The sequence below is a fragment of the Flavobacterium koreense genome, assembly GCF_054776075.1.
Genome location: NZ_BAAHCF010000013.1, coordinates 57,672 through 115,342, shown reverse-complemented (window position 1 = coordinate 115,342; position 57,671 = coordinate 57,672). Strand labels below are relative to the sequence as shown.

The 57,671-nt window shown below is 32.9% G+C and carries 56 protein-coding genes (2 of these 56 cut by a window edge); 4 read left to right on the top strand and 52 right to left on the bottom strand.

Annotated features, from left to right (window positions below; genetic code table 11):
• The 11 genes from ACYU7A_RS07985 to recR all read right to left on the bottom strand — a co-directional run.
• Window positions 1-2,794 carry part of the coding region annotated (locus ACYU7A_RS07985; RefSeq protein WP_460575563.1) for a beta strand repeat-containing protein on the bottom strand (this coding region is incomplete at its 3' end). Its footprint begins 1,544 nt before the window's first position, so 2,794 of the 4,338 annotated nt are shown.
• 139 nt (window positions 2,795-2,933) lie between these two features.
• Complete coding sequence (locus ACYU7A_RS07980) at window positions 2,934-8,318, bottom strand: GEVED domain-containing protein (RefSeq protein WP_460575561.1); 5,385 nt, start codon at window positions 8,316-8,318, stop codon at window positions 2,934-2,936.
• Between the two features lie 361 nt (window positions 8,319-8,679).
• Complete coding sequence (locus tag ACYU7A_RS07975) at window positions 8,680-9,045, bottom strand: hypothetical protein (protein WP_460575559.1); 366 nt, start codon at window positions 9,043-9,045, stop codon at window positions 8,680-8,682.
• Window positions 9,046-9,267: 222 nt separating this feature from the next.
• A complete protein-coding gene (locus ACYU7A_RS07970) occupies window positions 9,268-15,105 on the bottom strand; it encodes an Ig-like domain-containing protein (RefSeq protein WP_460575557.1) in 5,838 nt (1,945 codons plus the stop codon).
• 351 nt (window positions 15,106-15,456) lie between these two features.
• On the bottom strand, window positions 15,457-16,503 hold the full coding sequence (gene rfbB, locus ACYU7A_RS07965; RefSeq protein ID WP_460575555.1) for a dTDP-glucose 4,6-dehydratase: 1,047 nt from the start codon (window positions 16,501-16,503) through the stop codon (window positions 15,457-15,459).
• Window position 16,504: 1 nt separating this feature from the next.
• On the bottom strand, window positions 16,505-17,782 hold the full coding sequence (locus ACYU7A_RS07960) for a nucleotide sugar dehydrogenase (RefSeq protein WP_460575553.1): 1,278 nt from the start codon (window positions 17,780-17,782) through the stop codon (window positions 16,505-16,507).
• A 26-nt stretch (window positions 17,783-17,808) separates the two neighbouring features.
• Complete coding sequence (locus ACYU7A_RS07955; RefSeq protein WP_460575551.1) at window positions 17,809-19,200, bottom strand: UDP-glucose 6-dehydrogenase; 1,392 nt, start codon at window positions 19,198-19,200, stop codon at window positions 17,809-17,811.
• 6 nt (window positions 19,201-19,206) lie between these two features.
• Window positions 19,207-20,178 (bottom strand): SDR family oxidoreductase, encoded by a 972-nt coding sequence (locus ACYU7A_RS07950; RefSeq protein ID WP_460575549.1) that lies wholly within the window; start codon window positions 20,176-20,178, stop codon window positions 19,207-19,209.
• Window positions 20,178-22,640 carry an exopolysaccharide transport family protein gene (locus tag ACYU7A_RS07945; protein WP_460575547.1) on the bottom strand — a complete coding sequence of 821 codons (2,463 nt, stop codon included), beginning with the start codon at window positions 22,638-22,640 and terminating at the stop codon, window positions 20,178-20,180. Before ACYU7A_RS07945 ends, ACYU7A_RS07950 begins: the two co-directional genes overlap by 1 nt.
• An 11-nt stretch (window positions 22,641-22,651) precedes the next feature.
• Entirely contained in the window at window positions 22,652-23,431 is a 780-nt protein-coding gene (locus tag ACYU7A_RS07940) for a polysaccharide biosynthesis/export family protein (RefSeq protein ID WP_460575545.1), read from the bottom strand.
• 72 nt (window positions 23,432-23,503) lie between these two features.
• Window positions 23,504-24,124 carry a recombination mediator RecR gene (gene recR / locus ACYU7A_RS07935; protein WP_460575543.1) on the bottom strand — a complete coding sequence of 207 codons (621 nt, stop codon included), beginning with the start codon at window positions 24,122-24,124 and terminating at the stop codon, window positions 23,504-23,506.
• Between the two features lie 145 nt (window positions 24,125-24,269).
• Between recR and ACYU7A_RS07930 the strand changes: the two genes are divergently transcribed.
• Both ACYU7A_RS07930 and ACYU7A_RS07925 read left to right on the top strand, forming a co-directional pair.
• Window positions 24,270-25,766 carry a sodium:solute symporter gene (locus tag ACYU7A_RS07930; protein WP_460575541.1) on the top strand — a complete coding sequence of 499 codons (1,497 nt, stop codon included), beginning with the start codon at window positions 24,270-24,272 and terminating at the stop codon, window positions 25,764-25,766.
• 2 nt (window positions 25,767-25,768) lie between these two features.
• Window positions 25,769-26,413, top strand: a complete 645-nt coding sequence (locus tag ACYU7A_RS07925; protein WP_460575539.1) for an alpha/beta hydrolase — start codon at window positions 25,769-25,771, stop codon at window positions 26,411-26,413.
• Between the two features lie 106 nt (window positions 26,414-26,519).
• On the opposite strand, the gene ACYU7A_RS07920 is transcribed toward ACYU7A_RS07925, so the two are convergent.
• On the bottom strand, window positions 26,520-26,885 hold the full coding sequence (locus ACYU7A_RS07920) for a CoA-binding protein (protein WP_460575537.1): 366 nt from the start codon (window positions 26,883-26,885) through the stop codon (window positions 26,520-26,522).
• A gap of 100 nt (window positions 26,886-26,985) precedes the next feature.
• Here ACYU7A_RS07920 and ACYU7A_RS07915 point away from each other — a divergent pair, with 100 nt between their 5' ends.
• Window positions 26,986-27,609 (top strand): MarC family NAAT transporter, encoded by a 624-nt coding sequence (locus ACYU7A_RS07915; RefSeq protein ID WP_460575570.1) that lies wholly within the window; start codon window positions 26,986-26,988, stop codon window positions 27,607-27,609.
• A 77-nt stretch (window positions 27,610-27,686) separates the two neighbouring features.
• Here the strand turns inward: ACYU7A_RS07915 and ctlX are convergent, their stop codons facing one another.
• From ctlX to eno, 7 genes are all read right to left on the bottom strand, one after another.
• Window positions 27,687-28,625, bottom strand: a complete 939-nt coding sequence (gene ctlX / locus ACYU7A_RS07910) for a citrulline utilization hydrolase CtlX (RefSeq protein ID WP_460575535.1) — start codon at window positions 28,623-28,625, stop codon at window positions 27,687-27,689.
• A gap of 48 nt (window positions 28,626-28,673) precedes the next feature.
• On the bottom strand, window positions 28,674-29,588 hold the full coding sequence (locus ACYU7A_RS07905; protein WP_460575533.1) for a dimethylarginine dimethylaminohydrolase family protein: 915 nt from the start codon (window positions 29,586-29,588) through the stop codon (window positions 28,674-28,676).
• Window positions 29,589-29,670: 82 nt separating this feature from the next.
• A complete protein-coding gene (locus tag ACYU7A_RS07900; RefSeq protein ID WP_460575531.1) occupies window positions 29,671-30,954 on the bottom strand; it encodes a citrate synthase in 1,284 nt (427 codons plus the stop codon).
• A gap of 178 nt (window positions 30,955-31,132) precedes the next feature.
• Window positions 31,133-33,583: a DUF7619 domain-containing protein gene (locus ACYU7A_RS07895; RefSeq protein ID WP_460575529.1), complete on the bottom strand. Its 2,451-nt coding sequence runs from the start codon at window positions 33,581-33,583 to the stop codon at window positions 31,133-31,135.
• Window positions 33,584-33,595: 12 nt separating this feature from the next.
• On the bottom strand, window positions 33,596-34,366 hold the full coding sequence (locus tag ACYU7A_RS07890) for a LytR/AlgR family response regulator transcription factor (RefSeq protein WP_460575527.1): 771 nt from the start codon (window positions 34,364-34,366) through the stop codon (window positions 33,596-33,598).
• Window positions 34,367-34,396: 30 nt separating this feature from the next.
• Entirely contained in the window at window positions 34,397-36,346 is a 1,950-nt protein-coding gene (locus tag ACYU7A_RS07885; RefSeq protein ID WP_460575525.1) for a tetratricopeptide repeat-containing sensor histidine kinase, read from the bottom strand.
• Window positions 36,347-36,525: 179 nt separating this feature from the next.
• Window positions 36,526-37,818, bottom strand: a complete 1,293-nt coding sequence (gene eno / locus ACYU7A_RS07880; protein WP_298302831.1) for a phosphopyruvate hydratase — start codon at window positions 37,816-37,818, stop codon at window positions 36,526-36,528.
• 324 nt (window positions 37,819-38,142) lie between these two features.
• Here eno and ACYU7A_RS07875 point away from each other — a divergent pair, with 324 nt between their 5' ends.
• Window positions 38,143-39,210, top strand: a complete 1,068-nt coding sequence (locus ACYU7A_RS07875; protein ID WP_460575522.1) for a hypothetical protein — start codon at window positions 38,143-38,145, stop codon at window positions 39,208-39,210.
• 83 nt (window positions 39,211-39,293) lie between these two features.
• On the opposite strand, the gene carA is transcribed toward ACYU7A_RS07875, so the two are convergent.
• The 33 genes from carA to rpsL form a co-directional block, all read right to left on the bottom strand.
• On the bottom strand, window positions 39,294-40,412 hold the full coding sequence (gene carA, locus ACYU7A_RS07870; protein WP_460575520.1) for a glutamine-hydrolyzing carbamoyl-phosphate synthase small subunit: 1,119 nt from the start codon (window positions 40,410-40,412) through the stop codon (window positions 39,294-39,296).
• Between the two features lie 301 nt (window positions 40,413-40,713).
• Complete coding sequence (gene rplQ, locus ACYU7A_RS07865; protein WP_344816870.1) at window positions 40,714-41,220, bottom strand: 50S ribosomal protein L17; 507 nt, start codon at window positions 41,218-41,220, stop codon at window positions 40,714-40,716.
• A 30-nt stretch (window positions 41,221-41,250) separates the two neighbouring features.
• The gene (locus tag ACYU7A_RS07860) at window positions 41,251-42,243 is read right to left on the bottom strand and encodes a DNA-directed RNA polymerase subunit alpha (RefSeq protein WP_344816871.1); all 993 of its coding nucleotides are present in this window, start codon (window positions 42,241-42,243) and stop codon (window positions 41,251-41,253) included.
• A 21-nt stretch (window positions 42,244-42,264) separates the two neighbouring features.
• Window positions 42,265-42,870, bottom strand: a complete 606-nt coding sequence (rpsD, locus tag ACYU7A_RS07855; RefSeq protein WP_298395763.1) for a 30S ribosomal protein S4 — start codon at window positions 42,868-42,870, stop codon at window positions 42,265-42,267.
• 117 nt (window positions 42,871-42,987) lie between these two features.
• On the bottom strand, window positions 42,988-43,371 hold the full coding sequence (gene rpsK / locus ACYU7A_RS07850; protein ID WP_274782172.1) for a 30S ribosomal protein S11: 384 nt from the start codon (window positions 43,369-43,371) through the stop codon (window positions 42,988-42,990).
• Between the two features lie 8 nt (window positions 43,372-43,379).
• On the bottom strand, window positions 43,380-43,754 hold the full coding sequence (gene rpsM / locus ACYU7A_RS07845) for a 30S ribosomal protein S13 (protein ID WP_344816872.1): 375 nt from the start codon (window positions 43,752-43,754) through the stop codon (window positions 43,380-43,382).
• A gap of 2 nt (window positions 43,755-43,756) precedes the next feature.
• Window positions 43,757-43,873 (bottom strand): type B 50S ribosomal protein L36, encoded by a 117-nt coding sequence (ykgO, locus tag ACYU7A_RS07840; protein WP_081932050.1) that lies wholly within the window; start codon window positions 43,871-43,873, stop codon window positions 43,757-43,759.
• A gap of 11 nt (window positions 43,874-43,884) precedes the next feature.
• Window positions 43,885-44,100: a translation initiation factor IF-1 gene (gene infA / locus ACYU7A_RS07835; protein WP_007136545.1), complete on the bottom strand. Its 216-nt coding sequence runs from the start codon at window positions 44,098-44,100 to the stop codon at window positions 43,885-43,887.
• A 5-nt stretch (window positions 44,101-44,105) separates the two neighbouring features.
• Window positions 44,106-45,449 (bottom strand): preprotein translocase subunit SecY, encoded by a 1,344-nt coding sequence (gene secY / locus ACYU7A_RS07830; protein ID WP_298304721.1) that lies wholly within the window; start codon window positions 45,447-45,449, stop codon window positions 44,106-44,108.
• 12 nt (window positions 45,450-45,461) lie between these two features.
• The gene (rplO, locus tag ACYU7A_RS07825; RefSeq protein WP_344816874.1) at window positions 45,462-45,914 is read right to left on the bottom strand and encodes a 50S ribosomal protein L15; all 453 of its coding nucleotides are present in this window, start codon (window positions 45,912-45,914) and stop codon (window positions 45,462-45,464) included.
• An 11-nt stretch (window positions 45,915-45,925) separates the two neighbouring features.
• Window positions 45,926-46,108: a 50S ribosomal protein L30 gene (gene rpmD / locus ACYU7A_RS07820; protein WP_298119790.1), complete on the bottom strand. Its 183-nt coding sequence runs from the start codon at window positions 46,106-46,108 to the stop codon at window positions 45,926-45,928.
• A 12-nt stretch (window positions 46,109-46,120) separates the two neighbouring features.
• Entirely contained in the window at window positions 46,121-46,645 is a 525-nt protein-coding gene (rpsE, locus tag ACYU7A_RS07815) for a 30S ribosomal protein S5 (RefSeq protein ID WP_089046918.1), read from the bottom strand.
• Between the two features lie 3 nt (window positions 46,646-46,648).
• Window positions 46,649-47,002: a 50S ribosomal protein L18 gene (gene rplR, locus ACYU7A_RS07810; protein ID WP_298304726.1), complete on the bottom strand. Its 354-nt coding sequence runs from the start codon at window positions 47,000-47,002 to the stop codon at window positions 46,649-46,651.
• A gap of 11 nt (window positions 47,003-47,013) precedes the next feature.
• Window positions 47,014-47,556, bottom strand: coding sequence for a 50S ribosomal protein L6 (gene rplF / locus ACYU7A_RS07805; protein ID WP_460575515.1), 543 nt, complete (start codon window positions 47,554-47,556; stop codon window positions 47,014-47,016).
• A gap of 17 nt (window positions 47,557-47,573) precedes the next feature.
• The gene (rpsH, locus tag ACYU7A_RS07800) at window positions 47,574-47,972 is read right to left on the bottom strand and encodes a 30S ribosomal protein S8 (protein ID WP_298304731.1); all 399 of its coding nucleotides are present in this window, start codon (window positions 47,970-47,972) and stop codon (window positions 47,574-47,576) included.
• 141 nt (window positions 47,973-48,113) lie between these two features.
• Complete coding sequence (rpsN, locus tag ACYU7A_RS07795) at window positions 48,114-48,383, bottom strand: 30S ribosomal protein S14 (RefSeq protein ID WP_035125659.1); 270 nt, start codon at window positions 48,381-48,383, stop codon at window positions 48,114-48,116.
• Window positions 48,384-48,386: 3 nt separating this feature from the next.
• Window positions 48,387-48,938, bottom strand: coding sequence for a 50S ribosomal protein L5 (rplE, locus tag ACYU7A_RS07790; protein ID WP_298304734.1), 552 nt, complete (start codon window positions 48,936-48,938; stop codon window positions 48,387-48,389).
• Window positions 48,939-48,940: 2 nt separating this feature from the next.
• Complete coding sequence (rplX, locus tag ACYU7A_RS07785) at window positions 48,941-49,255, bottom strand: 50S ribosomal protein L24 (protein WP_298304742.1); 315 nt, start codon at window positions 49,253-49,255, stop codon at window positions 48,941-48,943.
• A gap of 11 nt (window positions 49,256-49,266) precedes the next feature.
• A complete protein-coding gene (gene rplN / locus ACYU7A_RS07780; RefSeq protein ID WP_007803649.1) occupies window positions 49,267-49,635 on the bottom strand; it encodes a 50S ribosomal protein L14 in 369 nt (122 codons plus the stop codon).
• Window positions 49,636-49,637: 2 nt separating this feature from the next.
• The gene (gene rpsQ, locus ACYU7A_RS07775; RefSeq protein ID WP_035125656.1) at window positions 49,638-49,898 is read right to left on the bottom strand and encodes a 30S ribosomal protein S17; all 261 of its coding nucleotides are present in this window, start codon (window positions 49,896-49,898) and stop codon (window positions 49,638-49,640) included.
• Window positions 49,899-49,909: 11 nt separating this feature from the next.
• Window positions 49,910-50,098: a 50S ribosomal protein L29 gene (gene rpmC, locus ACYU7A_RS07770; protein WP_298119774.1), complete on the bottom strand. Its 189-nt coding sequence runs from the start codon at window positions 50,096-50,098 to the stop codon at window positions 49,910-49,912.
• Window positions 50,099-50,111: 13 nt separating this feature from the next.
• Window positions 50,112-50,537, bottom strand: coding sequence for a 50S ribosomal protein L16 (rplP, locus tag ACYU7A_RS07765; RefSeq protein ID WP_344816877.1), 426 nt, complete (start codon window positions 50,535-50,537; stop codon window positions 50,112-50,114).
• A gap of 19 nt (window positions 50,538-50,556) precedes the next feature.
• Window positions 50,557-51,312 carry a 30S ribosomal protein S3 gene (gene rpsC / locus ACYU7A_RS07760; RefSeq protein ID WP_298119771.1) on the bottom strand — a complete coding sequence of 252 codons (756 nt, stop codon included), beginning with the start codon at window positions 51,310-51,312 and terminating at the stop codon, window positions 50,557-50,559.
• A 5-nt stretch (window positions 51,313-51,317) separates the two neighbouring features.
• A complete protein-coding gene (rplV, locus tag ACYU7A_RS07755) occupies window positions 51,318-51,728 on the bottom strand; it encodes a 50S ribosomal protein L22 (RefSeq protein ID WP_298119769.1) in 411 nt (136 codons plus the stop codon).
• A gap of 6 nt (window positions 51,729-51,734) precedes the next feature.
• Window positions 51,735-52,013 carry a 30S ribosomal protein S19 gene (rpsS, locus tag ACYU7A_RS07750; protein WP_007136562.1) on the bottom strand — a complete coding sequence of 93 codons (279 nt, stop codon included), beginning with the start codon at window positions 52,011-52,013 and terminating at the stop codon, window positions 51,735-51,737.
• 10 nt (window positions 52,014-52,023) lie between these two features.
• A complete protein-coding gene (gene rplB / locus ACYU7A_RS07745) occupies window positions 52,024-52,848 on the bottom strand; it encodes a 50S ribosomal protein L2 (protein WP_344816878.1) in 825 nt (274 codons plus the stop codon).
• Between the two features lie 9 nt (window positions 52,849-52,857).
• On the bottom strand, window positions 52,858-53,148 hold the full coding sequence (gene rplW, locus ACYU7A_RS07740) for a 50S ribosomal protein L23 (protein WP_290835169.1): 291 nt from the start codon (window positions 53,146-53,148) through the stop codon (window positions 52,858-52,860).
• Window positions 53,149-53,154: 6 nt separating this feature from the next.
• Entirely contained in the window at window positions 53,155-53,784 is a 630-nt protein-coding gene (rplD, locus tag ACYU7A_RS07735; protein WP_396146367.1) for a 50S ribosomal protein L4, read from the bottom strand.
• Window positions 53,784-54,401 carry a 50S ribosomal protein L3 gene (gene rplC, locus ACYU7A_RS07730; RefSeq protein ID WP_344816879.1) on the bottom strand — a complete coding sequence of 206 codons (618 nt, stop codon included), beginning with the start codon at window positions 54,399-54,401 and terminating at the stop codon, window positions 53,784-53,786. Before rplC ends, rplD begins: the two co-directional genes overlap by 1 nt.
• 166 nt (window positions 54,402-54,567) lie before the next feature.
• Window positions 54,568-54,873 carry a 30S ribosomal protein S10 gene (gene rpsJ / locus ACYU7A_RS07725; RefSeq protein WP_274782155.1) on the bottom strand — a complete coding sequence of 102 codons (306 nt, stop codon included), beginning with the start codon at window positions 54,871-54,873 and terminating at the stop codon, window positions 54,568-54,570.
• A gap of 11 nt (window positions 54,874-54,884) precedes the next feature.
• Window positions 54,885-57,041, bottom strand: a complete 2,157-nt coding sequence (gene fusA / locus ACYU7A_RS07720; protein WP_396146346.1) for an elongation factor G — start codon at window positions 57,039-57,041, stop codon at window positions 54,885-54,887.
• 11 nt (window positions 57,042-57,052) lie between these two features.
• Entirely contained in the window at window positions 57,053-57,529 is a 477-nt protein-coding gene (rpsG, locus tag ACYU7A_RS07715) for a 30S ribosomal protein S7 (protein WP_344816880.1), read from the bottom strand.
• A gap of 25 nt (window positions 57,530-57,554) precedes the next feature.
• On the bottom strand, window positions 57,555-57,671 hold the 3' end of the coding sequence (rpsL, locus tag ACYU7A_RS07710) for a 30S ribosomal protein S12 (RefSeq protein ID WP_007136570.1). 267 nt of this gene lie beyond the right edge of the window; 117 of the gene's 384 nt are visible here — the last part of the coding sequence; the start codon falls outside the window, past its right edge — the gene reads right to left on this strand; the stop codon is at window positions 57,555-57,557.

Sequence of the window (57,671 nt, the reverse complement as noted above, 5' to 3'; positions counted from 1 at the left end):
ATATAAACATGAATGGTGATGATGTAGACCAACTACTATAGTCAGTTCCTAAAGTACATTCAGAACGTACATGTAAATAATAATTTACTGAAGGAGTGATTGCAACTCCTGTAGCAGAAGTTGAAGTTGTTATTGTTCCTGATGTTGGAGGAGTTGCTGATGTAGTTACTGCATATTCATATTGAACTGGAGCATTACCACTAGCTGAAGGCGTCCAACTTACATCAACTGAAGAAACTGTTAAATTATTTGCAGTAAGTCCAATAGGGCCATAACAAGTTGGAGAAGCTTTTATTGATACATTATCTAAATAAGAGTTGTAACCAGCATTACCTTGAAATAAGAATCCTACATATAAGCTAGCTTGGTTACCAGCACCTGAAGGCAAAGTAATTACATATTTAGTCCATCCAGCTGTTGCACTATATCTTCTTATTTGAGATCCAACTGATGTCCATGTTGTTCCATCAGTTGACCATTGAGGCGTAATACCTTCTGTTAAATATAAGGTTGCTCCACCATCAGTACTATGGTACCAATAAAATTCTACGTCAACACTAGTAATTCCTGTTGAAGAAATAACTGGTGATACTAAACGTGTTTGAGTAGAATTACTATAAGAGTTATAATATACCATATGCGTTCCTTCTTGAGGACTTGCTGTAGGTAATGTTGCTGAAGTAACAAAAGTTAATGGCAATGAACCACTAACATTTTGTTGAGACCAACAAGATGGTGCAGTTGCAGCATTAAATCCTTGACTTAAAGGCAAAATAGCAACATCGCATAACGTTGTAAATGAGAATGCACTTGTCCAAGCAGACTTATTTGTACCATTACAATTAGAACGCACCCAAACATAATAAGTCGTAGCTGAAGTCAAACCACTTAAATTAGTTGTTAAGACACCTGCACCTACACTTCCACTTGGCGTTGTTAAATCATTTGGAGCTGTATTAGAAGTTGAGTAATAAAACTCATAACCACTCCCAGCAGCAGGAACTGAAGCTACCCAAGTAATAGTACTTGAATTTGTCGTAATTGCTGAAGCAGATATTGCACCTGGTGATTGAGGACATAAAGATAATATACCATCAAACTCATCTGCACCGATATCTGGAATACTTCCACCACCATTTACAGAACCTGTAGGTCCTGGACGAGCATCACCGTCATAATCAATATTAATTCCTGATATGGCTACAGTAGCTCCTGCAGATTCCAAAACAGAAGTACTTCCAGCAGGAATGTGTAAATCAGTTGCTGAAGCAAAAGATGGATTTACTGAAAAACTATTAGCGTCTTTAGCAGTAGCTGTTTGCCATGCTCCAAGATTAGATCTATTAGCGGCATTGTAATAACCAACATGACCACCTGGAACAAAATAATTATTATTATTAACAGTTCCACCTGAAATATTTAAGGTCCCAGCTGTGTAAAAGCCATAAGCTACAGTACTTGTAGCATTATTAATAAGAATATTATTTAAAAACTTATCAAATCTTACTCCAGCAACTGAAGCATTAACACAAAAAGAAGAAAAGTTAAGTCCACTTCCCAATTGAGTGTTCATTACAATTGTATTGTTTACAAAATTAACTCCAGTAGCTCCTGCTGTAAAAAACACTCCAGTTGGAATAAATGTACTTGTTGCTGAAGTTTGATAAACAACCATTTTACAATCTCTAATAAAATTATTAGCAATTGTTGACAAAGTATTATTAGTTGCACCTGTAATAAGAATTCCATGAGCACCATAACCACTAGTTGTAGACTGATTAATGTCATGTATGTTGTTTCTTAAAATAGATATACCAAAATTTGAAGAACCCACTTCAATACCAGCTATTGATGCTGAATATCCAGTAGTACCATAATCCCCTACTCTAATATCATTTCCTTGAATTAATGCTCCACCAGTAGTAACTGCTGAAAATGAAACAAGTATACCTCTGTTACCAATATTATCTGCAGAAACAGAACTACCAATAACATTATTTCTAATAATTAATCCAGTATTTGGATATGTAGCACTAGCCCCATTAGCCCAAACTCCATGATAAGCACGTGTAATAAGATTATTTTCAATAATAGTATTTAAACTACTATATGCTCCTGTAGTTATTGCAGAAGAGTTTGACATAACAATACCATAACTAGTTGTTGTAGAAGTAGCAGAATTTCTACCTCCAACAACAATACAGTTTTTAACAGTATTGTTATCAGCACCATCAGTACCTGTTGTACTATTGGAAGCCAAACGAATCGCTGCAGTACCTGTTGAAGCATTTGTTGCAACAATAATACTAAGATTCCTTGAACCCGGTGTAGCTAAATCATCACCATCAATAGTAACATTATCAGCACCTGATAATTCAATTACACCTCTACTCGCTGTTGGTGCAGCGGCTGAATTAATTGTAGCATTTCCACTTGCTGTTAACAAAATTGAAGTATAACTCGATGGAGTTGCACTTCTTAATAAAGCAACAGGTGTTGCTGGCTCAGTTGTAGAACCTGTAACAGTTATTACTATAGCTCCTTGATGCGTTCCTGCATTGATAGCAGTAAAAGCAGCATTAACTGTAGCATAACTTCCTGTCGTGGTACCAGCGGTAGCTGAGACCGAAACTTGAGAATAAACTCCAATACCTGTAAACAAACAGCATATTAAAATAAAATTCTTAAGCCAAGACAACTTCGTTTTGGAAGCAGAACTATTTGTTACTGCATCATCACGAAAATTGAATTTCGATTTTGGTCTGAAATTCAACGAAAAGTAGTCATTCGTCATAATTTAAAAAAATTGGTTAATTAAAAAGGGTCAATATATAAATAAAGTTATATAAACATTTTAAAATTAGCTTATGAATTAAGCTAAAAAAACAACCATACAAATTAAGAAAACTTGTATGGTTGCATTATGTAAAAAACTAATAGATAATTTTTTTAGAAACTTTCGTACCATTTTCAGACTCAACAACAACTAATAAAACTTGTTGCGATGAATGAAGATTGGTAACTTTATATTCCGTTGCATTTACTTTATCATTAGAGAATAATAAGCTTCCTCTTATGTCAAATATTTGAACAGATTTCATTGGAGTCAATGAAGAAGTAATATTTATTGTTTGATTTTCTTTGAAAATTACTAATGATTCATCGGTAAACAATTGATCATTTACTTGTAAAGCACTGTCTGTAAAACGTAATGCAAAACGATTGTCAAAAGTTCCTGCATTAGTTGTAAACGTATAATTACTTAACTTAATATTATGTATTACGTTTAATAATTTATCTTCTAAATATACTTTTTGAGTATCGAAAATACCATCAAAGTTTGATAATTTTATTTCATAACTACCAGCTATTGTACTCTTAAATCCTAATGGTACAATATCATTTTCATTAAATGGTAAACCACGACCTTGAATAGCTAATTTCTTAATTCCTAATGTAGAATAGAAATTCACTGAACTTCCAGAATCTAAGATTTCACCGTCATATCCACTATCATAATCATTGGTTGCACCTCCTGCATATCCTACCATTGTTTGTTTGTAAGCTCCTTGATTGTTAAATACTTCTAACCAAACGCGGCTTTTGTTACTAGGATTTACAGTGGTAGCTTGATTGTTATATCTAAAGAATTGATTGTTCAATCCGGCAATTCTCATAGAGTTATTGAACACTGCTGAACCATTCATCAAACCTTTTATAAAGAAACTTTGTCCAGAGGCTACTTTTCCGTTTGGAACTGCATTATTAGCTCCTGGAGCACCAGTTGTACCAATTCCTCCCATATAATTGTAAACCGCATAATCACTATTTACATAGTTGTTATTAGTAACAATAGTGTTATGCGTCCATAAATATATAGTTTTTTCAATTACTCCTGTACCTGTAGTAATACCATTGAAATCGAAGAACGTATCAATATTTAAAGCACTTGGATACGGATTTCCAATCAAGTTAACATCTGCGGCACCAATAACTATTGGCGTACTAATAACACCATTATTTGGAGTACCAAAAAACTGACCATTAAATATAGAAGGTGTAATAGGGTCGAAATTATTTGGTGATCTTATTATATAACCTTTACCAGCAATCATTAAGTTAGTACCTGTTTCAACTACCCAATTATTGATTGCTGGATTGAATGATAAATATTTATCAAATAGTGTTTGTGGAGATAATCCAACTAATGTTTGAGGAGCCACTGGTGAAGACCAATAGGTATAATCAAATTTTCTAACTGGTGTAGTATTTCTTTTATAAGTAATGTTACCAACGTTAGTAATACCATTTACTACTTGAACTAAACTTGAATTATTTTCAAAGGTTAAAGTTCCTCCAGAAGTATCTACAATATTTTGTACAATTAATGAATGACCTCCTAAGAAGGTAACATCACCACTTGAAATATATACTGAACAAGCATTTAAATCTCCTGTCGAAGTATAATCACCATCAAAAATTGCTGTCATTGTTGCATTTGGCGGACTAGGACTCCATGCAGAACCATCCCAAGTTGTTGAATTATAAGTTACAGTAATAACATTTGAAAAAGCCGTACAACTTCCATTTGTAACTACCGCTCTGTAATATCTTGTTGCAAACAAGTTACCCATTTGAGCAGATGTCAATGTAGCTGAAGCACTTGCCGGAATAGCAATAGGTGTTGTAAAAGCTAAAGTTGCCGAATATTGCCATCCAGTAACCGTACCTGTAGTACCTGTTAGAGTTAAATTAGAAGGCGCTCCATAACAAATCGTTTGGTTACCAGAAGCAGTTCCTGCAACAATTGGCGAAACAGTTACTGGAACTTCTGTTACTGTTGAACAAACTGGCGACGGAGTACTTGCGCTTGCAGTATAGGTAACAGCTGCAGCTGGCATTGCATATACAGAAGCAGATCCTGTACCAGCTAAATAAGGTAACGTTGCAGCAGCATTAGTATATAAACCTGGAACAGCTACTCCATTTGCAACTGGACCTACTAAAGTATTCCAAGTTACAGCAGATGAAGCACTTCCTGAAACAAGCACATTATCTACAGACCATGACCAGTCATAATTAGCATTATACCAAAAACGAATATAAACAGTAGCTTGACCTAAATAAGCATTAAGTGGAATAATAACATTTTGGAAATTTGTATAAGTACCTTGATCTGTTGTGTAAACTGCTAAGTTAGTCCAAGTTGTTCCATCAGTTGAAACTTGAACTGTACCACTATCTCCTGAGAAAAAATTATAGGTATGCCAGAAACTTAATGAAGCTTGTGTATAACCTACTGTACTAAATGATGGAGAAGTCAAAAAGGTATTTGATACCAAAACTCCGGCAACAGAACCAGTATCACTATCTGCATGATAAAATTGAGATGAATCATTACTTTGAATTGCACCCAATGGCTCATTGTACCCGTTTGGTCTTAATGTCCACAATGCAGCAGGATTACCTCCGTTATTTGCTACTGTCCAAGCATTAGTTGCAGCATTAAAATTCTCATTTAATATTGGAAATCCTGCAACGATACCACCGGTAGCAGTAAGCTGAACTGCAGGCCCTGCTTGACAAACAGCTGGTGTTGCTGGAGTAATTGTAATTGGTGTTGGCAATGGATTTGCATTATAAACAAACTTCACTCTATTAAATCTGAATGGCGAAGCTGTTTGAGATGCTGTTAATGTATAAGTTTGTGTTGTATTTGATGTAATAATATAAGGATCTCCAACTGTACCAGATCCTGTTACTCCTGTTGCTGGCGACCAAGAAAAAGTTTGGTAATCAGCAAAACCAGTTGTAACAACAATAGGATTAGATGGACTTCCAGCACAAACTGTATCATCAATATTATCAATTACTAATACTGGCGGAACTGTTACTACTTCAAATCCGTAGTCTTCAGTTTCACCTCTAGTCATTGCTGCATTACAAGCACTTGGACTTGTAGCATTCCAGTCTACAACTATTCTCATTCTTGTTAAACCTAGTAAAGCTGTATTTGGAACTGTGAAATTAACTGTAGGTGCAGTTGATAAGTAAGCTCCAGAATTATAAACTCTTTCAGTTGTATTATCAAATGTACCATCTTGATTCCAATCTACCCACATTGCAATACCTACTCCACCTGCCATGTCATTGTAGGCAGTAGAAACTGTAACATTCCCCAAACGCGCTTGTGTAATAATTTGTGACGTATAATTTGCATAACCACCTGTTGCATATCCAGTTGCATTTGACACATCTGAAATAGCACCAGTTGTTGCAAAGTTTGTAAAATAATTTTGGTTACCAGTACTTCCTGAAGCGCAGTAGTTAATTTGTACTGGAGTTGTAAAAAATGGATTTCCTGCATTATTCAATGCTACCCATTCACCAAAATCTCCAGCACCACAACTAGAACGAACCCAGAAATAGTAAGTAGTTAATCCTGCTAACCCTGTTAAAGTAACGTTAGTAGAACCAGTTGTACCAGAAGGCACTGTACTATTTGTTGGAGCTACACCAGTAGTATTGAAATAATATACATAACCAGATCCTGGTGTTGGTGTTGGCGGCGTCCAGCTTAAGAATGCTGATGAACCTGTTATACTTGAAACAGAAACTGCCGTTGGTCTTAAACAAATTGATTCATACACTTGTAAATCATCAACAAATAATTGTCCATTGTTAGGATCTGAAAAAGCTTTCAAACCGAAATAATACACTCCATCTGCAGGTGGCGTAAAAGTGATTTTATTTTGAAAAGGCGAAGCTTTAATGTTATTATGAGTATCTAAAATTGTAGTCATAGAACCCGACAATGGCGATGTACCATAAGCAACTTGCATTTTATTTGTCACTGTAGATGGAACATCTGTTCCTCCATATAAGTAATCTACTGTATATGATTTAGAAGCCAATAAATTAATACCTCCTGTATAGAACCATACATTTGCTGGATTCGAATTTCCTGGATTTTGACCATTATACATTAATATGTTTTGATCCATACCAGAACCTGTATAATAATCTGCACTAGATGTAACCCAAGGATTTCCTGTTCCTATATTTTGTTGTGAAGAACAAACAGGAAGCAATAAACCTACAGTAGCATGGTAAGGTGTTGTTCCATTTGGAACTGGACCATCGAATGGCTCATAATAAGGTGTATTTACAGGCAAACAATAAGTAGTAAAAGTACTAACAGTTGACCAAGCACTTACATTAGAAGGAGAAGTACTACATACCGAACGAACTGCATAATAATATTGTTGACCAGCTGTTAAACCTGTTAAACCTGCCGTAAGTACTCCTGCTCCTGTAGTTCCTGTAACTCCTGTTGGTGTTGCAGATGTTCCTACATAATATTCGTATCCGAATGCTGGTGCAGGCGTTGCAGCTGACCAATTGATAGTTGCTGTTGACGAAGTTAAACCTGTAACATTAAGACCTCCTGGCGCAAAACACGTTACTGGAGTAAATCTAAATAATCTGAATGATGCTGGTTGTATTGTTGCAGCAGCAGTTGTAGAAGTCCCTCTTGTAATAACAGTACTAGTATTGGTATTAGGAACTCCACTTAAAATTGTCGTCATAGTACCTGCTGGCCATGGAAGAAGGCCGTTAGTATAACCTAAATTATTAAAATCTGCGTTATTTAAACCTCTCAATCCTATCTGACCTTGCAAAGGTTGCGATGTATTGAAGGTAACACTATTATAGTGCAACTCAATTACATTGGTCGACTCGTATAACCAAATTTGAAACACCAAATTACTTGTTTCGCCTCCTGCAGCAGCAGCAGTTCCTAAATTATTAGATCTCTTAACATTCCACTGAACCTTAAAAATTCTACTACCAACTGGAGCTGGTGTAGTGTAATGCGCCACGTTGAAAGTTGCAGAAGCTGGGACTAAATCCAAATCAGCACCATATCCAGAAACAGCACCATCATATCCTGTTGCACTTGAAATAGGAGTTACTTCACCTGGTAATGGAGGAGTTGCTCCAAAAGTCAAAAATCCATTTAAAGAAACATTTACTGAAGTTTGCGAAGCTCCTCTAAATTGAAATGTAAATGGCAATGCAACATTAACAACACCACTATCTATATTACCTGTAGTAGCAAATAAATTTGTTGATGTTGGAGAAGCAGGTAATGCAGCAAATGCAGGCGTAATTGACAACTGATCTAATTGATAAGCCGAAACCTGAGCATTTACATTATTACCACCTAGAAACCCCACTACTAAAACCACTAAGACTTTAATTGTGTTAGATTTTAAAAAGGCATTCGTTACTTTTTCTTGTAATGATATCATCATAGCATTTGTATTTAGGGTAATATACTTTTATTATAAGTTGATAAAAATACATTAAATTTTTGTAAAATTTTAATATAACTAACTGTCTAGCTGACAAATCGACGAAGTGTAAAATATAATCGATAAAAAACATAGTGTTTTAAAAAAAACACTCCTTAATAAGTAAGAATTATTTTGATAAAATATGCTTTTTACCAATTTTAATTAAACATTACCTCATTGTTATTTTTTCAATATTTTAACATTAAAAAATGACGAAGTGAAATTATTGTTTTCAATAAATTATTAAAACAAAAAAAGCTTCTCAAAAATGAGAAGCTTCTATTCTAACTAACCTACTATATTCTAATTTTAACCTAACTTACGCGATTGCTGTTTCTTGACTGATAACTCTTTTCATGAAAGTTCTGTAAAGCACTTTATTTGGAGTTACACCAGAAGAAATAATTTGTTTTTTTCTAGAAACTGTAGTTGCAGTTTCATCTGCTTTTTGAATAGTTTGACCTTGTTTAGAACCCATAAACCAATTCATGAAATCTACATCAGATTCAAAAGCAATAGTTTGAACTGAATCTGTGCAAATAGTAGTTGGTTCGCAAACTGGAGTAACCTCTGTTTTTGTTTGACCAAACATACCTACGCTTGACAATAAAAATACAATAAATAAAACAACTAAAAACTTTCTGTTTTCAGAGATGAAAGAAGTTGATGTAGTATTTGTGTTCATTGCTTTTGTTTAAATTTCTGAAGCAAAACTACAGCCGTACTTATGAGAATTAAAATATTCTCGATGAATAGCACCAAAACTCGTTAAATCTCAATTGCAAAGTAGTTTATCCATAAAATAGGTCTTTTGTCTATAAAAAACTAAACTAAAGTGCTGTATTACAAAGAAAAAAGCGCTATTAATCAAGTAATAGCGCTTTGTATTGGAGTAAAATTAACTTAATTAATTTACATATTTTTTTGTAATAGTAGTCCCTTCTATTGAAGTAATTTCAATAAGTAGCACTTGATTAGTTGAACCAACATTAAAAGAAGTTTTATTAGCATTAATAGCTTCTTTTTCAAGCAATAACCTTCCTCTGATATCAAATACTTTAATTGATTTCATAACCGTTTTACCTGCTTCAACATAAAGATCTTGATTCGGTTTATAAACTATAACATCATTAGCATTTAATGAAACCGAATTAATATTTAAAGCTTGGTTGCGATAAACCAGAACAAATCTTTCATTAAAAGTTCCTGCATCAGATCGGAAAACGTAGGAAGCTTGTTTCAAATCATGAATAATATCGAGTGCTTTGTCTTTTAAATAGATATTTTGATTAAGAAATAATCCATCAAAGTCGTATAAATTAATTGTAAAACTTCCTGTAGTTGCAGCATAAAATCCTAAAGGTACCTCATCAAAATCTGAAAATGGTAAAGAACGACCTTGTATTGACAAAGCAGTAGTAGAATTTGCCAAAGAATATAAAGCAACTGAATTCCCTACATTTAGATATTCACCATCATAACCTCTATCAATTCCCATTGTTGCATTGGTAGCATAGCCAACTAAGGTTTGTTTGTAACTACCTTGTTGATCTACAATATCTAACCAAACTCTATGTTTTTCTGAAGCCACTGTTTCTGATGTTGATGGATTCAATGGTGATTGCATTCTAAAAAACTGGTCATTGTTTCCAACAATTCTCATAGCGTTTGAGAAAGTTGCTGAACCATTAGACAGTGCTTTAATAAAGAATCCTTGTCCTGAAGCAATTTTTCCATTTGGAACTGATGAGTTTACACCAGTATTTGGTGCAGAACTAGTTCCTGTTCCTCCCAAGTAATTATAAATAGCATAATCATTAGAAGTATACTGATTTGCAGCAATTGGTGTATTGTGAGTCCAAAAATAAATAGTAGCATCTACTACTCCAACGTTCAGAGGATTTGATAAAAACAAATCTGCATTAACGGCACTAGGATATGGATTTCCTATTAAATTAAAATCACTTGCTGAAACTAAGACAGGACTTGTAACTATTCCATTGTTTGGCACTCCAACGAAGCTTCCGTTATAAACAGTTGTTGTAACAAGATTATAAGTAAGAGGAGCTCTTACTAGATATCCTTTACCTACAACCATACTAGAACCTGCCGCAACATTAGACCAATTAGCTATGGTTGGATTAAAAACAAAAAACTTATCGGTTGGTGTTAATGGAGAAAAAGTAGACAATACTTGATTAGCAATTGGAGAAGACCAATAAGTATAATCAAATCGTCTCATTGGCATTGCCGAACGTCTGTATGTAATATTACCTGTATTTATTGAAGCATCATTAACCTGAACTAAACTTGCATTATTATTAAAAATTAAAGAACCAGCGGCAACCACAACATCGTTAGTTACAACTAAAGAGTGATTTGCATTAAAGGTTACAACTCCTGAATTTATTCTAACAGAACAAGCAAATAAATCTCCTGTTGAAGTATAATTTCCTGTAAATATTGCGCGAGTTGTCGCATTTGGCGGACCATTACTCCAGGTAGCTCCATTCCAAGTAGTATTATAAAAGGCAACAAATACTACATTACTATATAATTGACTACAAGCACCACTTCTAACTACAGCTCTAAAATAACGAATAGTAGTAAAAACACCCATTTGCGCTGGTGTTAATACTGTTGTTGTGTTTGCAATATTAGTTACACCTGATGTAAATGCAGCATCATTGGCATATTCCCAACGTAAAATAGAGCCAACACTACCCGTTAGAACCAAATTGCTTGCTGGAACTCCAGTACAGATAGGCTGATCACTAGAAAGCACACCTGCAACTGTTGGTGGAGAAACTGTTAATGTATTCGTAACAACTCTCAAACATCCGTTAGAACCTGTCAAAGTTGCTGTATAGGTTATCGTATTGGTTGGTTTTGAATAAACAACACTTGCTGGTGTACCTGCAACATAAGGAATAGTTGCTGCTGCATCAGAATACAAATCTGTAATTGGTGTCCATGTTAAAGCAGCAGAAAGTGTTCCAGATACTCTTACATTATCTAATGCCCAACAATAACCCCAGTTTGACTCATAATTAAATCGGATTTTTAAATCTGGCATACCTAAATAAGCAACTAAATCAACAACCACATTTGAAAATGCTGATGGTCCACCTTGCAAAACGGTATAAGACGTTAAATTAGTCCAAGTAGCTCCGTTATTTGAAGTAATTTGCACTTCAAACTTATCAAAAGCGATGGCATTAATATAGTGAAAAAAACTAAGATTGGCAGAGGTAAATCCTGCTAAATTAAAAGAAGGAGATGTCAATGTTGTTCTAGTAACTGTACCAGCTGTACCACTTTGAGAATCGGAATTTGCTAAATAAAATTGTGAATTATCATTACTATTAAAAGTAACATTCCAACCAAAACCATTAATATAATTATATCCGCTTGGTCTTAATGTCCATTGCGAAGCATTAGTATTTCCTCCTGTTGAAGTATTAGTAACTACCCAATTATTTGTAGCTGCATTAAAATTTTCATTAATTAGAACAGCAGGGCTTGAAACACTAGTACTACCAAAAAGTGGCTGAATAGTTCCTTGACATATTGATGGATTTACAGGTAAAATAGATACTAATGGTGGCGCTTGGTTTACATTAATAGTTATAGAAGCTAAGTTTCCACAAAGGCTTCCAGATGTTTGATTGGCTAACAATAAATAAGTAGTTGTAACCGTAGGATTAAAGGTAAAACCTGAAACGACATTTCCAGAAACACCTGTAGCTGGAGACCACACTAAACTATCATAAGCTGCTGCTCCTATTACAGTTACAAGTGAAGTTGTTTCGTTTTCACAAATAGTTAGAGAAGTTGTACTTAAGCTTAAAGCTGGAGGCGCAGTAACTGTTGCTGCAACTGGTACTCTTGCCGATAAACATTCTGTTGTAAATTTCCAATTGTAAGCTCCTAAATTAAAATTACCATCAATACTATTTCCGTCGATACTAGCCACTGATGAAGTATATGGATAGGCTGCATTTGTAGTATTCATCCTCAATCCAGACGCCGGTAAAGTATCAAAATATAGATTATACATTCCAGGAATTAAAGTATAATTCATATTGATTTGTTGGAGCGTATTTCCTCCAGAAACTGTAGTTGTAAAAGTAAAACTTGCAAGGGTAATATTGGATGAATTTCTTATCACCAATTTACCAGTTTGACCAGATGCAATTGGAAAAATATCTACCGATTGTAAAGATGTATTTGAATTAACCGTAAAATTTACATAACCTTGATAATTTTGAAGTCCTTTGACTCCCAATTGCGTGGTTGGATTGGATGGTCCTAACTTTGCTATTGCACCAAAAGCTCTTGCTTCTGCATAATAGGTTGTTGTTGTACTTAATGCTGGAGTAGTAAATGTGTTACCAGAACCAACTTGAGCACCTCCAGATAAGGAGTCAAACCAACGAATAGCAGAACCAGTACTAGGATTAGCTACCAAACTTACGGTTCCATATCCACATCTTGTTACAGGAACAGTTGATACTACTAAAGGAGGTGAACACTCTGTATTAAAAGTTTCTTCCACAGACCAAATACTTTTATCGGAACTTGAACAATTACCTCTTAGCCAAACCCAATAACTTGTACTTGGGTTTAATCCAGTAAGATTTAATGTTGTAATTCCTGCACCAACTGACCCTGTAGCTGCGGTAGCTATGGTTGGTGGCGTTGCTGTAGTTGAAAGAAAATATTCATAACCCAATGCTGGTGGTGCTGTAGAAGGAACCCAATTAAGAGTGACAGTTGTAGCTGTAACAGCAGAAGAGACAACCTCAGTAGGTTCAATACAAGATGGCGATAAAGTTACACTAATATCATCAATGGCAATATAGGTCTGATTGGCTATACTATATCCTCTGTATCCTATATAAAAAACACCTGAACTAACTGGCGTAAAATCAATTTGAGTGGTTTCATAGAAACTATTATCAATTCCTGTCAATGTAGTTAATGTATTGGTCATACCTGCCACAGACTGGCTAGTACCATAATAAACAGCCAAATTCTCTGAATTAGAACTTGTATTTCCTGTATTATAACTAAATTTTAATCGGTAAGAAACGCCAGCTGTTAAATTCAAACCTGGCAGAAAAAACCAATCGTTCATATCACTTGTTACATTCTTATCGATTTGAAAAGAACGAGGTGCTGAAGCAAAATTAACCGTTTGAGTTCTCCATTGATTAGCATCTGCATTAATGTTCAATACAGAAAAACAAGTTGGAGCCGATCCAACTGGAGTAGAATCAAAATTTTGAACATAAGGAATAGTATAAAAACCGCATGTTGTAGCAACCGTTATGGTATTGCTATTAACAATACATCCAGGTCCCAAAGCTCTTACTCTGTAATAATAGGTTGTAAATGGCAACAAACCAGATATATTAAGTGAGGTTGTTGCTGAACTCAAAAGTAAATTATTATAACCTGGTAGAAATGTTGCAAAAGTATTGCTAGTTGACACATCAATAGCATATCCTGTGGCACCACCTACAGCTGACCAATTTGCGGTAAAATCATTTCCTCCTACTGCTGTTGCAGCCGAAGCTGTTGTAGACTGAAAACAGGTTGTTGCTGAACCAAAAAGTGGATTTGTCAAATTATAAAATGGTCCGCCAGCACATTTTTCATTATAAGAAATAACCCAATAATAATAAGTTGTCCCTGAAGTTAATCCTGTTTGATTGAACGTTAACAAATTAGAATTAGCAACCACTCTATAAACTGGAGTTGTTCCATAATTAAATCCTACAGAATATATATTTCTATTAATGAAAGTTGCTGCAGTTGGTGGTGTATTTACTGTACTTCTAACAATTAAATATTTAGAAGGTGCTGGTGATGCAGCAGTAAAAGTATTACCTACAAAAGAGTTGCTTGTAATACTTGTTCCTCCAATAACTAAATCTGTTGGTTGACTTGGTGGAGTTACACAAGGTGGACCAGGCACATACAAATACTGAAATCCAAAAGGAGGATAAGCCGATGAATTGGTAATAAGTGTATGTGTATTCACCGTCCCATTTATCGTCGCGCCAGTTACATCCCAAAGCTGATTACTTCCTTGAAAACGATTAAAAACATTTCCTTGTGCAATATCATTATTTTGTCCTCTCAAACCTACTTGGACATTTACCGTTAAAGCAGAAAGAGATGTATCACAATTACCATACAATATAAGTATTTCATTAGAAGTTTCTGACAAGCGAATTTGAAAATCAAAATCTCCTACAGCTGTCTTTCTATTGGCATTTGTCCATTGAACAACAAAAGTTCTATTGGGCGCAGTTCCTTCAGTTGCATAAACTATATTTGCAGGATTTGTCACGCTTGAAATTAAATCGGTACCTAAAGCACAAACAACACCTCCACTAGTTGCTCCATTATACGGTGTATTATCTGACAAAGGCACATAATTACCTGCAGCTGGTGCAACTACTCCAAAAGTAATAAAACCATTAGGGCTAATATAACATTGAGTAAAATTGTTGCTATCATAAGCAAAAGTAAAACCCAATGGTACTTGAACTGCCGCTTGATTATCCCATGGTGCTACGAAAGCATTTGTTGTAGCTCCAGACAATGGAACATACCCACTAATTGACTGAGTAAGAGTATAAGCATTTACCTGAGCTTGAGTTTTGTTTATTCCTAACAGAACCATCAAAACGGCAAGGAGAGTAATAAATGTAGTTTTTTTTCTATGCAACATCAGTGTTTATGTGACTTTTTATATTATTTGCTCAACTTTTTTTTTAAAGCTAACTATTTGACTATAAATATAATTAGATATTTTAATCGACTAAAATAGTACATTTTATTTCACTGAAAATACAACAACGTAAGTATTCGATAATAAGCAATTATAATCGACGAAATGCACATAATAATAAATTCATTTTTAAAAAAATAAATTTACAAAGCCTACAACTGCATTTAAAATTGTTGGCACCTATGAAGCATCAGTATTCTTTCTGATACTATTTGAAGATAATCTTTTTATTATTTAAAGGTAATATAAAATTCAAAAGAAGAGTTTTAAAACAATCATAGTAAAGAAGTCCTATTCGTATTGTTTGTCGTAATACTTTTGATATTCTCCAGAAGTAACATTTTTCAACCAAGTTTCATTAGCCAAATACCAATCGATAGTTCGTTGTAATCCTTGTTCGAAAGTTACTGATGGTTTCCATCCCAATTCCTTATTGATTTTGGTAGCGTCAATTGCATAGCGCAAATCGTGTCCTGGTCTATCTTTTACATAAGTAATCAATTGTTCAGAAGTTCCTTCAGGACGACCTAATTTAGAATCCATTTGAACGCATAATAATTTTACTAAATCGATATTTTGCCATTCGTTAAAACCACCAATATTATAGGTCTCATGATTTTTTCCTTCGTGAAATACTAAATCAATAGCAACTGCATGGTCTTCTACAAACAACCAATCGCGAGTATATTTTCCGTCTCCATAAACCGGAAGTGATTTGTTATTGATAATATTATTTATAAAAAGCGGAATTAATTTCTCTGGAAAATGATAAGGTCCGTAATTATTGGAACAATTTGTAATTACGTAAGGCAATCCATAAGTTTCTCCATAAGCTCTAACAAAGTGGTCTGAACTTGCTTTAGATGCAGAATAAGGAGAATTTGGATCGTAACTTGTTGTTTCAGTAAATAATCCTTCAGCACCTAACGAACCATAAACCTCATCGGTTGAAATATGATAGAATCGCTTACCATCAAAGTTGTCTTTCCAAATGGTTTTAGCTGCATTTAAAAGATTCATTGTCCCTATGACGTTTGTCTTTACAAAACTCAAAGGATCTGTAATAGAACGATCAACATGTGACTCAGCTGCCAAATGTAACACACCATCAAATTGATGCTCTGCAAACAAAGCATTGATAAAATCAGCATCTACTATATCGCCTTTTACAAAAGTGTAATTGGGAGAATTTTCTATATCAGCAATGTTTTCAAGATTACCAGCATAAGTTAACGCATCTAGATTATAGATGTGATAATTAGGATATTTATTAACAAATCGTCTTACGACATGAGAACCTATAAATCCTGCTCCGCCTGTGATTACTATTTTTTTCATATTATAATTTACCATCTATTGAACATTTTAAAACTCCTTTTACATCATAAACAACAGAGTTTGGGTTTTTAAATTGTTCCAAATCTATATTTAAAAATTCATTATGAGCAACACCTAAAACTATGGTATCATATTTATCAGTAGGCAATGTTTCAGTTGTTTCTAATCCATATTCATGTTTTACTTCACTTGGATTAGCCCATGGATCGTATATTGATACGGTTATTCCATAATCTTGTAATGATTTGATGACATCTACTATTTTAGTGTTTCTTACGTCAGGGCAATTTTCTTTAAAAGTAATTCCCAGCATCAATAACTTAGAGTGATTTACTGGAATACGCTTTTTAATCATCAACTTCACAATTCGAGAAGCTACATATTCTCCCATACTATCATTAAGACGTCTTCCAGCCAAAATTATTTCAGGATGATAACCTGCTTCTTGCGCTTTTTGGGCTAAATAATAAGGATCAACACCAATACAATGACCTCCAACTAAACCAGGTTTAAAATTCAAGAAATTCCATTTTGTACCTGCTGCTTCAAGAACAGCTTGAGTATCAATATCAAGAATATTAAAAATTTTAGCCAACTCATTTACAAAAGCAATGTTGATGTCTCTTTGAGAGTTCTCGATTACCTTGGCCGCTTCAGCAACTTTTATTGAAGGAGCTAAATGTGTTCCTGCAGTAATAACCGATTTATAAATTTCGTTAACTTTTATACCTATTTCTGGAGTTGAACCAGCGGTAATTTTCAATATCTTATCAACGGTATGTTCTTTATCTCCTGGATTAATTCGTTCTGGAGAATAGCCTGCGTAGAAATCTTCATTAAATTTTAATCCACTTATGCGTTCTAAAACAGGAACACATTCTTCTTCTGTAAGTCCAGGATAAACTGTAGATTCATAAATAACAATATCTCCTTGTTTAAGAACTTTACCAACTGTTTCGCTTGATTTATATAAAGGAGTTAAATCAGGTCGATTGTTTTTATCAACTGGAGTTGGAACGGTAATTATGTAGTAATTACAATCTTTAATATCTTCTAATTGAGTAGTACAAAACAAACCTACTTTACTCAATGGTTTTTCAATAAGTACAGATTGCAACAATTCTTTTTCAACCTCAAGAGTAAAATCATTTCCTTTATTAAGTTCTGATACTCTATTTTGATTAATATCAAATCCTACGACAGGGTATTTGGTCGCAAACAATCTAGCCAGCGGTAATCCAACATATCCTAAACCTATTATACCTATTTTTATATCCATTTAAAAGTGGTTTAAACAATTAAAATTTACGAACCAATTTCTTGATAAATAAAACCTATCTCTTTAATTTTATTTGCATCTAATAAATTTCTACCATCAAAAACAAAAGCTGGTTTTTGCATACTATCGTAGATTTTTTGCCAATCATAAGTTTTGAATTCATCCCATTCTGTCAATACCGCGATAGCATGAGAATTGGCACAAGCTTCATATACATCTTTGAAAGACGTTACATGCTTTCTATTTTGCTCGTCAGTTCGTGTCTCAAGATAATTCAAATCGGAAATTACTTGTTTATAATCAACTTTAGGATCATAAACAGCAATTTTTGCTTGCTCATTAATCAAATCGTCTGCAACATAAATAGCTGCTGATTCACGAGTATCATTGGTGTCTTTCTTAAATGCCCATCCTAAAAATGCAATCTTTTTATCGGCAATAGTATTGTATAAAGTACTTACAATATTTTTAGAAAATCTTCTTTTTTGGTGATCGTTCATGATAATAACTTGTTCCCAATAATCGGCAACTTCATTCAATCCGAAAGATTTAGAAATATAAACCAAATTTAAAATATCTTTTTGAAAACAAGAACCTCCAAATCCTACAGAAGCTTTTAAGAATTTTGGTCCAATTCTACTATCCATTCCAATAGCTTTGGACACTTCATTTACGTTAGCACCTGTTTTTTCACAAAGCTCAGACATCGCATTTATAGATGAAACTCGTTGTGCTAAAAAAGCATTAGCTGTTAATTTAGACAACTCTGAAGACCAAACATTAGTAGTTAAAATTCTTTCTTTAGGAACCCAATTAGCGTAAACTTCAACTAAAGATTGAATAGCTCTTTGACCATCTTCTGTTGTGTCGCCACCAATAAGTACACGGTCTGGACTTAATAAATCTTCAACTGCTGTTCCCTCTGCCAAAAATTCTGGATTGGATAATATTTGAAATTGCACTCCATTACCTGTATTATCTAAAATACTTTTAATAGCCTCAGCAGTTCTTACTGGTAAAGTTGATTTTTCAACTACAATTTTATCAGTTTTTGAAACTCTTGCAATTTGTCTTGCGCAAAGTTCAATATACTTTAAATCGGCCGCCATACCTTTGCCAGAACCATAAGTTTTGGTAGGTGTATTTACTGAGATAAATATAATTTGAGCTTCATCAATTGCTTTATCAACTTCTGTTGAGAAGAAAAGATTTTTTCCTCTTGAGTGCGCAACTATTTCACCAAGACCTGGTTCATAAACCGGAATATTGTCTACATTTTCATCATTCCATCTTGCAATACGCTCTTCATTTAAATCAACTACGGTGACTTTAATATGTGGGCATTTTTGTGCTATAACTGCCATTGTTGGTCCACCAACATAACCTGCTCCTATGCAGCAAATATTTGTTATTTTCATTCTATTTTATTTTAAATTTTCCCAATACCATTCCACTGCTTCTTGTAATCCCAATGAAAAGGAATATTTTGGATTATAATTTAGTAATCGTTTCGCTTTTTCTATACTAGCCAAAGAGTGTGGTATATCTCCTACTCTATTAGCACCATAAATAATTGATACTTCTGCTATTGACTTATCATGTTTAGATAAATTTTCTTTCAATAAATTAACCATCTCATTAAGAGTTACTCTATCACCAAATGCTGTATTATAAACAGTATTAAGTGCCTCTTTATTTTGTGTTGTCATTGCCAACTCATTCATTTGAATCACATTATCAATGTAAGTGAAATCTCTAGAATAGGTTCCATCACCATTAATCACTGGACTTTCATGACGCATAAATTGCATAACAAATTTTGGAATAACCGCAGCATAAGCTCCATTAGGATCTTGACGCCTCCCAAAAACATTAAAATACCTCAATCCTATTGTTTCTATCCCATAGGTTTTACTAAACACGTCAGCATACAATTCATTTACATATTTAGTAATTGCATAAGGTGAAAGCGGTTTTCCAATTACCTCTTCTATCTTAGGCAAAGTCTCTGAATCTCCATATGTTGAAGAACTTGCTGCATAAACAAATCTCTTAACTCCATTATCACGAGAAGCTACTAACATATTTAAAAAACCAGTAACATTAACTTCATTACTTGTTATAGGATCTTGTATAGATCTTGGCACAGAACCCAAAGCCGCTTGATGAAGAACAAAATCTTTTTCTTTAGTAGCTTTTAAACAGGTTTCTAGATTTCTTATATCACCTTCAATTAATTCAAATCGTTCATTAGATAACAAATGGTCAATATTATGTCTGTGTCCAGTTGCAAAATTATCCAAACAAGTTACATAGTATCCCTGAGATATAAAATAGTCACAAAGATTAGAACCAATAAATCCGGCTCCTCCAGTAATTAGAATGGCGCTACTCATTAGCTTTTATTTTTCTTTATTATCCTTCTATAATATTTCCAAAGGATGTTTTTTGGTTCTTCCTCTTCATGGTAGCCATTTGAATAAGCTCCATATCCGTATCCATATCCATATCCATAACCCGCACCGTACTTAGCTTTATTCTCATAACCATTCAAGACAATACTAACATTATTTAATTCACCTCTTGACACTCTATTATTCAATAGATTAATCATATCTTTTTTGGTAAAATTCTGTCTCATTACATATAAAGTAACATCTGCATAAGTTGCTAACTCAACTGCGTCAGTAACTAAACCTACAGGAGGTGTATCTAAAATAATATAATCGTACTTATTTTTCAATTCCTCCATTAGCTTTTTCATGGTATCTCCCATAATTAATTCTGAAGGATTGGGAGGTATTGGTCCTGATGAAATGAAATCTAAATAAGGTATTCTAGTTTTTTTAGTTACTTCTTCAAGGGTGTTTTGTTCAATTAAATAATTCACTACACCAATATCATTTTTCACATTAAAATCATCGAAAATCTTTGGCTTTCTTAAATCTAGACCTACAATCACTGTTTTCTTTTCACTCATTGCAAAAACAGTAGCTATATTAATGGAACAAAATGTTTTTCCTTCTCCACTGACTGAAGAAGTTAACATCAAGGTCTTGGAACCTGATACTTTTTGCTTTTTATACAAAAATTGTAATGAAGATCGAATTGCTCTAAAAGACTCCGATAATGCTGATTTTGGTTTGTCAAAAACTGCCAAATTAGAATCCGAATGTTTTACTCCAACAACTCCTATTAATGGAATTGAAGTACTACTTGAAATATCGTCTGTATTTTGTACTGAATTATTAATAAAAAATATTAAAAACACGATAATTAAAGGAATCAATAAACCCAAGAAAATTGCTATAACATAGTTAACTCCGGTTCTTGGCCCAATCAATCCACCCCCAATATCCTTTGGAGGATCAATAAACTGAATATCCGATAAATTTGCAGCTTTAACAATTTGAGCTTCACTTCTCTTTTGAAGATAGGTTTGATAAATTTCATTACTCAAATCATATTTTCTCATGATTTTAAGATATTCTTGCTTGTCTTCAGGAAGTGTAGTTAACTTACTTTCCGCAACTGATATTTTACCTCGAACTTGAGAAGATTCAAATTGAATTGCGGATTTTGCTGCAATTATATTTTCTAATAAAACTCTTTTAACAGAAGAAATTTCACTATCAATCTTATTATACATCACCTGACTTTTTACATAATCACTCATTTCTGCTCTTTGAACAGACAAGTCAATTAATGCGGCTACATTTGTAATAATATTTGGATCATCAATACCCGCAACCGATGGTGCAGGCAACTTTGAATAATCTGTTGAACTTCTTAAATAATTACTTAAAGTATTATAGTAATTTAATTTTCTATTAACAGCATCGCTAGCCCTATCTAAATCTAAAATCTGAGCCTGAAAAGAGTTTCCTCCACTTTCAATTTCAGTAATATTTTTATTCCTACTAAAGTCTTTAAGATCAGCATTATTTTTTCTTAAATCACCTTCCATTGTTTGCAAGGTTGTATCGATAAATTTGATAGTATTTTCTGCAAATAAATTTTTACTATCCAGTTGCCTTTTAATTAAAACCTTAACCGTTTCATTTAAAAAATCAACTATTCTAGATTTATTTGTTCCATCTAAAGACAACTTAATTATCGATGGCGATTTGTCTTCAATTCCAATTTTAATATTTCTATAACGAGATACAATCTCATCAAGACTATTAAAAACTATAATATATTCTTTACCAACATAGTTTGTATCAGCGTTCACAATATTTAAAGTCCAATTTAAAAAAGGCAAAGTAACATTTTCTCCAACTTTAAATCTTTTTACAAAATCGCCACTTTTGGATGGTGCAGTATCAGCAATACTAGTTGAATAATTCATAACACTAACTGCATTCGACAAAGATTTTATAGAAACCTCATATTCATAAGACGAAATAAATTTTATATTGATTGGAGTTTTATAAATCTGATTTTTAGACTTATCAATTTTTACTAAAAAAGGAGTTTTACCGTAAACATCTGCTGTAAAATATTCTTGTTCTTGCAGATAATCAATGTAAAACTGAAGTTTATCAACTACAAATTCATTATGAGAACGTGATTTTATTGTTGTAGCAATATTTTGAACCTGATCTGATGCTCCACCCCAATTAAAAATCAAACTTGTATTAGAAGTAAAAAGAGGGTTATCTTGCTCTTTAATTGCAATTGTCGTATCTAAAGAATAGATTTTTTGCTTTCTAATATTAATTTGATGAGCTATTGTCAAACACACAATCAATCCTAATAAAAACCATTTCCAATAACTAGCTGTCTTGATTAAAAATCCTTTAAAATCAAAGCTATTTTGGTTCTCAAAAAAAGAAAAATCTTTTATATCTAACATTGACTCGAATATTAATTTTTAAGTAACAAAAAAGTTGTTGTAGCTAACGATAATATGGTAATAATCGTTCCTAAAGATTCTATTCCTGTCTTTCCTGTTCCCCAAGTTTTTTGTTTTAATGGCTTTACATAAACATAATCGTTTGGTTGCAAATAGTAACCTGGCAATTGAACTGCTCTACTATCGGTTAAATCTAAACTATATGTTTCAACTCCTTGCGGAAATTGTCTCATTACTTTTACATCTTTCCTGTCGCCAGTAATTGCAATATCTCCAGAATTAGCTATTGCCTCGAGAATATTCACTTTTTCTTGATACAAAATTTTTGTTCCAGGTATCCCAACTTCTCCATTAATGGTATAACGAAAACCTGCTAACTTTACATTCACAAAAATTCCAGCTTCTTTTTTAAAGTGATCTTCTAATAGTTTTTTTTCAATAATTTCTCTAACTTCTTCGATAGTTAATCCTAAAATATTGATTTCCCCAAGTACAGGAACTCTAATATTACCATGATCATTTATTGTATAACCATTAAAATAAAGTGATTCTACCGATTGCATTTGCTGATTAGTCGTACCATTAAAAATATCTACTAACCTTGGATCTAAAGCTTTAATATTTATACTGATTACGTCATTAACTTGTAAACGATAAGGTTTCGCATTAACAACATTGATAGTTGGAATAGGTGAATTATCTTTTTTCTGTAAATAAATCAAATCTTTTGTAGGTACACATGAGGTAAATACAATTCCAATAAAAAATATATAGAGTATTCTGTAGTTCATTATCAAAAATAATTTAGCAAACAAAGATAGTTTTTCAATTGTAAAAACAAAAAAGTTAGAAAAGAATATTGACTAATTATTTTTCAAAGAATTCTCAAACGGAACTCTTTGCAAAATACTTCTTCCTAAAGTGACCTCATCGGCATACTCTAATTCGTCGCCAACCGCTATTCCTCTTGCGATTGTAGAAGTTTTGACATTACACTCTTTTATTTGTTTAAAAATATAAAAATTGGTAGTGTCACCTTCCATTGTAGAGCTTAAAGCAAAAATTATTTCTTCAATCGCACCTAATTTTACTTTTTCAACTAACGAATTGATATTCAATTGACTTGGACCGACACCGTCAATTGGAGAAATTTTTCCGCCAAGGACATGATAAATTCCTTTGAATTGGTTCGTATTTTCTATCGCCATAACATCTCTAACGTCTTCAACAACACAAATTATTTTATGATTTCTTGAAGCATTCGAGCAAATTTCACAAACATCAATATCAGAAATATTGTGGCAATTTTTACAAAATTTAATCTCATCACGCATTGAAGTTAATGCTTGCGATAAAAAATGTGTTTGCTCACTCGGTTGTTTCAATAAATGCAATACCAATCGCAAGGCAGTTCGTTTACCAATTCCAGGTAATTGTGCCATTTCGTTGACCGCTTTTTCGAGAAGTTTTGATGAAAATTCCATTTGGCAAAAGTAACAAAATAGATTTTTAGATTATTAGATTTTTGGATTATTAGATTTGGATTTATTCTCAGTTCTTTCTTTTTTCTATTTTCTATTATCTTTCTTCTCAAATATTTCTATTTTAGCACAACCAAAAAAACTATTTATGTCTTCAGGAACAATTTTAGCGATTATCATTATCTATTTCGGAATTCTTATTCTTATTTCGAATCTTGTTAGCAAAAAAGACAGTAGTAACGATGCTTTTTTCAAGGCAAACAAAAACTCTAAATGGTATTTGGTAGCGTTTGGAATGATTGGAACTGCGCTTTCTGGCGTAACTTTTATTTCCGTTCCTGGTGAAGTCGGAAATCCTGATTTGCAGTTCAAATATTTTCAATTTGTTTTGGGAAATGCGATTGGTTTTATCATAATTGCAACAGTCTTGCTTCCACTATATTATCGCATGAATTTAACTTCGATTTATAGTTACATCGAGCAAAGATTAGGCGTTGTGAGTTATAAAACAGCTGCAACAATTTTCTTGATAAGTCGCACTATTGGTTCTGCTTTTCGACTGTATTTAGTAGTAATTGTGTTGCAACGTTTTGTTTTTGACGCTTACAATATTCCTTTTGCAGTAACGGTTTTAATTTCATTAGCATTAATTTTTGCTTATACGTATCGTGGCGGATTGAAAACGATTATTATAACCGATACTTTGCAAACCTTTTTCTTAGTTTCTTCGGTTTTCTTGACGATTATTTTTATCTGTAATAGTTTGGATTATAGTTTTACAGAAGCTTTTGAAGCAGTAAAAAACAGTAATTACTCTAAAGTTTTCTTTTATGAAGATTACTTGAAAGGTAACTTTGTTTTGAAACAAATTTTGGGCGGAATTTTTGTAACTATTGCCATGGTTGGATTAGATCAAGATTTAATGCAGAAGAATTTGAGTTGCAAAAACATTGGTGAAGCTCAAAAAAACATGTTCACGTTTACCGGAATTTTTGTGGTGATTAATATTTTCTTTTTGAGTGTTGGTGCTTTACTTTATTTATACGCTGAGAAAAACGGAATCGCTGTTCCGATGGTTGATGGTGTGAAACGCACTGATTTATTATTTCCTGAAATTGCTTTTAATCATTTGAATATAATTCCTGCAGTTGTGTTTTTGTTAGGATTGACTGCGGCAACTTTTGCTACAACCGATTCGGCTTTGACTGCTTTGACAACTTCTTTTTGTGTTGACTTTCTCGGAATGGATAAAGCTGAAAACCAAAATAAGCCAAATGTTGTTAGAACTAGACATTTGGTTCATGTTGGATTTTCGATTTTGATGTTTTTAGTGATTATAGTTTTTAATTCGTTGAATGACAAATCTGTGGTGACAATGATTTTTAAAGTTGCGAGTTATACTTATGGACCACTTTTAGGATTGTATGCTTTTGGTTTGTTTATGAAATCAAAAACGGTTCATGACAAGTTGGTTCCTTTTATTTGTGTGATTTCGCCTTTGGTTTGTTTTTTAATTGCAAAAAATTCAGCTGCTCTTTTTGGAGATTATGTAATCGATAACGAATTGATTATCGTTAACGGATTGATTACTTTTATTGGATTATTGATTATTAGCAAACCTGCTACTAGTCAGACTAAGTTTTAGGAATGGAAAATCTATATATTTTTAGTGGTCTTGGTGCTGATAAAAGAGTTTTTAAATATTTAGATTTTTCAAAATACAATGCGACTTTTATTGATTGGATTAATCCATTTGAGAATGAATCAATCGAAGATTACGCAAAAAGATTAACCAAACAAATTACTTCAGAAAAACCAATTTTAATAGGTTTATCTTTTGGCGGAATTATGGCTATAGAAGTTGGAAAAATTATAGAATCGGAGAAAATAATTTTAATTGCTTCCGCTAAAAGTAAAAATGAAATACCTTTTTATTATCGATTTGCAGGATTCTTAAATCTTCACAAATTTATTCCAACTAAATTAATGAAATCATCCAATTTTTTGAGTTTTTGGTTTTTCGGAATTAATAGTAAGGAAAATAAAAATCTGTTGACTGAAATTTTGAAAGATACAGATGAAACTTTTCTAAAATGGGCGATTGATAAAATTGTAAACTGGAAGAATGCTCATATCCACAAAAATCTAAAACACATTCATGGTACTGCAGATAGAATTTTACCTATTCAATTTGTAAAATCTGATGTAAAAATAGTTGATGGAGGACATTTTATGACTATTGACAGATTTGAAGAACTGAATTTTGTTTTGGAAAATTCAATCAAAAATTAAAATGGAAACCTCTCTAGCCCTGATTGCAGTGGCATCTCGTCTTTTCGGACGAGATAGAACGAAAAGCAGGAATTGCCATTACTGATAAAGCCCGAACCACTCGCTCCTAATATTGATTAGTTGTCAATAAAACCAAGGTACAAGCTTCTTCTACTTTGATGGAATTGGCTTTAAGTAATTGATAAAACTCTGGATTTTCGGTACCAGGATTGAAGACTACTCTTTTAGGTTTTGTTTCGATAATGTAATTGTAATAATCGCGCTGACGCAAAGGATTTAAATACAACGTTACTGTATCGATATTTGCTAGTGGAATATTTTTGGTTCTGATTGAAATTCCGGCAACTTCGCCTTGATTTTGTCCGATAGCTATAACCGAATGACCTTTATCAACTAACATTGTTATGGCTTTGAAAGCATATCTTTCGGGTTTGGTGGAAGCACCAAGAACAAGTGTTTTCTTATTTTTCATAATGCAAAATTACGGATAATTGTTTTTATTTTAACTTTATGCGTTACTTCTTTATTTATCTTTGTCGAAAATTTAAACTTTTCAAAAAATGGATGTTTTCTTGAATACTTTTTTTGTTTTGCTCGGCGCGCTGTTTTCGGTATTGAATCCGATTGGTGCGATTCCTTTTTTTGTGGGTTTGACTCAAGATTATAACAAAGCTGAACGTTCGCGAGTTTCCTTATTGGCAGCAATAAATGTTTGTATCATTTTGTTGATTTCCTTTTTTGTTGGTGAATATGTTTTGAGTTTTTTCGGAATTACGATTTCAGCACTTAGAATTGCTGGTGGAATTTTGATTGCAAGTTCTGGATTTGGTTTGCTAAATGCTAATCCGAAGAAGAGAAAAGGGATTAGCAAAGAAGTGGAAGAAGATTTGCAAAGTAGAACCTCTATTGCATTAACACCACTTGCTATGCCAATGTTGGCTGGACCAGGTTCGATTTCGTTATTAATAGCTTTTAATCAAGATCATAAAACTACTCCTGAAATTTTGTCTTCTACACTTTCAATTTTTGTGGTTTCTCTTCTAATATTTTTGGTATTGAGAAGTGCACATTATTTGGCCAAATATTTGGGAGCATCAGGAATTGTGGCGATTTCTAGAATTGTTGGTTTCTTAACTGTCGCGATTGGTATTCAATATATAATTAGTGCGGTTTTGAGTATTATTAGAGGAATTTGATTCAATTATAAATTAAAAATTACGAATTACGAGTTTTATTATTTTCGTAATCCGTAATTTCAAATTCGTAATTATTTTTATTTTCTAGGAAGAAAAACTTCTGCCATCATGCATCTTGCGCTTCCGCCACCGCATGCTTCTATGGTGTCTAAGCTTGAATGTAGAATTGTAATATGTTCTTCTAATTGTGCGATTTGTTTTTTTGTTAAAGCATTGTAAGCTGAAGAACTCATGATTAAGTACCTTCTTTCGTCTGCACCTTGCAATTCTAACATGTTTCCTGCGAAATTGTTCATTTGGTCTTCTGTAATTAGAACAATTTCTTTTTCGTCAGAACGAAGGCTGTCTAGAACCATTTTGCGTTCTTTTTTATCATCGATACAATCAGCACAAATTACGGCAAATGTATCTCCAATGCACATCATAACGTTTGTATGATAAATCAATTTTCTTTCGCCATTAACAGTTTGAAATGCTTCAAAAATTATTGGATTTAAGTCGAAATCTTCACAAAATTCGATGAATAATTCTTCATCTGCTCTTGGAGAAAGTGCGCAATATGCTTTTCCGTTTTCTCTGTCTAAAACAACACTTCCTGTTCCTTCAAGGTAAAATCCATCATCTTCAGCAGAAGTATAATCCATAATTCCGTCGTTGATTTCGTAACCTTTGGCTTCAAGAATATCTAAAATATCTTCACGTCTTTCGGCACGACGATTTTCGGCAAACATTGGATACAAAACTACATCACCATTTTCGTGAAAAGAAATCCAATTGTTTGGAAAAATACTGTCTGGCGTATCTGGATCTAAAGTATCGTCAACAACCGTAACATCGATTCCGACCATTCTTAATTTGTTTACGAATGTATCAAACTCTTGTTGCGCTTTTTCATTAACATTCGCAGGAGTTAATCCGTCAAGGACTTTTTGATAATAATTGTTTACCGCCGTTTGTTCGTTCATTCTAAACGCAACAGGACGAATCATCAGAATTGAATTTGTAGTTTGATTCATTTTTTGTTTGTTTAAAGTTTCAGGTTTTACAACTTGAAACAAATTTTTTTAATCTCTTATTAAAGGTAGAGTCGAACATCTTAATAATCCTTCTTGTTTTGCTATTTCAGCGTATGGAATTTCTTCTACTGTAAAACCTTGTTCTCTTAGCCAATTATTTAATCTTGTGAAGTTTTTCTCCGAAACTACAACATCTGGAGCGATTGAAAACACATTAGAATTCATGTGGTACATTTCATCGCGTGTGATGTGAAATAGGTTTTCTTTTCCGAATAATTTTACTAAATAAACGTAATCTGCTTCTTCACGGAAACCACTTTTGTAGATGATTCCTTTATTGGTTCCAACTGGCTGAAAGCAGCAATCAAGGTGAAGTGCATTATCGCGAGCTTCTAATTTGGATTTTACTAAGTCAAATTCTTTTACAATTTTGTGAGGAAACAAATCTTTGATGTATTGAACACCTTGCATATTAGTTCTTGCTGTGATGTAATCTTTATAATCAGAACCTTTGTAAGTTCCTATAAAAATATAATCATTCCAAAGCATTACATCACCACCTTCAATGTGCACATCCTCTGGCGGACGAACGACTTTAGCAGGATTCATTTGGTCAATTACATATTGAATTGCATCCAATTCACGATTTCTATCAGGTAGAATATTGGCTTTTATAAAAACATCATCGATTACAAAACCAATATCTCGTGTGAAAATTTGATTGTAATTTTCAATCATTTCTGGACGAAAAACTTTCACATCATATTTTTGAAATACTTTATTGAAGGCTTCCATTTCATTAACCATATCTTCTTCAACTGGATATGTTCCTGCGAGAATGTGTTCTAATGATTTTGGATCGTAGGCTTCGTCTGCTGTTGGAGTTGGTCCGTTATTTACTGCGGAACCTAATACAACAGCTCTTAATCTTGAAGTTTCGTTTTTTACATTTAATTGTAACATATAATTTGCTTTTGGCATTTGTACAAATATAAAAAAGCTCCGTTGATTAACGAAGCTTTTGTTTATAAGTATTTAAAGATTTTTATCTTTTATCCTTTGGAACAAAATCTCTTAATGGATGACCTGTATAAACTTGTCTTGGTCTTCCAATTGGTTCTTTGTTCACACGCATTTCTTTCCATTGTGCAATCCATCCTGGCAAACGACCTATTGCAAAAAGTACTGTAAACATATCGGTTGGAATTCCTAATGCACGGTAAATGATACCAGAATAGAAATCTACGTTTGGATACAATTTTCTTGATACAAAATACTCATCAACTAAAGCAGATTCTTCCAATTTTTTAGCAATCTGTAGAATTGGATCATTAACTCCTAGTGTAGATAAAACTTCATCAGCAGCTTTTTTAATGATTTTTGCCCTTGGATCAAAGTTTTTGTATACTCTATGACCAAATCCCATTAAGCGGAATGGATCATCTTTATCTTTTGCTTTTGCTAAATATTTATCTGCATCACCACCATCTTTTTGGATTTCTTCAAGCATTTCTAAAACTGCTTGATTAGCTCCTCCATGAAGTGGTCCCCAAAGAGCAGAAACACCAGCAGAAATTGACGCAAATAAACCTGCATGAGACGAACCAACAATTCTAACTGTTGATGTAGAACAGTTTTGCTCATGATCTGCATGAAGAATAAATAATTTATCTAAAGCATCAATTACAACTTGGTTTTGTGTGTAAGGACCTGTTGGCAATTCAAACATTAAATGCATGAAATTTTCAACATAACCTTTAGTATTATCATAGTAATTTAAAGGATAACCCATCATTTTTCTGTAAGTCCAAGTAGCAATAACTAAAAATTTAGCCATTGTTTTACATACAGCTTCATACATTTCTTTTTCATTTTCTACATTAACCACTTTTGGATTAAAAGCTGTTAAAGCAGAAGTTAACGAAGATAGCACTCCCATTGGATGAGCTGTTTTTGGGAAACCATCAATGATATTCTTCATTTCTTCGTTTACCAAAGTATACTTACGAATATCATTTTCAAATTGAGTTAGTTGCTCTTTTGTTGGTAACTCTCCGAAAATCACTAAATAAGAAACCTCAAGAAAATCAGCTTTTTCAGCTAAATCTTCAATAGCATAACCTCTGTAGCGTAAAATTCCTTCTTCTCCATCAAGGAAAGTAATATCACTTTTACAAGAACCTGAATTTTTATAACCTGGATCTAAAGTGATAGCGCCTGTCAAGGCACGTAGTTTTTCAATATCGATAGCTGGTTCGTTTTCGCTTCCTACAATTACAGGAAACTCATACTTTTGGCCATCATATTCTAATATTGCTGTTTTTGACATAATATGTGTGGAAATTAATCGTGATAATTTATAATTTAACAAAATTATGGAATTCTAAATGAATTAAAAAACAAATACGTTAACGTTTTCGTTAATTTTAATATAAAAATTGCAAGGTTAGTATAGTTGTAATAAAAAAGCGCGCCTAAGCACGCTTTAATTAACTAAATAACTTAACCTATTCTTTGACTATTCTTTCCACTTTAATTCCTTTATCAGAAGTAATTTTTAGAAAATAAATTCCGTTTGATTTATCTGAGATGTCAATTGATGATGAAGTTTCGTCTGTTAATTTTGTTTGCAACAATCTTCCTTGCACATCGTATAATTGTATTGATTTAATACTGTTCTCAGATTTTACATTAATAATTGATTTTGTTGGATTTGGAAAAATCACAACTGAATTATCTTTTTCAAAGGCACTATTATTTAACGATTGAAATACTGTATTTGCTATTCCTGTATCGATTGGAGCGTTGTAATCAAAGAAAATATCTCCTCTGTTGGAAACATTATCTCCAGATTGTAAGGTTCCATTACTTCTTATTTTTAATAATATATTTCCATGTCCACCAGTGTCTAATGCAATATTTTCGAAAATAAATTCAACAATATTTCCAGTGATTTTTACATAAGAAGGATGTGATGTGTTTAGTAATTGTAAAGAATTCAAATTAAACTTTGTGGTATCAATAGTGGCTTTTACTACAACATTTTCTGCAGCCGCTGTTCCGGTGTTTTCAAAATTTATTACATAATGTAAATACTCACCTATTAAAGATGGTGAAACTGAAGTCCCTTCAATGCAAGTAATATCATTTGGATCGTATGAACCAACTACTGTTTGATTGAATAAAAAAGTATTGTCAGAAGTAGTTTCATCGCCAGCTATTGGTAAAATAGAGGTTGTAAATTGTAAAATATCGCCAATATTTACTGGATAATTTACATCAGTTGGTGTATTAATATTTAAAGTAACATAAATACTTCTGCTTTCAAACGGAAGTAAATTAGCATAACTCCAAGACAATGAACCAGAACCAATTGTTGCAGGAGCTGTTGTAGCAGAAATAAAATCCATTAAATTTTGATTGAAGAAAAAGTTAACGCCATACAATTGTGATAAGGTTTGGTTTCCTTTGTTCTTATAAACTATTTGATAAACAGCATCAAAACCTGGTCTTGCAGGTGCTATTGGTGCAATGACAATTTCTAAATCGGGATGAATACCATTGGCAGAAATACAAAAGTTTTGAGTTGTTGTATTATTGTTATTATTCGCAAATGGAATTGTTGCTGTTGCTGGAGAAAAATTAAACCAAGTTGGGTTTTCAATATTTGGAGTTAAAACAAAACTTCCAGCTTGCGTATAAAAATTATAATTTCCAGAATTATTAGTGAAAGTTGCACCTTGATTTGTACCGTCATTAATATCAATTCTTATGTTTGGATGTGGCAAATCGGAAGCATCACAACCATTGTTATTTGCATCAAATTTTATATTTCCTGTTATAGTGTTGTAATTTCCTCCTGGTGTGAAGGAGCAGTATGTATTTGAAACTGTAGAAGTCAATCCTAAAGAATTTAATTGACTCTGGACTGAATTTATTTGAGTTAAATCAGCACAAATAAATTGTAAATTGGGATTGCCATAAAAACTTAAAATATTTTCATTCACACCATTTTTAATAAATAAAGAAGTTAAAAGATTATTATAACAATAAATCTGAGATAAATTATTTAATCCATTTACATTCAAAGTTTGAAGTAGATTATTTCTACAGTTCAAAAACTGTAAATTATTCAATCCTGTTAAATCTAAATTCTGTATTGAATTGTTATTACAAACTAAACGTTCAAGATTGGACAATAAATTCAAATTAATACTTGAGAACAAATTATTTGAGATATCTAATATTTTGAGATTAATATTTGAACTTACATCTAACGATGAAATTATATTTAAATTACAATACAATTCTTGAAGAATAGGCAACCCGGTCAAATCTAATCCTGGTAATTGGTTTCCACCACAATAAATAAACCTCAAATTTGACAATCCTGTAAGACTAAGATTTGACAATTGATTTCCTTGACAATTTAGAGTTGATAAATTGATTAACCCAGTTGTGTTTAGGGAACTTATTTGATTATAAGAACAATCTAAAATAAAAATATTCATTAAATTTACAGCAATTAGGCTAGTTAATAAATTATTATTACATTTTAATTGTTGCAAATTTGATAATCCACTAACATCTAAATTTGAAATTTGATTATTATGACATCTTAACACTTGCAAATTTGAAAAAACACTTAAACCCAAATTTGAAATCTGATTATTGTTACATATTAACGTTTTTAAACCTGTAAATGCTTCTATCCCTGTCAGGTTATTTATACTAGAATTTGACACATCAATATAACCAACTTGTAGAGCTTCACTAACTTGAATCTGTCCATCAGAATTGGAATCAATTTTAAAAAAAGTTAAACTTAAGTTGCCTGCAACAGTATTACTTGGTAGAGAACTCAAAAGTTTCGCTTTAAAATTTGCATCAGGAATATTTACGATTTGTGCATTACTAAATCCTGTAATTAATAGTAAAAGGTAAAATATCTTTTTCATGTTGTGTAATTATTAATTATTCAATTGTTTGGTCAAAATTTCTTGTAGTTGTTCTTTTTTTCGTTGTGAAATTGGAATCGTGCTATTGTCTGCCATAATCACATAACCTCCTTCTTTTTTTATATAAGATTTCAAAAAAGCTAAATTGATTAAATGACTTTGATGCACTCTTACAAATCCGTGATTGGTTAACATTTCTTCATATTCTTTTAAAGTTTTAGATATTAAAATAGGCTTACTATTTTTAATAAAAAACTTGGTATAGTTGTCTTCACTCTCACATCTAATAATATCACTAATTTCAAAAAGATGAATTCCATCAGAATTTGACAAAGCGATACGTTTGAAATTATCTACTTTTTTTCTAATATTCTCTAACAATAAATCTATGTGAGCATAATTGTCGCTTTTCTCCAATACGCTTTTTATTTTTTCAATCACTTTTTTCAATTCGTCTGGATCAACTGGTTTCAAAAGAAAATCTAAGGCACTAAATCGGAATGCTTTGATGGCATATTGTTCATGAGCTGTAATAAATACTATATGTGAAGTTGCTTTACCATTTCTAGTTGTTAACTTCTCTAGAATATCAAATCCGGTTCCATCATTCAACTGAATATCTAAGAAAACCACTTGCGGATGCAACTTTTCAATTGCTTCTACTCCGCTCGCAACGCTATCTGCTTCACCAATAATAGTTATCTCTGGCGCATAAAGTGAAAGCAATCCTTTCATTCCGTTGCGTAAATTGATATCGTCGTCTATTAATACTGCTGTAATCATATTTTCTTTAGTAAATAGTAACTTAAATAATTACTTAATATATTGAATTGGCAAACTCAAAATTACTTTTGTACCAATTACTTGATTGTTGTTTTTTATTTCTTCTATTGTAAAATCTGCTTTTTGATTGGTGGACGATGAAATCATTTGCAATCTTTTTTTAGTAATGTCTAATGCCATTGATTTATGTACAACTACCGTATTTTCTTTTGCCGTTTTTGATTGTTCAATCCCTACTCCATCGTCTTCTACTGTACAAATTAAACTTTCGTTTTCTATGACAAAATCTATAGCAATTGTTCCAATATTTTTCTTCGGAATTACTCCATGAATAATAGCATTTTCTACGAATGGTTGCAACAATAATGGTGGAACCGCCATATCATCTTCAATTTCGTTACTTTTAGTAATCTTGAAATTGAATTTATTGTTGAAACGAAGCTGTTCTAGTTCCAGATAATTTTGCAAACTTTCAATTTCTTTGTCAATTGGAATTAGTGATTCTTTAGAATATTCTAAAGTTAATCGCATTAGTTTAGAAAATTTTGCCAAATATTTTACAGCTGTATCTGTTCCATTTTGAACAATAAAACTTGAAATTGAGCCCAAACAATTAAACACAAAATGCGGATTCATTTGCAAATGCAATGCTTTTTGTTCGTATTCTGCTAACTCTTTTTGCAGCGTCAATGTTTTCTTTAATTGCATTCTATTATAAATCAAGAATCCAATTCCGAAAAGTAATAAACCAAACAATCCTGCAAAAAACAATTGTAACTTACTTTGCTTTGATTGTTCCTCTAACAATACTTCTTTCTTTTCAATTTCTTTTTTGTGAAGTAATTCGCGTTTTTCAAAATCAAAATTCATTTCGGCTTCAACACTTTTTCTGGTGTTTTCTTCATTTATCAAACTGTCTTTTGCTTGATTATAAAGTTTGAAATGCGATAATGCTAAAGTTGTATTCTTCTGTTTTTCATAAATCTCACTCAACAACTTTTCTGAAATCATTATTTGTTCTAAGACACCTATTTCTTTAGATAATGAAAGTGATTTGTTTGCATTTGATAAAGCTGCAGATAAGTTATTTTGCTCTAGGCTTGATTGTGCCAAATGAATGTAAGTATCTGCAACACCAAATTTATCATCAATAAGTTGAAATGATTTTATAGCTTCGTTCCAGTTTTCGTTTGCTTTTACTAAGTCTTTCTTCTCTTTGCAAAATAATCCAACATTATTGTACCATTCACCAAGTGCGCGAGGATTTGGATTTTTATCTAAACTCGATTTAGCTTTTGAATAATAACTTAGTGCTTTGTCCCAATTTTTTTGCTTTAGATAGCAATTTGCGATATTAGTTAATGTTATTCCAATATTGGGATCACCTAGCTTTTCTTGAAGTTTTTGAGCTTTTATGAAATATTCTAATGCTTTAAAATCTGCAGATTGTGATTTATAAACGATTCCGATGTTGTTGTAAAGTTTGGAGCATCTTGATTCGTCTTTTAAACCTTCATAAATTTTTACTGATTTTAAGTAAAACTGAAGTGCTTTTGCATAATTACTTTGTTCCGAAAAAACGATTCCGATACTACCATAAGCTTTTGCTAAACCTTTTGTATTCTCATCATTTTTAACAGATTCTGACTCAAAAATATTTTGTGCTAAATAGAAATTTTGTAGTGCCTTAGAATAATTTCCTGTTATTATATTTGAATTTCCGAGGTTTAAGTAAGCCTTTCCTTCTTCGGTTTTGTATTTAATTTTTTTTGATAATTCTAAAGCTTGTGTAGCATATATAACCATCAATTTTGGGTCACTGGTCTTATATTCATCTGAAATCGCATTCAGAATTTGAGCTTTATCAATATCGTTTTTAGAATTTTTTAAAACTAACTTCAGGCTGTCCACTGCTCCATTTTGTGAAGAAGCAGAAAAAGATATTAGCAGAAAAAATAAAAATAGTATTTGTCTCATCATAAAGAAATAGATTATCAAATATACTATTTCCTTTTTGCAATAATCTTCAAAAATTAGAATTCGACGAATTTGAAATAGAATTCGTTCTTCTACAAGCTAAGAATTAAATCTTGAATTAAATAAAAAACACCTGACAAGTTTAAAACTCATCAGGTGTTGTATGTAAAATATTTACTTGATTACTTCTGTTTGAATGCTTTCAATCCAGGAAAATAAGCAGTATTTCCTAATTCTTCTTCAATTCTTAAAAGTTGGTTGTATTTCGCCATTCTATCAGAACGCGATGCAGAACCAGTTTTGATTTGTCCACAGTTTAAAGCTACAGCTAAATCAGCAATTGTATTATCTTCTGTTTCTCCAGAACGATGTGACATTACTGAAGTATAACCAGCATTGTGAGCCATGTTTACTGCTGCAATAGTTTCTGTAAGCGTACCAATTTGGTTAACTTTTACAAGAATTGAATTGGCAATTCCTTTTTCAATTCCAGTTGACAAACGCTCAACATTAGTAACAAATAAATCATCACCAACTAATTGAGTTTTATCACCAATTAATTCTGTTAAGTACTTCCATCCTTCCCAATCGTTTTCATACATTCCATCTTCAATTGAGATAATTGGATAATTTGCTGCTAATGAAGCTAAATATTCAGCTTGCTCTTTAGAAGTTCTGATTTTACCTGTTGCACCTTCAAATTTAGTATAGTCGTATTTTCCGTCAACATAAAATTCAGAAGCAGCACAGTCAAGAGCAATCATGATTTCGTCGCCAAATTTATAACCAGCGTTTTCAACCGCTTTTTTAATGGTGTCTAGAGCATCTTCTGTTCCGCCGGCAAGATTTGGTGCAAAACCACCTTCATCACCAACAGCAGTTGATAAATGTCTATCGTGTAACACTTTTTTCAAATTGTGGAAAATTTCAGTTCCCATTTGCATAGCGTGAGTAAATGAAGTTGCTTTTACAGGCATAATCATAAACTCTTGGAAAGCAATCGGTGCATCAGAATGCGAACCACCATTGATAATGTTCATCATTGGAACTGGTAAAGTATTAGCTGAAACTCCACCAACATATCTGTATAAAGGTAATCCTAATTCATTTGCAGCCGCTTTTGCAGCCGCAAGAGAAACTCCTAAGATTGCATTAGCTCCAAGATTTCCTTTGTTAGAAGTTCCGTCTAAATCAATCATAAGTTGATCTATATGATTTTGTTCAAAAACAGAAACGCCCATTAATTCAGGAGCAATTTTAGTATTTACATTTTCAACAGCTTTAAGAACACCTTTTCCCATGTAAGCTTTTCCTCCATCACGAAGTTCAACTGCTTCATGTTCTCCAGTAGATGCACCACTTGGAACAGCAGCACGACCTAAAACTCCGTTTTCTGTAACAACGTCAACCTCAATTGTAGGGTTTCCTCTTGAATCTAATATTTGTCTTGCGTGTACTTTGATTATAATACTCATTACTGTGTTTATTTTATAGTTAGATAATTACATATTCTCAAAATATGGAACACAAATTTAAGCATTAGTCAAAACTTAATCATTAATTTTTAAAAAAACTTATAAACTCAATCGTTTTAGTAGGGTAAAAAAAATGTAAACTGTTATTATAGTTGAGTCGAATACAACAAATTAAAAAACATAATTAATTGTAGTATTTTTATTATATTTTATAAATATTTAATCATTTTATCGTGTTTTTTTGCATTTTATAGATACATACATTTGTGTGTTACAAATAATTATCTATTTTTATTGTGTCAAATTCATTATAATTAAAATCGTATGAAAAAATATTCTTTTTTAAGTACTACCAACTTAAAATCAGTTTATTACATATTGTTGTTTTTAGGTTTTCTCTTGTCTTATCAAACAGGAACTTCTCAGAACTACAGAAATGCTAAAGCCTACATAACTGACTTTGGTAGAAACGAATTATTTGTCAAAGAATCTTTGATGGAATATTCAACCTCAATTATTGATGCTAGTCCTGACGATAGAGTTCAAACAACTTTGGAAAGAATTTACAAAAAGCTTGAAGATGTCAATGAAAATTTAACTAAAAATGACCGAGGAGTTTATGGAGACACCGATTTAAGAGATGCCTTCATTAAACTAAACAACAAAACGATAACATTACTAAAAAACAAATCATTGAAACTTAATGATTATCAAGTTCAAAGTAATTTAGATTACTCTGAAATCTTTAAAAATTATGCTTACAAAGAATCTGAAATAGCTAAATATTATTCTGAAATATTAAACTATGAAAGCACTAAAAGAGATTTTGGTTTAAAATACAAAATAAACATTAGAAACTTTAATAAAAGAAATGTTTTTGAATATAATGCCTATCAGAATTTAATTTTTTATAAACTAAATGTTTTAGACGATAAATTAATTCAATTATTTAAATATAGAAAAGTTGAAGATGTTTTAGAATGTGTAAACTTTATGACTAGTGTTGCTCAAGAATCGTTAACAAAAACCGATTTGTTTAAAGATGATTTTACAGATACTTCATTAAACGATGCAAATATTGAATTTATAAATTTTATTATAAAACAAAATGAGAAGCTAGTTCCATTGTATCAAGATTATATTTTGGTGCTTGAAGATTTTCAAAAAATAAAAAAGAAATTTTTAGAAACAAACGAAATCATTAAAGTAGAAGACTACAACAACGAAGTGAGAAGATATAATAAAGTAAAGAATACATTTTTTGATGCTTTACATGAAAATCAGATTGTTAAAAGTGAATTATTAAAAAGATGGTATATAACCAATAGTTTGTTTCTTAAAAACAATATTGAGTTTGAAAATCTTTATGAAAAATTCACAAACTTAGATTAATCGAAAAGGATTTCATAATTAGTAATTATTTTCTAAAGTATTAAAATAAAAAAAATGAGGGTTTTTGGAAACCCTCATTTTTTTTATACTTCTTGAAATTTATCTTGTTTAATATTTGCTATAAAATCATCAAATAAATATGAAGAATCATGAGGACCAGGACTTGCTTCAGGATGGTATTGCACTGAGAAGCAATTTTTAGATTTCATTTTCATACCTGCAACTGTATTGTCATTGATATGATAATGAGTAATTTCTAAATCTTGGTGATTTTCTAGTTCTTCCCTGTTTACAGCAAAACCATGATTTTGTGAAGTTATTTCACCTTTTCCAGTAAGAACATTCATAACTGGATGATTGATTCCTCTATGTCCGTTAAACATTTTGTAAGTTGAAATTCCGTTTGCTAAACCTATGATTTGGTGACCTAGACAAATTCCGAATACTGGTTTATCTGACGCTATCATTTGTTTAGCTGTTTCTTGAACTTGCTCAAGAGGTTCTGGATCGCCAGGACCATTTGACAAGAAATATCCATCAGGATTAAATGCTTTTAACTCATCAAAAGATGTGTTGTATGGAAATACTTTTATATAACAATCTCTTTTTGCAAGATTTCTAAGGATGTTTCTTTTAATACCTAAATCTAAAGCAGAAATTTTGAAAGTTGCGTTTTCATTTCCAAAAAAGTAAGGCTCTTTGGTAGATACTTTTGAAGCAAGTTCCAACCCTTTCATATCAGGAACATTTGCTAGTTGTTTTTTTAGTTCTTCTATTGAAGTTCCATCTGTTGAAATCACAGAATTTTGTGCTCCATTATCACGAATGTAACTTACAAGCGCTCTTGTGTCTACATCTGAAATACATATTAGATTTTGTTTTTCAAAGTAATCGTATAAATTACTTTCAGAATCGGGACGTGAATGATTAAAACTGAAGTTTTTACAAACAAGACCAGATATCATTATTTTTTCAGATTCTACTTCATTGGCATTTACACCATAGTTTCCAATATGTGGATTGGTAGCCACCATTATTTGACCAAAATAAGATGGATCGGTAAATATTTCTTGGTAACCTGTCATTCCTGTATTGAAACAAACTTCACCGAAAGTTGTTCCAGAAATTCCGATTGATTTACCATAAAAAATGGTTCCATCGGCTAATAGTAAAATGGCTTGTGGACGAGTTGTGTATTTCATTTGATGTAGTTAGTAAAAAGTAGTTAGTTGTTGTTTTGCAAATTTAAGTTAATCTTTTATAATTCTAAAGTGGATTTATTAAAGTTTATAAACATTCTAATAGTTGGCTATTTAGCCCTGATGCAAGGGAAAAGCCTTTTCTCGTTCTTTTAAACGAGAGAAGCTTTGGAAAGGCAGCAGGAAAATGGATTACTGATAAAGCCCAAACGATTCGCTTCAAATTAATAAATAATTTAATATTGGGTATAAAAAAAAGGATAAACTCGAAAGCTTATCCTTTATATTTATGAAATTGAATTCATTATTCTGCTGATTCAGTAGTTTCTTCAGAAGAAGTTTCTGGAGCTTCAGGAGCTTTTGTTTCAGCTGCTGGAGTTTCAGATTTTTTAGCTTTTCCACCACGACGGCTTTTAGCTTTTTTCTCTTCTTTTTTACCACCATTGTAAATTTCGTTGAAATCTACTAACTCAATCATTGCCATATCTGCGTTATCACCTAAACGGTTACCAACTTTGATGATACGAGTGTATCCACCTGGACGGTCACCAACTTTAGCTGCTACTTCTCTAAAAAGTTCAGTAACACCATATTTATTACGTAAGTAAGCGAAAACGATACGACGATTGTGAGTAGTATCTTCTTTTGATTTTGTTATAAGCGGCTCAACGAATTGTTTAAGTGCTTTTGCTTTAGCAACAGTTGTGTTAATACGTTTGTGTTCAATTAATGAACAAGCCATATTAGCTAACATAGATTTTCTATGTCCAGTCTGTCTGCTTAAGTGATTGTTCTTTTTTCCGTGTCTCATTTTAAATGCTATTTAATTTGAATAAAGAAACTAGTCTTTATCTAATTTATATTTTGACAAATCCATTCCGAAAGTTAAATTTTTAACTGCAACTAGTTCATCTAATTCTGTTAAAGATTTTTTACCGAAGTTACGGAACTTCATTAAGTCGTGTTTGTTAAAAGAGACAAGGTCTCCTAATGTATCAACTTCAGCTGCTTTTAAGCAATTTAATGCTCTCACAGATAAATCCATATCAACAAGCTTAGTTTTAAGCAATTGTCTCATGTGTAATGATTCCTCATCGTATGAATCTGTTTGAGCGATTTCGTCTGCCTCAAGAGTGATTCTCTCATCTGAGAATAACATGAAGTGGTGAATTAATACTTTTGCAGCTTCAGTAAGAGCATCTTTTGGATTGATAGAACCATCAGTTTTAATTTCAAAAACTAATTTTTCATAATCTGTTTTTTGCTCAACACGGAAATTTTCAATAGCATATTTCACGTTTTTCACTGGTGTAAAGATAGAATCTGTAAAGATTGTACCAATTGCAGCATTTTGCTTTTTGTTTTCTTCTGCAGGAACGTATCCTCTACCCTTTTCAATTGTTAATTCCATATTGAAATTAACTTTTGGATCAAGGTTACAGATAACTAATTCTGGGTTTAAAACTTGAAATCCAGAAATAAATTTTTGAAAATCACCAGCTGTAATTTGCTCTTTACCAGTTATAGATATAGTTACTGATTCGTTATCGATATCTTCAATTTGACGTTTGAAACGTACTTGTTTAAGACTAAGGATAATTTCTGTAACATCTTCAACAACTCCTGAAATTGTAGAAAACTCATGCTCTACACCTTCAATTCTTGTAGATGTAATAGCATAACCTTCTAAAGCAGAAAGTAAAACTCTTCTAAGTGCATTACCAACAGTCAATCCGTAACCAGGTTCTAAAGGTCTGAACTCAAACTTACCTTCAAAATCGGTTGAATCGATCATGATAACTTTATCGGGCTTTTGAAAATTAAATATTGCCATAATTTAGACTAGTGTCAATTATTATTTGTTGTACAACTCTACGATTAACTGTTCTTTAATGTTTTCTGGAATTTGAAGTCTAGCAGGAACAGTAACGAACGTACCAGATTTAGTATCATTATTCCATGTAATCCATTCGTAAACATGATTAGAGTTTGATAAAGAACGTTCAATTGACTCTAAAGATTTAGATTTTTCGCGAACAGCTACTACGTCACCTGGTTTCAAGTGATAAGAAGGTATGTTTACTAATTCACCATTTACTGTAATGTGACGGTGAGAAACAATTTGTCTTGCAGCTCTTCTAGAAGAAGCAATTCCCATTCTGAAAACAACATTGTCTAAACGAGCTTCACATAATTGTAAAAGGATTTCACCTGTTACACCTTTAGAAGCTGCTGCTTTTTCGAATAAGTTTCTAAATTGTTTTTCTAAGATTCCGTAAGAATATTTAGCTTTTTGCTTTTCCATTAATTGGACAGCATATTCAGATTTCTTACCTCTTTTTTTAGCCATCCCGTGTTGTCCAGGAGGATAATTTCTTTTTTCGAATGCTTTATCAGCTCCGAAGATTGCTTCGCCAAATTTACGAGCAATTTTTGTACTTGGACCAGTATATCTTGCCATTTTAAAATTGTTTTGAGATAGAGATTATGAATTCAGGTCAATAAATCCTTCGATAATCTTTGTTCTTTCTCTTGTTATACTTAATTATATATTAGATACTGAAAATTCAGTATAAAATTATACTCTACGTCTTTTTGGAGGACGACATCCATTGTGAGGCATTGGAGTAACATCAATGATTTCTGTTACTTCTACTCCACTGTTATGTATTGATCTGATAGCAGATTCTCTTCCGTTACCTGGACCTTTAACATAAACTTTTACTTTTTTAAGTCCTGCTTCTAATGCTACTTTACTGCAATCTTCAGCTGCCATTTGAGCAGCATAAGGAGTGTTCTTTTTAGAACCTCTAAAGCCCATTTTACCAGCAGAAGACCAAGAAATAACTTCACCTTTTTTGTTAGTTAACGAAATGATGATGTTGTTAAAAGTTGCATTAATATGAGCTTCTCCTGAAGATTCAATAATAACTTTACGTTTTTTTGTACTTGCTTTAGCCATATTACTTACTATTTAGTTGCTTTTTTCTTGTTAGCAACAGTTTTTCTCTTACCTTTTCTTGTTCTAGAATTGTTTTTAGTTCTTTGTCCTCTTAATGGAAGACCAGATCTGTGACGAATTCCTCTATAACATCCGATATCCATTAAACGTTTGATGTTTAATGAAGTCTCTGAACGAAGTTCACCTTCAATTTTGTAGTATGATACAGCATCACGAATTGCTCCGATTTGATCATCATTCCAATCTTGAACTTTAGTATCTTGGCTAACTTGAGCTTTTTCTAAAATCTCAATAGCTCTACTTTTTCCTACTCCGAAGATATAGGTAAGTGCTATAACACCTCTTTTATTTTTAGGTATATCTACCCCTGCTATTCTTGCCATAATTATCCTTGTCTTTGTTTAAATCTAGGATTCTTTTTGTTAATAACGTATAATCTTCCTTTTCTACGCACAATTTTACATTCTGCGCTTCTCTTTTTTACTGATGTTCTTACTTTCATTTTTAATAACTTTAGTATCTGTAAGTGATTCTTGCTTTAGACAAATCGTAAGGACTCATTTCAAGTTTCACTTTGTCACCAGGTAACAACTTGATGTAATGCATACGCATTTTTCCTGAAATGTGTGCGATAACGATATGTCCGTTTTCTAATTCTACACGGAACATAGCATTTGATAATGCTTCAATTATTGATCCGTCTTGTTCTATTGCTGATTGTTTTGCCATAAAAATTAAGCTACTGCTTTTCTATTTTTACCACTTTTCATCAAACCATCATAATGCTTATTCAATAAATAAGTGTTTATTTGTTGAATAGTATCGATTGCAACTCCAACCATAATGATTAAAGAAGTTCCACCATAGAACATAGCCCATGATTGTTGTACATCTAAACTAACTACAATTGCTGGGAACACAGCTATTAAAGCTAAGAATAACGAACCTGGAAAAGTTACCAATGACATAATTTTATCAAGAAAATCTGCTGTTTCAACACCTGGTTTAATACCTGGTATAAAACCACCACTTCTCTTTAAATCGTCTGCCATTTTATTTGTTGGAACCGTAATCGCCGTGTAAAAGAATGTAAAGATAATGATTAATAAAGCAAATACTAAATTATACCATAATCCAAACATGTTGCTAAAAGCACCTGCAATAGATTGAGATGTTTCAGACTGTGAAAGACCAGCTAAAGCAGCAGGGATAAACATAATTGCTTGAGCAAAAATGATTGGCATAACACCAGCTGAATTTAATTTTAATGGAATCCATTGTCTATTACCACCCATCATATCTTGTTCAAAATCACCAGAAGTTGTTCTTCTAGCATATTGAACAGGTATCTTTCTAATTGCCATAACTAAAAGTACACAAGCAATAATTACCAACATCCAAACAATAATTTCAATAACAAGAATCATTAAACCACCATTATTGTTGGTTACTCTTGATTGAAATTCTTGAATAAGTGCTTGAGGTAATCTTGCTAAAATACCGACCATAATTAATAGAGATATACCATTTCCTATACCTTTATCAGTAATTTTTTCTCCTAACCACATAGCAAAAATTGTACCTGTAGTTAAAATCAAAACTGAAGAAAATAAGAAAGAAAATGAATCAAATCCTAACAAAAATGCGCTACTAGGAATGGTTCTGTACAAGTTATAAATATAACCTGGACCTTGAAGTAATGTGATACCAATAGTTAACCAACGTGTAATTTGGTTTAATTTCTTTCTACCACTTTCACCATCCTTTTGTAATTTTTGCAAATAAGGAATTGCTATACCCATTAACTGAACAACAATTGAAGCAGAAATGTAGGGCATAATACCTAATGCAAAAACAGATGCTTTTGAAAATGCTCCACCGGTAAACATATCAAGAATTGATCCAATTCCTTTATCTGTTTGCCCAGCAAGTCCAGAAAGCTGTGTAGCATCGATACCAGGAAGAGTTACATGAGCACCAAATCTATATACTAAAAGTAAACCTAAAGTAAATAAGATTCTGTTTCTCAACTCTTCTATTTTCCAAACATTCTTAAACGATTCAATAAAATTCTTCATAAGGTCAGAATATTATAATGTTACTGCTTCACCACCAGCAGCTTCGATAGCAGCTTTTGCAGTAGCAGTAAATTTGTGAGCAGTTACTTTTAATTTTGCTTTTAATTCACCTCTACCTAAAATTTTAACTAATTCGGTTTTGGTAGCTAAACGGTTTTCGACTAAAACTGTAAAATCTACAGTATCAGTAACGATTCCGTTATCAACTAAAGCTTGAAGAGTGTCAAGATTTACACCTTGATGCTCAATTCTGTTAATGTTCTTGAAACCAAACTTAGGCACACGTCTTTGAAGTGGCATTTGACCACCTTCAAAACCAATCTTTTTAGAATATCCAGAACGAGATTTTGCTCCTTTGTGACCTCTTGCAGAAGTACCACCTTTACCAGAACCTTCTCCTCTACCAACTCTTTTATTTTGATTGTGTGTAGAACCTTCAGCAGGTTGTAAGTTACTTAAATTCATAACTATAATTGTTATTTAACTTCCTCAACGGAAACTAAGTGTTTAACTTTATTTATCATTCCAAGGATTGTTGGATTTGAATCATGCTCAACAACCTGTCCCATTTTACGAAGACCTAAAGCTTCTAAACCTCTTTTTTGAGTAAGTGGACAGTTGATTTTGCTTCTAACTTGTTTTACTAATAATTTAGCCATAATTTCCTTGAATTAACCTTTAAAAACTTTCTCTAAAGAAACTCCTCTTTGTTTTGCAACAGTATAGGCGCTTCTCATTTGTAGTAATGCATCAAAAGTTGCTTTCACCACGTTATGTGGATTTGAAGAACCTTGAGATTTTGATAATACGTCGTGAATTCCAACTGATTCAAGTACTGAACGAACAGCACCACCAGCAATAACTCCTGTACCATGAGATGCAGGCATTAAGAACACACGAGCTCCACCAAATTTACCTTTTTGTTCGTGAGGTACAGATTGACCACTTAAAGGAATTCTAACTAAATTTTTCTTTGCATCTTCTACTGCTTTCGCAATTGCTTCAGAAACGTCTTTAGATTTTCCTAATCCATGACCAACAACACCATTTTCATCACCTACAACAACAATTGCTGAGAACCCAAAAGCTCTACCACCTTTTGTTACTTTGGTAACACGATTTACACTTACCAAACGATCTTTTAATTCAAGACCACTAGGTTTTACTAATTCTACATTTTTGTATTTAGACATAATATATTAGAATTTAAGTCCAGCGGCTCTAGCGCCTTCTGCTAATGATTTAATACGACCGTGATATAAATAACCTCCTCTATCGAATGTTACTGAATCTATACCGGCTTTTAACGCTTTTTCAGCAACAAGTTTTCCAACCGCTGTTGCAACTTCTACGTTAGTACCTTTAATATCCGCTCCTTTATCTCTAGATGAAGCAGCTAATAAAGTAACACCATTTACATCGTCAATTAGCTGTGCGTAGATTTCTTTATTACTTCTGAATACAGAAAGTCTTGGTCTAGCAGCAGTACCGCTAACAATCTTTCTTATTCTATACTGGATTCTCTGTCTTCTTTCAGATTTTGTTAATGACATAACCTTTATTTTTAAGCTGATTTACCTGCTTTTCTTCTTAATACTTCACCTACAAACTTGATACCTTTTCCTTTGTATGGTTCTGGTCTACGGAAATTTCTAATTTTCGCAGTAATAGCACCTAAAAGTTGTTTATCATAAGATGTAAGTTTTACGATAGGGTTTTTACCTTTTTCAGAAATAGTTTCTAAAGTAACTTCTTTAGCAACTTCTAAAATGATATTGTGAGAAAAACCTAAAGCTAAATCAAGTTTTTGTCCTTGATTTGAAGCTCTGTATCCCACACCCACAAGCTCTAATTCTTTAGTAAAACCAGTTGATACTCCAATAATCATATTATTGATTAATGATCTGTATAAACCATGTTTAGCTCTATGATCTTTGTGGTCAGATGATCTTTCCACAATTACTTGACCTTCTTCTAACTTTACAGTAACGTCCGAAAACTCCTGAGTTAGTTGTCCTAATTTTCCTTTTACTGTAACCAATCCTTCAGTAACTTCTACAGTTACACCAGCTGGAACTACAATTGGATTTTTTCCTATTCTTGACATTGTCGCTTAGCTTTAAATTAGTATACGTAACAAATTACTTCTCCACCAACATTCAATTGCTTAGCTTGTTTTCCAGTCATCAAACCTTTTGATGTAGAAACAATAGCAATACCCAAACCATTTAAGATTCTTGGTAATTTTGAAGCACCTGCGTACTTACGTAAACCTGGTTTACTAATTCTTTGGATGTCTTTAATTACAGGCTCTTTAGTATCTTTATCATACTTCAAAGCAATTTTGATAGAACCTTGAACGGTTGAATCCTCAAATTTGTAACTTAAGATATATCCTTGATCGAATAAAATCTTTGTGATTTCTTTTTTAAGATTAGAAGCTGGAATCTCAACCACTTTGTGGTTAGCTCTAACAGCATTTCTGACTCTCGTAAGATAATCTGCAATCGGATCTGTATACATATTTATTAAAATTCGGCTACGGTTTTCAAAAGAACTATTCTGTTGAACCTGAAGCCATTAAACTCAATTTTTAAAGCAGATAATTGCACGTTACCGGCAAAAATCCGGCAAATGTACAATTATCTGCTGAAATAAACTAATTTACCAACTAGCTTTTTTAACACCTGGAATTAATCCTTGGTTTGCCATTTCACGGAATGTTACACGTGAAAGACCGAATTGACGCATATAACCTCTTGGTCTACCTGTCAATTTACAACGATTGTGTAAACGAACTGGTGAAGCATTTTTAGGTAATTTTTGTAAACCTTCATAGTCTCCAGCTTCTAATAAAGCTTTTCTCTTTTCAGCATACTTAGCTACCGTTTTTTCTCTTTTAACCTCGCGGGCTTTCATTGATTCTTTAGCCATGTCTTAATTCTTTTTAAAAGGTAAACCTAATTCTGCTAATAATGATTTTGCTTCTTTATCAGTTGCTGCTGAAGTTACAAAAGTAATATCCATACCTGAAATTTTGTTTACTTTATCAATATCAATTTCTGGGAAAATGATTTGTTCCAAAACACCAAGATTATAATTACCTCTTCCGTCAAATCCAGTAGCTTTGATTCCACTAAAATCTCTTACACGTGGTAAAGCTGAAGTAATAAGTCTATCTAAAAACTCATACATTTTTTCTCCACGCAAAGTAACTTTAGCACCAATAGGCATTCCTTTTCTTAATTTGAATGACGCTACGTCTTTTTTGGAAATTGTAGCTAACGCTTTTTGACCAGTAATTTTAGTTAATTCATCTACTGCGTAGTCAACTAACTTTTTATCTGATACAGCTGCACCAACTCCACGGCTAATAACGATTTTTTCAAGTTTAGGAACTTGCATTACGTTTTTATAACCGAACTCTTCTTTAAGAGCTGCAATTACTCTGCTCTTATACTCTTCTTTTAGTCTAGGGATATATGCCATAACTATAATACTTGATTTGATTTTTTAGAAAATCTCACTTTCTTATCTCCTTCTACTCTTGTTCCTGTTTTTGTAGCTTCTTTAGATTTAGGATCTATCAAAGACAAATTAGAAATATGAATAGGAGCTTCTTTCTTAACGATTCCTCCTTGAGGGTTTTTCGCACTTGGTTTCGTATGTTTTGAAACCATGTTAGCACCTTCAACAATCGCTTTATTTTTCTCACGGTCAACTTTAAGAACTTTACCTTCAGTACCTTTATGGTCTCCAGCAATAACTCTTACTACGTCACCTGATTTTATTTTTAACTTTGTCATCATTAATCGAATTAAAGCACTTCAGGTGCTAATGATACAATTTTCATGAATTGTTTTTCACGAAGTTCTCTGGCAACCGGACCAAAAACACGAGTACCTCTCATTTCACCTGCAGCATTTAACAATACACATGCGTTATCGTCAAATCTGATATAAGATCCATCAGCTCTTCTCACTTCTTTTTTGGTACGTACAACAACTGCAGTAGAAACAGCACCTTTTTTTACGTTTCCGTTTGGTGTTGCATCTTTAATAGACACTACAATTTTATCTCCAACAGAGGCATAACGACGTTTCGTTCCTCCTAAAACACGGATAGTCAAAACTTCTTTTGCTCCTGTGTTATCTGCTACTTTTAATCTAGATTCCTGTTGTACCATAACTATTTCGCTCTTTCAATGATTTCAACTAATCTCCAACATTTCAACTTAGATAAAGGTCTTGTTTCCATGATCTTTACTGTATCACCAATGTTACAGTCATTTGTTTCGTCGTGTGCAACATATTTTTTAGTTTTTAACACGAACTTACCATACATTGGATGCTTTACTCTTCTTGTTTCAGAAACAACTATAGATTTCTCCATTTTGTTGCTAGTAACCACACCAATTCTTTCTTTTCTTAAATTTCTTTTATCTTCCATCGTTCAGCAGATTACAATTCTCTTTTGCTTAATTCAGTTGCCAATCTTGCTACCGCTCTTCTCATTGTTCTAATTTGAAGTGGGTTTTGAATTGGTGAAATAGCGTGAGCGGTTTTTAATTCAGCGTATGTTTTTTTTACTTCACTAAGTTTAACTTGTAACTCAGCTGTAGACAGACTAATAATTTCTGATTGTTTCATAATTTTATATATATTATGCTTCGAAATCTCTAGCAACAACAAACTTAGTTTTAACTGGAAGCTTTTGAGCCGCAAGACGTAATGCCTCTTTTGCAACTGCTAAAGGTACTCCTCCAACTTCAAACATAATTTTTCCGGGTTTAACAACGGCAGCCCAATATTCTACGGCACCTTTACCTTTACCCATACGTACCTCAAGAGGTTTCTTTGTTATAGGTTTGTCTGGGAATACATTAATCCAAAGTTGTCCTTCTCTTTTCATAAAACGAGTTGCAGCAATACGCGCAGCTTCTATTTGACGTGAAGTTAAAAATACACCTTTTTCATGTACAGATTTAATTCCAAACATTCCACTTGAAAGCATGTGTCCTCTTTGAGAAACACCTTTCATTCTACCTTTTTGTACCTTACGGTATTTTGTTCTTTTAGGCTGTAACATTTTTCTTTAATTTAAAAAATTACTTTCTTTTACGTGCATCTGGTTTACCACCTTTGTTGAATGGTTTTCTATCTCCTCTAGGAGAGTCTCCACCTTTTCCACCAGAAGCTTGCTTTTTATCCATTCCAACTAGTGGAGATAAATCACGTTTTCCGTAAACCTCACCTTTCATGATCCATACTTTGATTCCCATTCTACCATAAGTAGTATGAGCTTCACCAAGTGCGTAATCAATATCAGCTCTGAAAGTTGACAAAGGAATTCTTCCTTCTTTAAAACCTTCTGAACGTGCCATTTCAGCACCATTCAAACGACCTGAAATCAAAACTTTAATACCTTCTGCATTCATACGCATTGCTGCTGCGATAGCCATCTTAATAGCTCTTCTGTATGAAATACGGCTTTCGATTTGACGAGCAATACTTGTTGCAACTAAATAAGCATCTAACTCAGGTCTTTTAATTTCAAAGATGTTGATTTGAACCTCTTTGTCAGTAATTTTCTTAAGTTCTTCTTTCAACTTGTCTACCTCTTGTCCACCTTTTCCGATAATGATACCAGGTCTAGCAGTAGTGATAGTAACGGTTACAAGTTTCAAAGTTCTCTCGATGATTACTTTTGATACACTAGCTTTTGATAAACGAGCATGAATATACTTTCTGATTTTATAATCTTCAGCGATTTTATCACCGTAATCATTTCCACCATACCAGTTTGAATCCCATCCTCTGATGATACCAAGTCTGTTTCCTATTGGATTTGTCTTTTGTCCCATCTTAATTAATTGCTTTGTGTGTTATCTAATTGTCCTAATACGATTGTAACGTGATTAGAACGTTTTCTAATTCTGTGTGCTCTTCCTTGTGGTGCTGGACGAAGTCTTTTCAACATCATTCCACCGTCAACACGGATTTCCTTTACAAATAAGCCTGCTTCAGCTACATTACCTTCACTATTTTTTTGCTCCCAGTTATTGATTGCAGATAATAATAGTTTTTCTAATTTGCGTGAAGCTTCTTTTGAGCTAAATCTTAATACATTTAAAGCTCTTTCCACTTTCTGACCTCTTACCAAGTCTGCTACTAAGCGCATTTTTCTAGGTGAAGTAGGGCAGTTATTTAATTTAGCAAAAGCTATAGACTTATTAGCCTCTTTTCTTGCGTCTGCTGATTCTCTTTTACGAACTCCCATTGCTTCTTATTTTTTACCTTTATTTTTTGCTCCAGCATGACCTCTAAATGATCTTGTTGGTGAAAACTCTCCTAATTTGTGACCTACCATGTTCTCAGTTACATAAACTGGAACAAATTGACGACCATTGTGTACTGCGATAGTTTGTCCTACGAAATCTGGTGTAATCATTGAAGCTCTAGACCATGTCTTAACAACTCCTTTGTTTCCTCCAGCAATATTTTCTTGAACTTTTTTATCTAATTTGTAGTGTACAAAAGGTCCTTTTTTTAATGAACGTGCCATGTCTATCTAATTATTTCTTTCTGCGTTCAACAATATACTTATTACTCGGGTTAACTTTAGAACGAGTTCTATAACCTTTAGCAGGAAGACCTTTTCTAGAACGTGGGTGACCTCCAGATGAACGTCCTTCACCACCACCCATTGGGTGATCGACAGGGTTCATAGCTACCGGTCTTGTTCTTGGTCTTCTTCCTAACCATCTTGTTCTACCTGCTTTACCAGATACAATTAATTGATGATCAGAATTAGATACTGCTCCAATAGTAGCTGAACAAGTTAACAAGATTAATCTTGTTTCACCTGATGGCATTTTAATTGTAGCGTATTTACCATCTCTTGCCATTAATTGAGCAAAAGTACCTGCACTTCTAGCGATTGTAGCACCTTGACCAGGACGTAATTCAATACATGAAATTACTGTTCCTAGAGGAATTTTACTTAATGGTAAAGTATTTCCAATTTCAGGAGCTGCACCTTCACCAGATACAACAGTTTGTCCTACTTGTAAACCGTTTTGAGCAACGATATACGTTTTCTCTCCATCAGCATACCATAATAATGCGATAAAAGCAGTTCTGTTTGGATCATACTCAATTGATTTCACTGTAGCTGGAATTCCAACTTTAGTTCTTTTGAAATCAATGATACGATATCTTTGTTTGTGACCACCGCCTGTATAACGCATGGTCATTTTTCCTTGACTATTTCTACCTCCTGAGTTTTTTATCGGTGCGATCAAAGATCTCTCCGGCTTATCAGTTGTAATGGCGTCAAAACCATTAACAACTCTAAATCGCTGACCCGGGGTAATAGGTTTTAATTTTCTTACTGACATCTTAATTTATTAGATATTGTTGTAAAAATCTATTGTTTCTCCTTCTTGTACTTGAACAATTGCTTTTTTGTAAGCATTTGACTTTCCACTTATCAAACCACTTTTAGTGTATTTAGTAGTTCTATCTGGTCTAACATTCATTGTATTAACACTAACAACTGACACTCCATAAGTAGCTTCAACAGCTTTCTTAATTTGTACTTTGTTAGCTTTTTTATCTACAACGAAACCAAAACGATTGAAAACCTCACCATCTTTGGTGATTTTTTCTGTAATAATAGGTTTAACTATGATACTCATGGCTTGTTATTTACTTAAATTTTCTTCAATTCCTTCTAAAGAACCCTCTAAAAGAACTAAATTATTAGCATTTAAAATAGCGTAAGTACTTAACTCAGAGTTAGTTACAACGCTAGATGCTTTTAAATTGCGTGACGACAAATATACATTTTTATTTGAATCACCCAACACTATTAGAGATTTTTTATTTTCTAACCCTAAGGCTTTCAAAACACTAATGAATTTTTTAGTATTTGGAGTTTCAAAATTAAAATCTTCTACTACGATTAAATTTGATTCTTTAGCTTTCAAAGAGAAGGCAGATTTTCTTGCCAATCTTTTCAAACTTTTATTCAATTTAAAAGAATAACTTCTTGGTCTAGGTCCGAAGATAGTTCCTCCTCCTTTAAAAACTGGAGATTTTTTACTACCTGCACGAGCTGTACCAGTACCTTTTTGCTTTTTAATCTTACGAGTAGAACCTGCAACTTCAGCTCTTTCTTTAGCTTTGTGCGTTCCTTGTCTTTGATTAGCAAGATATTGCTTTACATCAAGATATACTGCGTGATTATTTGGCTCAATTGCGAAAACTGAATCAGAAAGTTGAACTTTTCTTCCAGTTTCTTTTCCGTTGATGTCTAATACTTTTACTTCCATTACTTCTGAATGATTACATAAGAGTTTTTGCATCCAGGAATAGCTCCTTTAACAACAAGTAGATTCTTTTCAGCAACTACTTTCAAAACTCTAAGATTTTGTACTTTTACATTTTCACCACCCATTCTTCCAGCCATACGCATTCCTTTGAATACACGTGATGGATAAGAAGATGCTCCTACAGAACCTGGCGCTCTTAAACGGTTATGTTGACCATGTGTAGCTTGTCCAACACCACCAAAACCGTGACGTTTTACAACACCTTGAAAACCTTTACCTTTAGAAACACCCTGTACATCAACAAATTCTCCTTCGCTGAATACCTCAACAGTGACATTGTCACCTAATTTAAACTCACCTTCAAACCCTTGGAATTCAACGACTTTCTTTTTAGCAGAAGTACCAGCTTTTTTAAAGTGACCTAAGTCAGCTTTAGTAGCATGTTTTTCTGTTTTGTCATCGAAACCAAGTTGAAGAGCTTCATACCCGTCAACCTCATTGGTTCTGACTTGGGTAACGACACAAGGTCCAGCTTCGATTACTGTACAAGGAATGTTCTTCCCGTTTTCATCGAAAATGCTAGTCATGCCGATTTTTCTTCCAATTAACCCAGACATATTAAACAATTTATTAATTAATTAATTTTGAGAACGATACATACCGCCTCTTTTGAGGGTGCAAATATACAACTAATATTGCAACCACCAAATATTATTTTAAAGTTTAAAAAAACCGCTAAGTAAGTGCTACTTTAGCGGTTTTATTTTTCAAATCTTACTCAGATTAAACTTTAATTTCTACTTCAACACCACTTGGTAACTCTAATTTCATTAGAGCATCAATAGTTTTTGAAGATGAAGAGTAAATATCTAATAATCTTTTGTATGACATTACTTCAAACTGCTCTCTCGATTTTTTATTAACGTGAGGAGAACGTAATACAGTAAATATTTTTTTGTGAGTTGGTAACGGAATTGGACCTGTTACAACAGCACCTGTGCTTTTCACAGTTTTTACGATTTTCTCAGCTGATTTATCAACCAACATGTGATCGTAAGATTTTAATTTTATTCTAATTTTTTGACTCATCTTGTTAAAAATTAAGCGTTACCTTTTGCTTTTTTGATAACTTCTTCTGAAATATTAGAAGGAGTTTGTTCATAATGTGAAAATTCCATTGTAGAAGTTGCTCTACCTGAAGATAATGTTCTTAATGTTGTAACATATCCAAACATTTCTGATAAAGGCACATTAGCTTTGATAGTTTTAGCTCCATTTCTGTCACCCATATCATTTACTTGACCTCTACGACGGTTAATATCACCAACGATATCCCCCATGTTTTCTTCTGGAGTAATTACTTCCATTTTCATAATTGGCTCAAGGATAACAGCACCTGCAGCTTTTGCTACCTCTTTGTATCCCATTTTAGCTGCTAATTCAAAAGAAAGCGCATCAGAATCTACTGGGTGGAAAGATCCATCCAATAAGGTTACTTTTAAACTATCTACTTGATATCCAGCTAATGGACCAGTTTTCATTGCTTCTCTAAAACCTTTCTCTACAGAAGGAATATATTCTTTAGGAACGTTTCCACCTTTAACTTCGTTAACGAATTGTAACCCTACAGGCACTTTTCCATCAACTTCATCTGCAGGCTCAAGTCTAAATACGATATCTCCGAATTTACCACGACCTCCAGATTGTTTTTTATAAGTCTCTCTGTGTTGAGCAGATTTTGTGAAAGCTTCTTTGTATTCTACTTGAGGTTCACCTTGGTTAACTTCAACTTTGAATTCACGTTTCATACGATCTACAAGAATGTCTAAGTGCAACTCACCCATACCTGAAATAATCGTTTGACCTGAAGCTTCATCAGTTCTTACTGTAAATGTTGGATCTTCCTCAGCTAATTTAGCTAAAGCCATACCCATTTTATCAACGTCTGCTTTAGTTTTTGGTTCAATAGCGATACCAATTACCGGCGCAGGGAATTTCATTGACTCAAGAATAATTGGGTGTTTTTCATCACACATTGTATCTCCAGTCTTGATATCTTTAAATCCAACTGCTGCACCAATATCTCCAGCCTCGATGTAATCGATTGGGTTTTGTTTGTTAGCATGCATTTGGTAGATACGAGAAATTCTTTCTTTGTTTCCAGAACGAGTGTTTAAGATATAAGAACCTGCATCTAAACGACCTGAATAAGCACGGAAGAAAGCTAAACGACCAACGTAAGGGTCAGTAGCAATTTTAAATGCAAGAGCAGCGAACGGCTCTTTTACATCAGGACGACGTAAGATTTTAGTTTGATCTTCTTCTAATAAATCAGCATCATCAGGGTGAATACCTTGAATACCTTCTTTATCTAAAGGAGATGGTAAATATTTACAAACAGCATCTAACATGAACTGAACTCCTTTGTTTTTGAAAGAAGAACCTGCAATCATAGGAATGATAGCCATGTCCATAGTAGCTGCACGTAAAGCATTATTTATTTCTTCTTCTGTGATAGAATCAGGATCTTCCATATATTTATCAAGCAGATTTTCATCATAATCAGCAACCGCTTCAATAAGTATATCTCTATACTCCTTAACTTCAGCAACCATATCAGCTGGTATATCAATTATATCAAAAGTTGCACCTTGAGTTGCATCATGCCATACAATTGCTTGATTTTTTACTAAATCAACTACACCTCTAAAATCATTCTCTTCACCAATTGGTAAAGTGATTGCAACTGCATTTGATTTTAGCATATCTCTTACTTGTTGACAAACTGCCAAAAAGTTAGATCCTTGACGGTCCATTTTATTAACAAATCCCATACGTGGAACTCTATATTGATCAGCAAGTCTCCAGTTAGTTTCTGATTGTGGCTCAACACCATCAACAGCAGAAAACAAGAAAACTAAACCATCAAGTACACGTAAAGAACGGTTTACCTCTACAGTAAAGTCAACGTGTCCAGGAGTATCAATAATATTGAAGTGATAAGGTTGTGATTCTGGTAATACTTTTCCTTGTTCTGTTGGAAAATTCCACTCACAAGTTGTAGCAGCAGAAGTAATTGTAATACCTCTTTCTTGCTCTTGTGCCATCCAGTCCATTGTTGCAGCACCATCGTGCACCTCACCAATTTTATGCGATTTACCAGTGTAAAATAATATACGCTCAGTTGTTGTTGTTTTACCAGCATCAATGTGAGCTGCAATACCAATATTTCTCGTGAATTTTAAATCTCTAGCCATTTCTGTATGTATTAAAATCTAAAGTGTGAGAATGCTTTGTTTGCTTCAGCCATTTTGTGAGTATCCATTCTCTTTTTAACAGCAGCACCTTCTTCTTTAGCAGCAGCTAAAATTTCAGAAGCTAGTTTTTGAGCCATAGATTTCTCATTTCTTCTACGAGCATAAAGAAGCATCCACTTCATTGCCATAGAAATTTTTCTATCTGGTCTGATTTGCATTGGAATTTGAAATGTAGCTCCACCAACTCTACGACTACGTACTTCTACGTGAGGCATAACGTTAGTTAAAGCATCTTTCCATACTTCTAATGCTGATTTTTCATCATTGTTTTTCTTTGCTTCTACGATGTCAATTGCATCATAAAATACTTTAAAAGCTGTAGATTTTTTACCATCCCACATTAAGTTGTTTACAAAACGTGTTACCAATTGGTCATTAAACCTTGGATCTGGTAAAAGAGGTCTTTTCTTTGCTGCTCTTTTTCTCATGTCTTTTCTTTTTGAGTTTTAAAAATTACTTTTTCGCCTCTTTTGGACGTTTTGCACCATACTTAGATCTACGTTGCGTTCTTCCTGCTACACCTGAGGTATCAAGCGCACCACGAACGATGTGGTATCTAACTCCTGGTAA

Coding starts and splice junctions, on each gene's coding strand:
- rplF (WP_460575515.1), bottom strand. CDS start 47,556: ATGTCAAGAATAGGAAAAAATCCAATTGTAGTTCCAGCTGGTGTAACT.
- secY (WP_298304721.1), bottom strand. CDS start 45,449: ATGAAGAATTTTATTGAATCGTTTAAGAATGTTTGGAAAATAGAAGAG.
- ACYU7A_RS07920 (WP_460575537.1), bottom strand. CDS start 26,885: ATGAAAAATAAGAAAACACTTGTTCTTGGTGCTTCCACCAAACCCGAA.
- rpsD (WP_298395763.1), bottom strand. CDS start 42,870: ATGGCAAGATATACTGGTCCAAGTACAAAAATTGCTCGTAAATTTGGC.
- rplR (WP_298304726.1), bottom strand. CDS start 47,002: ATGTCATTAACAAAATCTGAAAGAAGACAGAGAATCCAGTATAGAATA.
- rplC (WP_344816879.1), bottom strand. CDS start 54,401: ATGTCTGGGTTAATTGGAAGAAAAATCGGCATGACTAGCATTTTCGAT.
- ACYU7A_RS07950 (WP_460575549.1), bottom strand. CDS start 20,178: ATGAGTAGCGCCATTCTAATTACTGGAGGAGCCGGATTTATTGGTTCT.
- ACYU7A_RS07975 (WP_460575559.1), bottom strand. CDS start 9,045: ATGAACACAAATACTACATCAACTTCTTTCATCTCTGAAAACAGAAAG.
- ACYU7A_RS07925 (WP_460575539.1), top strand. CDS start 25,769: ATGGAAAATCTATATATTTTTAGTGGTCTTGGTGCTGATAAAAGAGTT.
- ACYU7A_RS07970 (WP_460575557.1), bottom strand. CDS start 15,105: ATGTTGCATAGAAAAAAAACTACATTTATTACTCTCCTTGCCGTTTTG.
- eno (WP_298302831.1), bottom strand. CDS start 37,818: ATGAGTATTATAATCAAAGTACACGCAAGACAAATATTAGATTCAAGA.
- rpsS (WP_007136562.1), bottom strand. CDS start 52,013: ATGGCACGTTCATTAAAAAAAGGACCTTTTGTACACTACAAATTAGAT.
- rplO (WP_344816874.1), bottom strand. CDS start 45,914: ATGAATTTAAGTAACTTACAACCTGCTGAAGGTTCTACACACAATCAA.
- ACYU7A_RS07980 (WP_460575561.1), bottom strand. CDS start 8,318: ATGATGATATCATTACAAGAAAAAGTAACGAATGCCTTTTTAAAATCT.
- rpsG (WP_344816880.1), bottom strand. CDS start 57,529: ATGAGAAAAAGAGCAGCAAAGAAAAGACCTCTTTTACCAGATCCAAGG.
- fusA (WP_396146346.1), bottom strand. CDS start 57,041: ATGGCTAGAGATTTAAAATTCACGAGAAATATTGGTATTGCAGCTCAC.
- rplX (WP_298304742.1), bottom strand. CDS start 49,255: ATGACAAAGTTAAAAATAAAATCAGGTGACGTAGTAAGAGTTATTGCT.
- ykgO (WP_081932050.1), bottom strand. CDS start 43,873: ATGAAAGTAAGAACATCAGTAAAAAAGAGAAGCGCAGAATGTAAAATT.
- rpsN (WP_035125659.1), bottom strand. CDS start 48,383: ATGGCTAAAGAATCAATGAAAGCCCGCGAGGTTAAAAGAGAAAAAACG.
- ACYU7A_RS07895 (WP_460575529.1), bottom strand. CDS start 33,583: ATGAAAAAGATATTTTACCTTTTACTATTAATTACAGGATTTAGTAAT.
- rfbB (WP_460575555.1), bottom strand. CDS start 16,503: ATGAAAAAAATAGTAATCACAGGCGGAGCAGGATTTATAGGTTCTCAT.
- rplQ (WP_344816870.1), bottom strand. CDS start 41,220: ATGAGACACGGAAAAAAGAACAATCACTTAAGCAGACAGACTGGACAT.
- rplN (WP_007803649.1), bottom strand. CDS start 49,635: ATGGTACAACAGGAATCTAGATTAAAAGTAGCAGATAACACAGGAGCA.
- ACYU7A_RS07890 (WP_460575527.1), bottom strand. CDS start 34,366: ATGATTACAGCAGTATTAATAGACGACGATATCAATTTACGCAACGGA.
- rpsQ (WP_035125656.1), bottom strand. CDS start 49,898: ATGGAAGATAAAAGAAATTTAAGAAAAGAAAGAATTGGTGTGGTTACT.
- recR (WP_460575543.1), bottom strand. CDS start 24,124: ATGGAATTTTCATCAAAACTTCTCGAAAAAGCGGTCAACGAAATGGCA.
- rplV (WP_298119769.1), bottom strand. CDS start 51,728: ATGGGAGTTCGTAAAAGAGAATCAGCAGACGCAAGAAAAGAGGCTAAT.
- ACYU7A_RS07860 (WP_344816871.1), bottom strand. CDS start 42,243: ATGGCAATATTTAATTTTCAAAAGCCCGATAAAGTTATCATGATCGAT.
- ACYU7A_RS07945 (WP_460575547.1), bottom strand. CDS start 22,640: ATGTTAGATATAAAAGATTTTTCTTTTTTTGAGAACCAAAATAGCTTT.
- ACYU7A_RS07875 (WP_460575522.1), top strand. CDS start 38,143: ATGAAAAAATATTCTTTTTTAAGTACTACCAACTTAAAATCAGTTTAT.
- ACYU7A_RS07885 (WP_460575525.1), bottom strand. CDS start 36,346: ATGATGAGACAAATACTATTTTTATTTTTTCTGCTAATATCTTTTTCT.
- ACYU7A_RS07900 (WP_460575531.1), bottom strand. CDS start 30,954: ATGTCAAAAACAGCAATATTAGAATATGATGGCCAAAAGTATGAGTTT.
- rpsM (WP_344816872.1), bottom strand. CDS start 43,754: ATGGCAAGAATAGCAGGGGTAGATATACCTAAAAATAAAAGAGGTGTT.
- rplE (WP_298304734.1), bottom strand. CDS start 48,938: ATGGCATATATCCCTAGACTAAAAGAAGAGTATAAGAGCAGAGTAATT.
- infA (WP_007136545.1), bottom strand. CDS start 44,100: ATGGCAAAACAATCAGCAATAGAACAAGACGGATCAATAATTGAAGCA.
- rpsH (WP_298304731.1), bottom strand. CDS start 47,972: ATGTATACAGATCCGATTGCAGATTATCTTACGAGAGTCAGAAATGCT.
- ACYU7A_RS07940 (WP_460575545.1), bottom strand. CDS start 23,431: ATGAACTACAGAATACTCTATATATTTTTTATTGGAATTGTATTTACC.
- rpmC (WP_298119774.1), bottom strand. CDS start 50,098: ATGAAACAATCAGAAATTATTAGTCTGTCTACAGCTGAGTTACAAGTT.
- carA (WP_460575520.1), bottom strand. CDS start 40,412: ATGAAATACACAACTCGTCCACAAGCCATTTTACTATTAGCCGATGGA.
- rpsJ (WP_274782155.1), bottom strand. CDS start 54,873: ATGAGTCAAAAAATTAGAATAAAATTAAAATCTTACGATCACATGTTG.
- rplD (WP_396146367.1), bottom strand. CDS start 53,784: ATGGAAGTAAAAGTATTAGACATCAACGGAAAAGAAACTGGAAGAAAA.
- ACYU7A_RS07955 (WP_460575551.1), bottom strand. CDS start 19,200: ATGAAAATAACAAATATTTGCTGCATAGGAGCAGGTTATGTTGGTGGA.
- rpmD (WP_298119790.1), bottom strand. CDS start 46,108: ATGGCTAAATTATTAGTAAAACAAGTTAGAAGCAAAATCAACTGTCCA.
- ACYU7A_RS07930 (WP_460575541.1), top strand. CDS start 24,270: ATGTCTTCAGGAACAATTTTAGCGATTATCATTATCTATTTCGGAATT.
- ACYU7A_RS07960 (WP_460575553.1), bottom strand. CDS start 17,782: ATGGATATAAAAATAGGTATAATAGGTTTAGGATATGTTGGATTACCG.
- ctlX (WP_460575535.1), bottom strand. CDS start 28,625: ATGAATCAAACTACAAATTCAATTCTGATGATTCGTCCTGTTGCGTTT.
- rplW (WP_290835169.1), bottom strand. CDS start 53,148: ATGAGTATCATAGTTAAACCTATTATTACAGAAAAAATCACCAAAGAT.
- rpsK (WP_274782172.1), bottom strand. CDS start 43,371: ATGGCTAAAGCAAGTACAAAAAAACGTAAAGTTATTATTGAATCTTCA.
- rplP (WP_344816877.1), bottom strand. CDS start 50,537: ATGTTACAGCCTAAAAGAACAAAATACCGTAAGGTACAAAAAGGTAGA.
- rplB (WP_344816878.1), bottom strand. CDS start 52,848: ATGTCAGTAAGAAAATTAAAACCTATTACCCCGGGTCAGCGATTTAGA.
- ACYU7A_RS07905 (WP_460575533.1), bottom strand. CDS start 29,588: ATGTTACAATTAAATGTAAAAAACGAAACTTCAAGATTAAGAGCTGTT.
- rpsC (WP_298119771.1), bottom strand. CDS start 51,312: ATGGGACAAAAGACAAATCCAATAGGAAACAGACTTGGTATCATCAGA.